The organism is Caedibacter taeniospiralis (genome assembly GCF_002803295.2).
Classification (GTDB): Bacteria; Pseudomonadota; Gammaproteobacteria; order Francisellales; family Francisellaceae; genus Caedibacter; species Caedibacter taeniospiralis.
The window spans coordinates 196-57,517 of record NZ_PGGB02000006.1 but is presented as its reverse complement, the minus strand read 5'-3'; the positions used below and the strand labels follow the sequence as shown (position 1 = coordinate 57,517).

Here is a 57,322-nt window from a genome sequence, read left to right as displayed (position 1 = left end):
CTCATCTGTGGGATATATTTAATCGGACTCATTAAGAATTTGCTTATGAACTAACTGATTATGAAGGCACATCTAGCACATATCGAAGCATTTTGTTTAGCACAAAATATCAAACTAACCAGCTTGCGTTGGCGCGTCATTGACATGCTGGCACAACAAGTACAACCTGTTAGCGCCTACGATTTACAGGATAAGCTTAACAAAGCAGAAGAAAGCAATAAGCACTACAATATTATGTCTCTTTACCGCGTGTTGGATTTTTTGCAGAAAAATGAACTGATTCACAAGATCTATTCTAATAACACTTACAGTTTGTGCTGCCACCCCGAAAAAAAGATATGCCAGCTGTTTATTTGCAACACTTGTGGCAATAAAAAGGAACGCCACGATGTGTCACTTGAAGAGCGATTACAGGTATTGACTAAAGAAGATGGTTTCACAATCACCGATCACGCCATTGAAATCAAAGGTTTATGCCGAGATTGCCTGATCACGCATAGCTAAAGCTTCCTTTGGGGCAACATAGGTCATATTAAGGGCGTCAGCAACAGGCAATGAAGTCAGCATCCCGCGATGTACACTCAAACCATGCTCCAAGTGAACATTATCATGAATTGCCTGGTGATACCCCTTATCGGCTAACTCCAAAGCAAAAGGTAAGGTCGCATTATTAAGTGCTACTGTTGATGTTCTTGCCACTGCTCCTGGCATATTGGCAACACAGTAATGCACCACCCCATCCACTACATAGGTCGGATTTTGATGCGTCGTTGGTTTTGAGGTTTCAAAACAGCCACCTTGATCGATGGCAACATCAACGACAACCGAGCCCTTTTTCATCGCCTTAATCATCTCTTTAGTCACAAGCTTTGGAGCTGCTGCTCCTGGAACCAGCACCGCACCGATCACCAAATCTGCTTCCTGAACATATTTCTCAAGATTATCTTTTGTCGCATATATGCAATTGAGTTTAGGTCCAAAGTAATCATCGAGTTCACGTAAACGATCTAAAGACTTATCCAAAACCGTTACATGTGCTTCCATGCCAATCGCCATACGAATGGCATTTAATCCAACCACACCGCCACCAATCACGACAACTTTGGCAGACTTCACACCTGGAACACCACCTAGCAATACCCCACTGCCACCTTGTGCTTTTTCCAAACAATGCGCTCCTGCCTGAACAGACAGGCGTCCTGCGACCTCGCTCATCGGGGTTAATAATGGCAAGCGACCCTTTTTGTCGGTTACCATTTCATAGGCAATGGCAGTGCAGCCAGATTCAAGGAGAAGTCTGGTCTGCTGTGGATCTGGTGCCAGATGCAGGTAGGTAAACAACAGCTGCCCTTTACGCAGCATTTTACATTCATTCGGCTGAGGTTCTTTAACCTTGATGATCATATCCGCCTTGGCAAACATTTCTTCAGCTGCTGACACAATCTTAGCCCCTGCTGTGATGTAATCCTCATTGGTAAATCCAATCGCATCTCCTGCATTATTCTCGACCAATACCGTGTGTCCATGCTGAATAAATTCGGCGACATTTCCAGGAGTTAATCCAACGCGATACTCATGGTTTTTAATCTCTTTAGGAATCCCAACAATCATTTATTACTCTCTCCACAATTAATCTTTAAACTGATACCACTCATAAACCATTTTACCTGACTACTCCAGTGTAGTCAGGTTTACAGAATGGTATATACTTCTGTTTAAAATCAACAAAAAGCCAATTTCCTCGCGGAATATAACAAGCAAAAGGCTAAAAACCAAATGTAAATTAGCAGATTTATACCCATCGTAAATCATTTTACGGGGTTTCTGGGGAAGAAGTTCATGGACGCCTGAGCTTATCTGGAGGCACTCCCATAACCCGTAAGACATGTTGAGTAATTTGGGCAAAAATAGGGGCTGCTGCCGAACCACCACCATAGGCCTCCCCTTTGGGATCATCGATCACCACGACCGTCACAATCTCAGGGTTTGACGAAGGCGCAATTCCTACAAAGGTTGCTATGTAACTATCAGAAGCATACCCTCCTGCGATCGCCTTACGCACCGTTCCAGTTTTACCCGCAACATGGTATTGAGGCACCTGAGCCTTTGATGCTGTCCCCCCCAAACCTTCAACCACCGAAGTTAGCATGTCGATTGTTTTCTCAGCAATCTCGCTATTAATGACCTGATAACCCTGAATTGTTTCATTTTCATTACGCTTCAGCAAAGTCGGTGGAATCAATTTTCCTCTGTTTGCAATGGCGCTATAAGCGGTAGCAATTTGCAAGGCAGTTGCATTCATACCATAACCAAAGGATAGGGTGGCTAAGGGAAAATCCCCCCATTTACGCGGACTTGGCACATAACCTGATCGCTCTCCTGGAAAGTTGATTTTCGTGATCTGCCCAAAGCCAAACTTTCTTAGGGTATCCGCTAACGCATTGGCGTCAATCGACAAAACAATCCTTGAAATACCCACATTGGATGACTTCATGAGAATATGGCGCAGATCCATTTCACCATAATTACGAAAGTCCCTTACCGTTCGCCCATTGAGTTTATAAAACCCTGGCGAGGTGTCTACAAGGGTATCAACATCATATTTTCCTGACTCCATGCCAGCAATGGCAGCAAATGGTTTCATCACCGACCCAGGCTCATATACGTCTGTCAGTACCCTGTTTCTGCGTTTTTGAGGAATGGCATCACTCATATTGTTGGGATTATACGAAGGATAATTCACCATCGCCAAAATTTCCCCTGTTTTAACATCAATGATCACGGCATAGCCTGCTTCAGCATGGTTATTAATAACTCCTTCTTTAATATATTTATAGGCGATATATTGAAGCTTACGATCTATGCTAAGACTGATGTCCTGCCCATGCCTAGCTTCAAGATCATCGGCATTTTTACGCGCAACCCCCCCCTTTAAATCTCTCTGGATTGAGCGCCTACCATCTTCACCTGTCAAATAATTATCATATTGCAGCTCGATGCCTTCTTGTCCTTTATCATCGATATTGGTAAAACCCACCACGTGCGCCATCACCTCGGCATCTGGATAGAAGCGTTTAAATTCACGTTCAACCTTTACTCCTTTAAGCATCATGGCTTCAACTTCCTGAGCAACAAACGGGGAAACCTGACGCTTTAAGTACACAAACCCACTGCGTCCTTCACGTGCCTTGATGCGCAAAATAATGTTCTCTTTCTGCGCGTCAGATAGTTCAAGCATACTGAGAATTTTAAGCAATTTTAGATCATCACTTTTGATAAAAAATGGATCTACCCAAATCGAATCCACAGGAGTGCTAATTGCTAAAGGCTTACAATTTCGATCACTGATCATGCCACGATAAGCTGTGGTTGTTAGCGTGCGTTCGGAGCGGTTATCACCTTCCTTTTTAAGCTTGTTATATTCAACAGTTTGCATATGACTAAGCCTATAAAGCAAAAGTCCAATGACGGTTATAATCAACATAACAATGAAGTAGTAACGCCAACTTGATTTTATCTTAGCCATTGCTTTGAATCACTCTAATCTCTTTGATCGTTGGCAAGTGCATATGATTTTCCTTTGCCACCTCATCTACATGCGATGGTGACGCTAAAGTACTGTGCTCAATCAAAATTTGTGTCCATTGATCGCGTAAGTCTTCCTGGCTGTATAAAAGCTTTTGCTCTTTATCCAGCGCCACTTTATGCTGATACTTCACCGCAACCACCATAAAAGCAGAAATAAGCAACAACACGCACAGCATAAAAGCTGACAACACCTTGAGATTCATGGTGCTTTTGACAAAGGATTCAAATAGCTTGACTCGCACTTCAGCTCGCGTCATATCACACCTTTTCAATGACTCTTAAAATAGCACTGCGTGAGCGCGTGTTCTCATTGAGCTCCTTTGCCCCTGATTTACCTTGCTTCACAATCCACCGTGCCTTTGGTTTAAAAACCTCAAGTATTGGCATACCACGAGGTACATGCTGTTGTTTCCCCTTAATCAATTCGGTCATAAACTGCTTCACTATTCTGTCTTCAAGTGAGTGAAAGCTAATTACTGCTAAACGTCCTGATACGCATAAAATTTGAAATGCGTTCATAAGCGCTTTTGACAGTTCCTCTAACTCCTCATTCACGCAAATCCTAAGCGCTTGGAAACAGCGTGTTGCGGGATGTTTTTTTTCCTTTTTGCCGATGGTTTTCTCAATCAGCTGAGCAAGTTTTAAGGTACTATCCAATACCTGCCCCTCAGAAAGTGCCCTTTTAATCGTTTGGGCGATCCTCCAGGCATGCTTTTCCTCAGCATAATCGCGAAAGATTTTTGCCAAATCTTCATCGCTATAACTACTGATGACATCGTAGGCTGACAAACCTTTGGTTTGATCCATGCGCATATCCAAAGGACCATCCTTCATAAAACTAAATCCACGAGAAGCTTCATCTAATTGTGGCGACGACACGCCAAGATCGAGTAAAATTCCATCAACTTTCCCAGTCAAACCAAGTGACTCTACGTGTTGCGCCATGGTCGAAAATGGTGCATGCACTAAGCTTAGTTGGTTGCTTTGAAGCGCTTGAGCGAAATGTACTTTTGCATAATCAATGGCAGCAAGATCTCGATCAAAAGCAATCAGATGCCCAGCTGTTAAGCCTGTTAAAATTCGACGTGAATGCCCACCTCGACCAAAAGTGCCATCAATATAAATACCACCACCCCTGATTGCAAGCGATTTGATTGATTCATCTAATAGTACAGAATAATGCATAAGCCCAATATCCATTTACATTCTAAACTGCTCGCCCAAATAAACCTTTCTGACTTGCTCGTTTCTTAAAATGTCACTTGGTTTTCCCGAAGCAATCATTTTGCCTGCATTAACAATATAGGCGCGTTCACAAATATCGAGTGTTTCACGCACATTATGATCCGTAATCAAAACACCAATGCCTCTATTTTTTAGGTGCATAATAATTTTTTTGATATCGATCACTGAAATAGGATCTACCCCTGCAAAAGGCTCATCCAACAAAATAAATCGTGGTGACATTGCCAAAGCTCTTGCGATTTCCACACGCCTGCGCTCCCCCCCCGATAGACTCATCCCAAGACTATTACGAATATGTTGAATACTAAATTCATCCAATAGGGACTCGAGCTCATCCTGGCGATGTTCTTTGGACAACTCTTTGCGCGTTTCTAAAATCGCCAGAATGTTCTTCTCGACACTTAATTTTCTAAAAACGGAAGCCTCTTGTGGCAAATAACCAATTCCTTGACGCGCACGCCAGTGAATTGGTAATTTTGTAACATCTTTTCCGTCCAAAAAAACATTACCTCGATTGGGACGAACTAAACCCACAATCATGTAAAAAGAGGTGGTTTTCCCCGCACCATTAGGACCTAATAACCCAACAATCTCTCCTGTATTGACTTCCATCGACACATCGACAACAACCCAGCGAGAGCGATAGGATTTACCTAAATGAGTTGCGATGAGCTTATGTTTGTGTTCTGTCATTTCAATTTCTTAATCTAAAACCGCTTCTATCTAGCCTAATACTGCCCGGACATCCTAATTCATAAACCCACTTATATTCAAGCAGTTTCACCGCTATTTGAGGGATAAATGCTGACCGCTTAGGCAATTTAAAGACCGTGGACATTCAAACCATTTTTCTATATGATGCGCATCAGTCTATTTTGCGATCTGATTTACTTATGATTTTTTATCCACAACCTTTCGATGTCATCGTTGTTGGTGGCGGACATGCTGGCACCGAAGCCGCTGCCGCCGCTGCTCGCATGGGTGCCAGCACTTTACTGCTTACTCACAACATGGACACATTCGGGCAGATGTCATGCAACCCAGCCATTGGCGGAATCGGTAAAGGTCACTTAGTCAAAGAAATTGATGCACTAGGTGGCATCATGGCAAAAGCAATTGATAAGGCAGGCATCCAATTTCGCACGCTTAATGCCAGAAAAGGGCCTGCAGTGCGCGCTACACGCGCTCAGGCTGATCGCACACTTTATAAAATTGCCGTGCGTCACGCTTTGGAAAACCAACCTAATCTATCAATCTTCCAGCAAGCGGTTGATGATCTCATGATTGAAAACGATCAGGTCACAGGTGTGGTCACCCAAATGGGGCTTGCCTTTAAAGCAAAAACCGTCATTTTAACCGTTGGTACATTTTTAGCGGGGAAAATTCATATTGGCTTTAATAATTACCAAGGGGGACGCGCGGGAGATCAACCAGCAAATGCCTTGGCCCAAAAACTCAGAACACTGCCCTTTGATGTTGCCCGCCTAAAGACAGGTACGCCACCGCGCATTGATAAGCGCACAGTCAACTTCTCATTAATGGGCACGCAGCCTGGGGATGAAGACATCACCTATTTTTCCTTTTTTAGTCAGGGACAGAAACATCCTAAGCAGGTTCCATGCCACATTACCTATACCAACTTAAAAACGCATGAAATCATTCTTAAGAACCTGGATCGCTCAGCGATGTATGGCGGAATGATTGAAGGCATTGGTCCACGCTATTGTCCCTCCATTGAAGATAAAGTCGTACGTTTTGCGGATAAAGAACGTCATCAGATATTTGTTGAACCCGAAGGCTTAGACAGCATTGAGTTATATCCCAATGGCATGTCAACCTCCCTCCCCTTTGATGTCCAATTGCAATTTATTCGTAGCATTGAGGGATTTGAAAATGCCCATATTACGCGTCCTGGTTACGCAATTGAATATGATTTTTTTGATCCGCGAGGCTTATTGCCAAGCCTGGAAACAAAACATGTGGAAAATCTATTTTTCGCAGGTCAAATCAATGGAACTACAGGATATGAGGAAGCAGGGGCTCAAGGACTTATCGCAGGTCTAAATGCCGCACTTAAAGTGCAGAATAAACCGAGCTGGTCGCCAAAGCGCAATGAAGCTTATATTGGGGTGTTGATCGATGATCTTATCACCAAGGGAGCTCAAGAACCCTATCGCATGTTCACCTCACGTGCTGAATATCGTTTAATTCTAAGGGAAGATAACGCCGACACCCGCCTTTGCCCCAAAGCCATTGAGCTTGGTCTTTTAAGTGATGAAGACAAAAATATTTATTTAGCAAAAGCAAACACTATTCTCGCTGAAACCATGCGGTTACAATCAACCTGGGTTACACCAAAGACAATAAGAGCTGAAAAACTGGAAGCACTTCTTGGCAAAGCTATGAGCAAAGAAAGCAGCCTTTTTGATTTGCTTAAGCGTCCTGAAGTTGATTACCAAAGTCTTGCTGATATTGCTGAACTTGGCGAGTTTATTGATCACACGCAAGCGATTGAGCAAATCGAAATATCAGCAAAATACGCTGGCTATATCGACAGACAGAATGAGGAAATCATTGCACATCAGGCATTGGAAAATGCGCAGATCCCTAAAGATTTTGACTACACAAAGGTCTCAGGTTTATCCAACGAAGTGCGCCAAAAACTTGGCACGCAAAAGCCTTCGAGCTTAGGAGAGGCATCGCGTATAGAGGGGGTGACGCCTGCGGCGATTTCGCTGTTGACTATTTACATGAAGAAGTTAGGTTTTCTAAAAAAGAAAGTGCTAACCGTTGAATAAGGAAAGTAAGCCATGAGCAAAAAATTTGCCAAATATTTAGCTAACATCATGGTATTTGCTTGCCTAAGCGCTTTTCTTATGGGCTGCGCAACAACAGCAAAATATCGCGCCATCCTGGATCAGTGGCAAGGACAATCGATCGATACCTTCATCAAGATGTGGGGCTACCCCAATAGCACCTTGAAATTAGACGATGATCAGACTGCTTATGTATATAGCGATCGGCAAATCATCAGCACCCCAATCACGCAAATGCCGACGAATATTACCACCGTACAAAGTGGTAACAACACCACCATTGTGTCAACCCCAGGAGCCATTGTGGGTGGACAGACCTATTCCCTATCGTGCACCACCTGGATTGTTTTTGACAATAAAACCAAGAAAATCGTTGATACAACGTTCCGTGGGAATAACTGCGTTTCTTATTAACCCAGGTAAATATTGAGAAAAAACCAAATTCAGGAGACTCGCCTATGACAACCATATTTTGCACAAAACTACAAAAGCAGGGCGTCGCCATGCAATACGCTCCAATTCCAGGAGAGCTTGGGCAGCGAATTTTACGCAGTATTTCACAAGAAGCATGGTCGAAGTGGCTTGATCATCAAACAATATTAATCAATGAATATCGTTTGAACTTGCTTGAAGCAGAAGCAAAAAAATTTCTACTCAAAGAGATGGAAAATTTTCTATTTGGTGAAGGTTCTGCTCCCAACCTTACGGATTGAACACCCTTTCATAAATAAAGGTGAGTAAACAGCTACCTTTCATCGATATGGTAAGGCTATTACTGTTACTTTACATCCATGCTACTGATTATGCTGAGCAATCTTTTTTTCGCATCTTCCTTTGCACGCAAACTTGCAAAGCACTTTTTCTTTTTGTCATCACTTATGTGATCCGAAAAAACAATAACCCTACCCGCCTTTTCAATCCAGCCTATGAACCAGCCATGCTGGATTTCAAGCTTTTTGGTTTTATCTGCGCTGAGTAAAGCACCATTTCCTGTTTTGCCATAAAGCTTCCAGCCATTTGGCAAGTTCTCTACAAACAAAATTCTTCTTGTCATTTCGTGCGCATATTGGCTTGTGGGTAACTTACCCTTTGAGAGCTTTTCTAAAAATGCGATTTGCTCTACGCTTGAGATTTCAAGAGAACTGGATAGCCACGCACGAGTAAGTCCATTATTTTTTCCCTTATCCCCTGAGAGATCTTCATTCCCATAGTTAAATTGTGTGACATAGGATTGAAGCTTTTTCATACCCAGTTTTTGGGTCAACACCTGCGAGTACCAAACACAACTATATTTCATCCAACTTTCTGGCGTTTGATCCTGTCTCCACTGTGGTAAGAAATCTGAATATCCTTTTTCAAATGACCACCGAGGATGCGTTTCATCGACAAGAATATTCGAATCGTAACCGATTAAACTCAAGGCAATTTTAAACGTGCTGCAAGGCGAATAGCGCTGATTACAATCCCCTTTCTGATAGATCAGATTACCTTCTTCTTTCACCATAAAACATTGCTGTGCGTGAGTGCAAGAGGCAATCAACATGCACAAAAATAAAAGAAATTTTTTCATGATTTACCTGATTTTATTATCAAACCAACTAACCTTACCGACACCTCTGTGCCATCCTTTATTTTAACGGCACCATAACAAAGGCACCCAGCTGCGGCTATACTCATCCTCGTTTCCTTGCAACCGTCAGAACACTAAGACTCTTATCCGCAACAAAATCCTTGCCGTTCATATCGCATTGATAGACGGTTTCAAAACCATTTTGCATCAGCAAATCTTTTAATTCCTGGGCAGTATAGATTTGAAGATGAAAGGTATTTGTGCGTATTTCAGGTTTCTCACTTTCCTTAAAAATGGTGTAATGATCATGTGAGGTCAGCAGGTTATTTTCTCTGTCAACCTCGGAGTGTTGAGTATGCTTCATTTTTACGCCATTCACAGTACTCTCAATCTCCATATCAAAATCCTGGATGACCTTATCGCTGACTGCCTCCAGGTTAAAAATATCAAATATATAAATGCCTCCATCCTTTAAGTTCGAGCGAATATTTTGTAAGGCTTTTGCAAAATCCCATTTGCTCAAATGTCCAATGGCGTTAAATATCGAAATGACTGCATCAAATTTCCCAACTTCCAGTTCCCGCATATCCCCCTCAAGAAACCTAATATCCACTCCTCTGGAGCGCACTTTTTCACGAGCTTGCCTTATGAGAGGTGAACTAAAATCGCTACCGATTATTTCATAACCGCGTTGATGAAGATAAAACACCTGTGACCCTGTGCCGCAAGTCATATCCAGTACGCTTTTAACATTATGTGCATTAAGCAAGCGTTCTATCAGAGCATTGTTGACTTCCGTTTCCACATTGACGTTTTGTGCATCGAAATACTCAGGCATCTGCTGGTATTCCAATGGCAATCCAAGGTTCTGTTGATTATTCATTTTGTGTATTTATTTAGAACAATTTTAAAGTTGCACAAATCATACCCTTAAAGACACTTAAACTCAAGAGCCGTCTGCACTTATGCCATACATTTCCTACTCAGTATTCTATTTTTTCCTTTAGGATACAAAACTTTCTCAAAGCGTGTTATTCAATATTTCCTGTATTACTTCCTCAGCGCCCAACAAAGGCAATAATCGCAAAAGAACCGCTTTAAAAACTTCTTCCTCTGCTTTAGCAATAAATTTGCATTTTCGCTCTTTCCAAGACAGCGTTTGCACAATAGATGCAGCAATAACGGATGGAGATTCAAGGCTGTTAATTGAAACTTCTGTTGCTCCCCCTCTTATAGAAGTGCTCACAGGGCAACAAATTAGCGTATTCGTCTTTTGATTGTATGCTTTGGACGATAACACAAATGCAGGGCGATATTTACCAATTTCTTTGCCTTTAGTAGGCTCAAAGTCAAGCCAGATGAGATCATTACGTTCAGGGATGTATAATTTAGTCATGCCACTCACTGCCTTGGGGTTTTACTAACAAGTGCATGTGACTCTTTTTATTTAAATCACTTATTAAAGCAGTTTCCGAGAATGGCAGAATCGTTTTTTTCTCAAGTTTTCGAATAAATAATCCCTCTTTTTTAATTTCCACATCAAGCTCTGTGCCTACTTTGAAATCAGTCAGCTCTTTCAAGACCCCCGATAGACGAATGCCCAGGCTATTGCCCCATTTTAAAACTTTAGCGTTGATGTGCACCATAATTCTCCCGTGTTTTAAGTTATACATAGTATAACTTGGCAAAGAAGCATGAGCAACGCGTTTAAAAAATTATTTTCCGCAGATTATATGTTCTATCAATTGGCAAATATCTTTGCATCGATTTAGCTGAGTTTTGAAGTCTGATCTTTTGAGACAGTCTAATAGTGATAACAAGTTCAATAGCTTTACTGTAGCCTGCCAATTTGAAGGCAACCTTACACCACAAGATCTCAGACCATCCAAGAAGGCTAAGTGGAACTCAAAAGGTAACTTGTGGGCGTATCTTAGCAAAGTCGCCACATCCCACAAAACAGAGCCAGCAAAAGAGAATTCCCAATCCAAAACGGCACTGATTTTCCACCTCCCATCAACTTTATGCACAAGGATATTAGCTGGATCGAAATCGCCATGAACAAGATGCTTTTCGTTTTCATCGGGAAATAAGTGACCATAGTGATCAAGAACCTGACTGATTTTGGCAATTGTATCTGATGCAAGCACAGACAATACAGTCTCGTGTTTCAAACAGTCTTTAGCAAAAATCATGAAATCATCAGATGGTGAGCCAGGAATAATGTTCAGTTTTGAATCAAAAAAGCCTGCTTTTGGAAACTCATGCGCTGTGATTTTTGCAAGAATCGTGCCTACTTCGTGCATGATTGCATTAAGATCATGCGACACATCGCTCAGTAGAAGGTCTCGAAGTGGTATGCCAGGCATAAATTCTGTAATGGCAAAATGATGCTCCTCAAGCTCGCCGATGTAATGCGTTAGCGGTACAGGCACGGTTTCTCTTATTAATGCCGCCAGTTTTTGTTCGCGGTAAGCAGCATTTTTGTCGCGCAAATAAACACGCAAAATGAGTGGGTACTTTTCATCTTCTAGCTGAATTTTAATGTTGAGATTAGCACACCCACCAGCAATCAATTCATGCGAAATAAGTTTTGTATTGGGATAAGCAAGATGTGCCATTTTCTCTACCATCCCTTTTGGCAGCTGGTATGTGGCGCTTGTTTTTCCCCAATAGATTTTAAACATTATTCAGTTCAACTGAAGTTTTATTAAGCTCCAAAAGATCCCATAAGTTACCGTATAAGTCCTTAAAAACTGCGACAGTGCCATAAGTTTCAATCGAAGGTTCTCTAACAAACTCAATGCCACCAGACTTCATTTTTTGATAGTCATCCCAAAACCGATTGGTGTGCAAAAACAGAAAAACTCGCCCACCCGTTTGATTACCAATAAAGCTCAATTGCTCTGGTTTTGAGGCTCTTGCTAAAACCAGTGCACAGCCATTTGCTCCCCTTGGTGCCACTAAAACCCATCGTTTATTTTGTTCGGGCTGATAAATGTCATCGAGTAAATCAAAATGAAGCTTCTTGGTATAAAACGCTATAGCCTCATCGTAGTCTCTAACGACAAGCGACACGTGCACAACCGCGCGCTTTTCCTCGCTTTGGCTGGACTTTTTCACTTCGGAGTTACAGCCATTGCGATTTGTGCAAGGTTTAAGGATGTTTCTCATTAACTTTCGAATGCTTTGTGTGAGGGATTGTGTCATATAAGCGTTCCTGTCAGAATTTTATCTAATGTTCGAATGGCGTTTTCAAAGGGCATAACGTTTATCTCGTTCTCCCAATAGCTTTGATCCCCGCCGTAGAGCATGATACATTTTGCCATAGGATAGTCCTCTTGAAAAAGGCGTAAGCCTTTAAAGTCGTGTGGAATGAGCTTAGATTTACGCTTTATCTCAATTGCATATAAACCCCGTTCACCGTACAAAATAAAATCGACCTCGTGCTTTGCCTGTGTTCGCCAGTAATAGAATTCATACCCCAAAAAATAATAATCATTGAGTGCTTTAGCCTGCTGAAAAAACAAACTTTCCAATGCTGCTCCTGAAAGCTCTTCTTCCGAGTCCAGAGGACCTTTGGGACGAATCGCGCGATATACGCCAGCATCAAAGTAGTAAAACTTGGTTTGGGTAACGACTTCGCGTTTTGCTCGACGCGTAAATACAGGCAAGCGATAGGCAATTAACAAATCTTCCAGGATGTCAAAAAAATTGCGCACACTTTGGTGATTACTGCCAATCTCCCTGGCAATATTACTGTAATTAATGGTCTCACCCTGGGAAAAGCTTGCTGTTTGTAGAAACTTGGTGAATACCGCTAAGTTCCTTGTGAGTGCCTCTTGCTGAACTTCTTCCTTCAAATAAGTTTGGATATAGCTTTTAAGGAAATGCTCTGGATTGTCCGCCGAATAGACCATAGGCAAGTTTCCATACTTAAGAGAAAAGGCTAAGTCAAAATCATCCTGAAGTTCGCTTGCCGTTAATGGGTGCATATGATAAGTCAAAGCGCGACCTGCCAAGAGATTTACGCCTTTTTTTCGTAATGCCCGCGCACTTGAGCCCGTGAGAACAAAGCGACATTTTTGATGCTCAATCAGTCGATGCACTTCGTTTAAGAGGCTTGGAATCTTTTGGACTTCATCGATAATAATCCAATCTTCATAGGTCTTAGGTATTTTCCGCGATAATGCCTTGGCGTCCCCCAGAAATTCCGTGTAGATGGCGTCGTCCAAAAGGTCAAAATAGAGCGCGGATGGGAAAGTGTTTTTAAGCCAATGTGTTTTCCCTGTGCCACGCGGTCCAAATAAAAACACACTGCTTGTCATCTTAGTATCTATTGCCAGTAATCGCTTGTACATTGATGTTTTCCAGATAATCCATACCAGTCGGTATTATGACTGGACATCTTAGAATTGCAAACTAAGTTTGCAATTTCTGTTGTAAATTAAAAATACTGTTTGCATTTTTGAATTTGCTATTTTTGAGCAAGACACTATCCCTACCCAATTGGCGTGAGTGCATCTACCATTTACTGGATCAGGTCGAGTTGGGTGCTTCAAAAGAACATGTGAAGAAGTGGCTTCAATACTTGTTCTACCAATACCGCCGCGCTGAAAAATCCCAGCTTGGCGATCTTAAGCCAGCAGATAACCAGCTTCAACACAGAAGAGGGATAGGGTGGTTTTAAGTCTCTCAAACTGTTATACTCCGAGCATCTTAAATGGCTTGATTGAATCCCATGAAAAAACTTCCGATTGGTATTTCGGGTTTAGAGAAAATCATCACAGGTGACTATATTTACGTCGATAAAACCAGACATGTTGCTGAGCTTGTTCATGGCGGAGGGGGATATTATTTTCTCTCGCGTCCCAGACGCTTTGGYAAATCKCTYYTRATCGAYACGATWAAACAGGCATTTCTGGGSAATAAAGACCTGTTTAAGGRYYTGTATCTGGAAAAYAACTGGGACTGGGATGTAAAATATCCTGTGCTCCATTTTACCTTTGGGGAAGGCAATGCCAGARACCCCGACATCTTAGAGGCTAACATACACAGTTTTTTGGATGAGTATTATGCGCTTTATCAAATTGAAAATGTTTATGATCAAATCAGCACGCGGTTTTCCTAYTTGATCAAACAACTGGCGAGCAMCCATAATAAGGTGGTGATTTTAGTCGATGAATATGACAAGCCGATTTTGGATAATATCGATAATACCGAGATTGCCAAGGCAATGCGTCAGCGGCTTAGAAACTTTTATAGCGTGATTAAATCTCAGGATGTGAATGTCAAATTTGCGATGCTTACAGGTGTATCAAGATTCAGTAAAATCAGTATTTTCAGCGAGTTGAATAATYTKGATGATATTAGTCTGGATCAGAAATATGCTGACATTTGCGGCTATAACCAGGTCGAGTTGGAGCAGTCATTTGGGATGTATTTAACCGAAGGACAAGTTGATTTGAAGCAACTCAAAAAATGGTATAACGGCTATAACTTTACAGGGACGGAAAGCCAGAAAGTCTATAATCCGTTTGATATTTTGCTATTTATCAATAAAGGCTATCGCTATCAGAATTACTGGTTTGAAACGGCAACACCGACTTTTTTGGTCAAGATGATCGAAAAGAACCGTTATTTTATTCCTGATYTRGAGGATATTGTTGTTGGAGAAGATATSTTAAAAACTTTTGATATCGACAATATGCCGATTGAAACCTTGCTCTTTCAAACRGGCTATTTGACGATTAAAGGAGTCACAACGATAGGTATGCAATACGCTTATATGCTGACTTATCCCAATTTAGAGGTCAAAGCGAGCTTAAATGGGGCACTGGCAACGATTGCATCCAATCAGATGGTTAAAAATCAGCATTTACGTTTGATTGCACAGAGCTTACAAGATGACGACTTTCAGCGTTTGCAAACAATCCTAAGCAGCCACTTCGCCTCTATCCCTAATGACTGGTATCGCAAYAATCARATTGAWMAKTAYGARGGATTYTAYGCSAGCATCGTTTATAGCTTTCTCACTGCCTTGGGATATGACACYATCCCTGAGGATGTGACCAATCACGGCAAGATTGATTTGACGRTGATCATGCACGATAAGGTGGTRATTATTGAATTTAAACTYGCYAARCTGGGGGATGCCAAGAATGCTATTCAGCAGATTAAAGATAAAAACTATGCGGAAAAATATCTTAGTATCAATAAGCCTGTTTATCTGATTGGCATGAGTTTTGATCCGATTGAGCGTAATGTAATAGACCTGGTATCAGAGTGTCTTGACGCGTAGGGGAGAAAAATATTTCGCCCCTACTTGAATTTACCTGTCTTTAAAGATAAACTCCGTGTAAATATAAAATTGTTTTAGATAAATACACAGAATGAACATTCAACGCCTTGTGAGTGAACCCATAAAAAAGATGGCACAGCAGTATCCTATAGTTACTTTGGTGGGACCAAGGCAAGTCGGTAAAACAACGATAGCAAGAGAATTGTTCCCAGATAAACCTTACACAAATCTAGAAGATCCTGATGTTCGCGAATTTGCAATGCTTGATGGGAGAGGCTTTATTGATCAATTTCCAGATGGCGCGATCATAGATGAAATTCAGCGAGTCCCAAAGCTCTTATCATATTTGCAGGTTATGGTGGATCAAAAGCAGCAAAATGGATTATATATCCTGACGGGAAGTCAGCAACTTGATTTGCATGAAGCAATTAGCCAGTCTTTAGCGGGACGCACGGCCCTTATCTCTCTACTTCCTTTAAGCATCGGCGAACTCAAAACACAGCAAATAGAACTGGATTTAGATGAGTACCTTCTCAATGGTTTTATGCCTGCAATCTACGCCAAAAGCCAGGATGCGCAAACATTCTATAGAAGTTATGTGGGTACTTATATTGAGCGTGATATTCGCCATATGAGCAAGGTTCATGATTTATTATTATTTCAAAAATTCTTTAGACTGTGTGCCAGTCGTGTAGGACAGATATTTAGCCAGACAAATCTTGCCAATGAAGTGGGCGTATCCGCAGCAACGATTGGGAATTGGTTATCTATTTTGGAAGCTTCGTATGTTATTTTTCGGATTGCACCCTATTACGAAAACTTTGGCAAGCGCTTAATTAAATCTCCTAAGCTTTATTTTTTTGATGTGGGACTTGTGAGCTATCTCCTTGGCATAGAGAATATTAATCAGATCTCCAGAGATCCTTTAAGAGGTAGTATTGTAGAAAATCTGGTTGTTTTAGAGCTCATAAAAGCTCGCTTTAATCGGGGCTTAGAGCCAAATTTATATTTCTTTCGTGACAATCACGGTAACGAAGTTGATCTTGTGTATAAACGTGCAAATGATTTAATTCCTATCGAGATCAAATCAGCAAAAAGTTTTGATCCGAGCTTCCTAAAAGGATTAGAATACTTCGGCTCTCTTGTGGGGGAGCGCATGAGTAAAGCTTTCCTCGTCTATGCAGGTAAACAGCATTACAAGATAGAGGGGAAGTTTTCCTTGGTCAACTATAAGGACATTGCAACGGCAATAAGCTAGGCAAGCAATGAAATTGATTGCTTGGGTTTGTATGAGGAAAGAGGGTGTTGATGTGTGGAGCTAAAATTCTATGGATAAAAAAGAAGTATCACAGTGGTCCCCTATGATTCAAACTGGTCACAGATGTGATGATCTGGTATGGTTTACGAAGAAATTGATGTGAGATGTTTGATGACTTTCCCCTACAAACTTATTGATCTAACCCACGCACTTGATGACACTATCCCTACCTGGAGTGGTGAGTGCGGGTTTAATCATGAGCTCCACATAGATTACTCTGATTGTGACGACGAGGATAAATTCCGTGTCATGAAAATCAAAATGCATTCGGGAATCGGTACTCATATGGACGCGCCAAGCCATTGTATTGCTGGGGGTAAGTGTATTCATGATTTTGATGTAAATGATTTGATCATGCCTTGTTTGGTCGTTGATGTATCGGATAAATGCCATAAACGCTATTCCTTGAGTGCCCAAGATGTGGCGGATTTTGAAAGCAAGTATGGCAAGATCACAGGTGGTTCATGTGTAATGGTCAAAACTGGTTGGAACAAATTCTGGAACACACCTTCAAAATACCATAATAACCATGTGTTTCCATCTATATCCCCCGAAGCTGCAGAACTCCTGCTTGAACGAGGCGTGAGCGCCATTGGCATTGATACACTTTCACCTGATCGCCCGGAAGATGGCTTTAAAGTTCACAAAACCTTTTTAGGCACTGGAAAGATAATCATAGAAAATGTAGCAAATTTGGATAGTATGCCGCCTACCTGCGGCTTTGTTATGGTCCTGCCCATCAAAATCAAAGCTGGTACAGAAGCGCCGGTAAGATTAGTTGGCTTGATTGAAATGGATGTTGGCTTATGAATAATTTAAATCAAGTTAAACGTTTCATCTTTACAGGCACTCCAGGCAGTGGAAAAACCTCTGTGATCATAGAGTTAGAAAAATTAGGGTATGCTGTTATTCATGAAGCTGCAACGGACGTAATTAGCATAGAGCAAATTAAAGGCATAGAAAAGCCATGGGAAGAGTCTGATTTTGTAGATCAAATTACACGTATGCAAAAAGAGAGGCAGATGAATGCCATCGGAGATCTGCAGTTTTATGATCGTTCACCTTTTTGTACCTATGCTCTTGGTAAATATTTATCTCATTGGAAAAATGTCGCATTTACACCTTCTCCTGTGTTACTTGATGAAATTAATCGTTGTCTCAAAACCAGCGTTTACCAGAGTAAGGTATTCTTTTTCGAAAATCTGGGCTTTATCAAACATACTGATGCTCGCAAAATCAGCTATGAAGACGCGTTGATTTTTGAGCAAATTCACTTGGACGTATATAAAGAATTTGGCTTTGAAATCATTATGGTGCCAAAAGAGCTGACGGTTACACAGAGATGTGAATTTATTAGAGAAACACCTTATGGCACGTAGCTCGGATGAAGCATATCAGAAGTTAAATATCAAAGGTCTGACAATACTTTCCGACGATGAAATTGCTGAGCTTTCGTATAAAGAGCCAAAGCTTGTACAGCGCCCTATTTTAGAAAGCAGTACAAAAGCTGTGATTGCGCGCCCACCTCAGGAGATGATTGCTATTTTAGAATGAATTGTCTACCATGATGCCCTTTGTTTCTGATGATGGTGAATAAAATGAAATTTACTTTACTAAAGACAAGCAGTAAGGCTCGTCGAGGTAAGTTATATTTTGAGCGTGGTGTCGTTGAAACTCCTGCTTTTATGCCAGTAGGAACATATGGTGCAGTAAAATCATTGTCCCCTGAGGATATTAAAGTAACAGGTGCTGAGATTCTGCTTGGAAACACGTTCCATTTATGGTTAAGACCTGGGACTGAAATCATTAAAATGCACGGAGATCTGCATGATTTTATGCGATGGCAAGGTCCGATCTTAACAGACTCTGGCGGCTTTCAGGTGTTTAGCCTCGGCGCGCTTAGAAAATTAACTGAAGAAGGGGTGACCTTTCGCTCGCCACTTGACGGTGCCAAAGTATTTCTTGATCCAGAAACTTCAATGCAAATTCAGCGTGATTTAGGCTCTGATATTGTCATGTGTTTTGATGAATGCACCCCATACCCTGCTACGGAATCAGAAGCAAGAAAATCGATGGAGCTTTCCATGCGCTGGGCATTAAGAAGCAAAGTTGCACATGGCAATAATCCTGCTGCTTTATTTGGCATTATTCAAGGCGGAATGTATGAGCATTTGCGTGATGCATCATTGGTAGCGTTGACAGAAATTGGATTTGATGGCTATGCAATTGGAGGACTGTCCGTAGGTGAACCAAAATCGGAAATGATCCGTATTTTAAATCATCTGGCGCATCAGATGCCAAACGATAAACCGCGCTACCTAATGGGGGTGGGGAAACCACAAGATCTTATCGAAGGCGTGCGCCGTGGAATTGATATGTTCGACTGTGTGATGCCGTCAAGAAATGCCAGAAACGGACATTTATTTGTTAAGAATGGTGTGATTAGAATTCGAAATAGTCAGTATAAAACTGATACCTCTCCCTTGGATGATAGTTGTGATTGTTATACATGTAGAAATTTTTCCCGCAGTTATTTGCATCATTTAGACAAAACAAAAGAAAGCCTGGGTGCGCGCCTTAACACCATCCATAATATCACGTACTACCAGCGTTTAATGAAGGACATTCGTAACACCTTAGATAAAGATAGATTTGAGTGCTTTGTAGAAGAGTTTTATCGTAATATTGGTCAGGAAGTTCCTAAGCTTAAACTTTAGCAAACCGTTTGCTGAAAGTGACCAAAATAGTGTTTGACATCATTATGCTTTTAGCTAGAATGGCACCTGTTCTTGCGGCTGCAAGGAAGTTCATTTTACTAAATTGCACAAGTTTTGTGCCAGAGTGGCGAAATTGGTAGACGCAGTGGATTCAAAATCCACCGGTGGCGACACTGTGCCGGTTCGAGTCCGGCCTCTGGTACCAAAAGATAGGATATATCCCTGTTTAGTTGATTGTTTCACATACGGCAGAGACAAAAAAGGATACAATACCCAATACTCAAAAGATTATCCAAGCCGATGTAATCAGGTGTTTGAAATCAGCGTTAACCCCAGCTACTTTGATCAGCATGTATCACTCTAGTTATAACAGATATTTCTCTTTAATGACTTTTATCTGATCTCGGACTTGTCCTGCCTCTTCAAACTCAAGATTTCTGGCGTGATCCTTCATGGTTTTTTCGAGTTTTTTTATCAGGTTAATGGCTTCTTTGACGCCCAAAATCTCATCGACCTGAATATCAGTAACTTTTTTCCTGGCGTTATTTTTCGCGCTTTTTTTACTCAATTCGGGAGATAGCTCAAATAAGTCGCCGACCTTCTTTTTAATGGAGGCTGGGGTGATACCGTGCTTGGTGTTAAACACTTGTTGCTTGTTGCGTCGGCGCAACGTTTCATCCATGGCTCGTTGCATTGATCCTGTGATGACCTCAGCATAAAGAATAGCTTTGCCCTTGATGTGGCGAGCAGCTCGCCCAATAGTTTGAATCAAAGAGCGCTCTGAGCGCAAAAATCCTTCTTTGTCCGCATCAAAGATGAGTACCGTGCTGACCTCAGGCATATCTAAACCTTCGCGTAATAGATTGATTCCGACAAGCACATCAAAAACGCCCAAACGCAAATCGCGAATGATTTCCACGCGTTCGACCGTATCAACATCAGCATGCAGATAACGGACATTGACGCCATGTTCAGCTAAGTAATCGGTTAAATCTTCAGCCATGCGCTTGGTGAGGGTAGTGATGAGTATACGTTCATCTTTGCTCACAGCTTTGTTGATCTCCGATAATGCATCATCAACTTGAATAGTTACGGGTCTTACTTCAACAATTGGATCTAATAATCCCGTTGGACGCACCACTTGTTCAGCCACGTTTTGTTGATGTTTCGCCTCATACTCGGCAGGGGTTGCTGAGACATAAATTGCCTGTGAGATAAGCGCCTCAAATTCATGGAATTTTAAAGGGCGATTATCCAAGGCAGATGGCAGACGAAAACCATAATTGACCAGGTTTTCTTTGCGTGAGCGATCTCCTTTGTACATTCCGCCAAACTGCGGAATGGTCACATGCGACTCATCGATCACGATAAAAGCATTTTCAGGCAAATAATCTAATAAAGTCGGTGGTGGTTCGCCAGGGGCGCGTGCAGAAAGCAGCCGTGAATAGTTCTCGATTCCTGTGCAATAACCTAGCTCATTAATCATCTCGATATCATAGAGTGTGCGTTGTTCAATGCGCTGGGCTTCTAGTAGACGATTTTCTTTTTGAAAGTAACGGATGCGCTCTCGCAGTTCATCTTTGATTTCTTCAACCATGCTTTGCTGACGTTCTTTGGAGCTGACATAATGTGTGCTTGGGAAAATGGTGGCACGATAAGTGCTTGAGGTCATTTTACCCGTGAGTGGGTCAATGAGCTTAATGCTTTCAATTTCGTCATCAAATAACTCAACTCTCACGGCATCCTTGTCTGAATCAGCAGGAAATATGTCGATAACTTCGCCGCGCACGCGATAAGTGCCTCGTGAGAAATCCATGTCGTTGCGCTGGTATTGCATGTCACTTAGCCTACGCAAAATGCTTCGTTGATCCATTTTCTCTCCAACTTTTAAATGCAGGAGCATTTGCATGTATTGTTCAGGGTCCCCCAATCCGTAAATGGCAGAAACTGTGGCAACAATGATGACATCCTCTCGTTCCAAAATGGCTTTGGTCGCAGAAAGACGCATTTGTTCAACATGTTCATTAATGGAAGAATCTTTTTCAATATAAGTGTCAGAGGCGGCAACATAGGCTTCAGGTTGATAGTAGTCATAATAGGATACGAAGTATTCAACAGCATTATTGGGGAAAAACTGCTTCATCTCGGCGTAAAGTTGCGCGGCCAGCGTTTTGTTGTGCGCCAAAATCAAGGTGGGGCGCTGAACATTTTGGATAACGTTGGCAATCGTATAGGTTTTGCCAGAGCCTGTAACACCAAGAAGTGTCTGATGCCTGAGACCGTCATGTAGTCCTTTTGTCAACGAAGCAATAGCATCAGGCTGATCCCCTGCTGGTGCGTAATTTGTCGCCAGCTGAAATGGGTTATTTTGTCTATCAAGTCGCATAGTTCAATTCAAAGTTACTCATGATGCCTCTGCGTCTATGATAACAGAGTCACAAAAACATGGCGATTTGATTACAAATATTTCAGCAATAGCCACAGACTTGAGTTGCTTATTTCCTTATGCTCAGGTTAAAACAGCTTCTATGCTTAAGGTACAAGAACAAGCATATAAGGAAATTAATCATGAGTAGCAATATAGAAAGATTCATTTATGCCATTGCTGAAATGCGCTATGAGGAAGCAAGAAAAAATCCACAAGATGAGCCGCGTTTTATGATGAGCTTGGTAACGGAGGAAATCGAACGAGGGTTGATTGAAGCTACGCTGGCTTACACGGGTTTTCATCTTAACAATACCGCTGAAGTATTGGGGATAAGCCCTGCGACATTGAGGTCAAAGATTAAAAAATATGGTATTTATGTGCTTGATTTTTCAAGCTAAATACAGTGGCTTAAGCAATTCCTTCGCGCACGAGGTCGTGCATATGAATTATCCCAGAGATTTCACTGTGTTCGTTCAAGACGGCAAGCGTGGTAATTTTTAGCTGGTTCATGATGGTTAATGCGTCAATTGCCATGGACTGAGCGGAGATGGTTTTTGGTTTTTTGCCCATGACTTCAGCGATAGGCATGCCTTTGTGATACAAGGATTGTTGAAATACTCTGCGCAAGTCACCATCCGTAAAAATACCGTTTAACGTTTTGTGATCATCGGAAACAAGGCACATTCCTAAGCCCTTGGAGCTAATTTCTAAAATAGCCTCTTCCAACGAGCTTTTTGAGCTTACAATCGGGAGTGCATGACCTGTTTTCATTAAATCAGACACCTTGAGGAGTAACCGTTTGCCAAGCGCGCCACTAGGGTGTGAGCTTGCGAAATCCTCTGCGCTAAAATTCTTGGCGTTAAGAAGGGCGATGGCAAGTGCATCCCCCAGCACGAGTGTTGTCGTTGTACTTGAAGTGGGGGCAAGATTGTGCGGACAAGCTTCTTTAGTGACACCCAGATTCAACGAAATATCGGCCGCTTGTGCCAGTGCCGATTCTGGTTTGCTGGATATTGAAATCAAAGGAATATTAAGGCGTTTGATCATAGGGATCAATGCCGTTAATTCAGGGGTTGATCCTGAGTTAGAAATAGCGATGACAATATCTTGGCGCGTAATCATGCCAAAGTCGCCATGTCCTGCTTCCGCTGGATGCACGAAAAATGCAGGCGTCCCCGTGCTTGCAAGCGTGGCAGCAATCTTAGAGGCAATATGCCCTGATTTACCCATGCCAATAATAATGACTCGCCCTTGGCATTTGAGAATCAACTCGCAGGCAGCAATAAAACTTTGATCAATATAGTTTTTAAGATTTTCCAGGCTTTCGATTTCTAAGTTAATGGTTTTTATTGCATCACTAATAAATGGGCTGATCATAGACATAGATAAAACACTCTCCTTTCAATGGGGGCATTGTATACCACTTGCAAACGGTTTTGCAGTATTTCTATACCACTCGTAAATCATTTTGCGGTGCTTAGTTGCAAAGCAGTTTGTGAAGATTTTGGTAAGGTGAATTGCAGGGAATAGTGGGGACTATTGTCAAAGTTCAACTTACCAAAATCACGCAAAATGCAAAGCAAGAAACTCTGTAAAATGGTTTATGAGTGGTATATGTAGGTATGACTCTTTAGTTTCCCCGACTAGCTTTCATTCCAGTTTCTGATTGACTGGAGTTACGCACTGTAGTTTAGAAAACACCACGTCAGCCCCACACCCAGAGCTTGTGAGGCAGGGTGTTGAAAAACGCAAAGGTGCATAACTACGCTGATCAATAAAGTGACAACTTGCTGATAAAAAGATTTGCTTTTTATGCAGTCTTGCTATACTGGCGCCGACTTTTATGGTCTTTGAATGATTTTGTTTGCATAGGTGTGTGATTTGGTCACCACAGATGTGTTGGCAAGCGCGTTTAGAGCACATGGAGTCGACGGAGTTTAATTCAAATAAAGTAAGAGAGTAGAGAGTATGTCGCAGCAAACAGGTGCCGTAAAATTTTTTAATGAAACAAAAGGCTTTGGCTTTATCAAACCTGATAATGGTGGTTCAGAGGTTTTTGTTCACGTAACTGCATTAAATGGGTTACAAACACTGGCAAACGATCAACGTGTTTCATTTGAGGTTGAAGAACGTCGCCGTGGCCCGCAGGCCATTAATGTTCGCATCGCCTGATAATAAAATGGTCCAAGATCAATCCTGGGAGTGATACCTTCGTTGCTTCAACCGTGTTCTTCTTTGAGGGTTTGCTCCGTAAAGAGGAGAAATTTTTAGTTGCAGGCATGACAAAATAAAGGTAAATTTTTTATCATTTACGGGGCGTAGCGCAGTCTGGTAGCGCGTTAGCATGGGGTGCTAAAGGTCGTGGGTTCGAGTCCCGCCGTCCCGACCATACGGTTTATCGTCACGACTAGAAGGAGAAAATGATGAAGAAGAAGCTATGTCTTATGTTGTCAGGAATATTTATTTTAACAGGCTGTGCACAGTTTAACGAACCTAAACCAGCAGTGGAGTCAGATACGCAAGCGCAAAATATTTCTGCGTTTGATGTGCAAAAGAGGGAGAATAATGGAAGCATGGATGAAAACAAGGTCAAGGTGCCTTTGGTAGAAACGCCAGACGCAGTAGTCACGGAAGCTCAGCGTGCAATACCCGCAGAAGGGATGACTGGAGACAATGACGTTTTACCTGCACAAACAGAAAATACATCAACAAACAACACCAATGAAGTGGTAACCTACAAAATTGAGATTGGTGATAGCCTTTATAGCATTGCGCGAAAAAACAGGATCAGCATCGTATGTCTTGCAAAAGCCAATAAAATTACTGATCCAAATCGCCTGGCAGCAGGACAGACGTTAGTTATTCCCAAGGTGCGTGATTGCTAGTTTATATGCCTTCGCGCAAGAATCGCGTTTCTAAAGTCAGCGGCATCAAATGTATCGCAAAAGCTTGTAGTGCCATTAGTTTGTAATTCCAGCACCGTAAGCATGCTGATTAGATTAGATTTGCTTTGTGTTGAGCTCCTTGACATTATCAAACTCAATCGACATCTGATTGCCTTGCGTTTCATTCACCAGAATGCGTGAGGCGTATTTTTCTCCCGTCATTTCAATGCTTTGAATTGCTTTGTCAAGTGGTGAACCTCGCGGCTTAAGAGCAATATGCCAGGAGTCATTGTTTTGCGTAAAATAGATGTAAAAATATTGTTTTAAAGCTTCGGCATTACCTTTAAAGATTGATAGAAATACCGTGGTAAACGAAAAGACAATGGGTTGTTCTTTTTTGGTAATGGTAATCGCTGGTTTACCCTCTATCGATTGCTCAATTTTATCTGAGGTGACGATTAGAGTTGACTGGAAAGGTTTTTCTTGTAGCCACTTTAGTCCATTTTTTTTCGATAGTTCAAATGTTCCACTGGATTTCAAGGGTTTCGATAGTAGTTTCATATGACGTATTTGAATAAATTGCCCGCACACGTGATCAATTTTAGCCTGTTTTTGTTGAACTTTATCGAAAGCGAGCTGATTTTTTGCCGACAATGGGTGGTTAAAAATGTCATCAGAGGCTTCTGCGTGAGCCAGATTCAACGTTACATAGATGCTTAAAAAGCAGATGAATAGTAATTTTTGAATGGTTTTAATCATGGCTAAAGGTCTCAATTTTATGAATTAATATCGATGGAGAAACAAACTGCAGCTCTTGAGTATTTCGGGCAATAGCAAGTTGTGTCGTATGTCCCTTGGTGAGTTTTTGCCTTGTGAGTTTGTCATAGATCACATAACTGATCTTAAGGCGATTCTGGTATTCAATAATCAAACTCTGAATCTCAATCAACTGCCCAAATCTCGCAGGTTGAATGTATTTAATGTGCAGATCTACCACAGGCCAGATGTAGCCGCTTTCTGCCATGGCAGAATAGTCGTAGCCAATTTTATCTAAAAGCTCACAGCGAGCAATTTCAAAGTATTTGACATAATGACCATGCCATGCGATCTGCAGGCTATCTACATCATAAAATGGAATCGTAATTTCACTGACATGTGAAACGGTCTTGCTATTCATCAGATTTGCGCCAGAAATCAAAAAAATTAAACCACTGGGTTGGATATTGTAAACAATACTCGGCGAGAAAGTCACTGTATTGTTGGGCATACTGGGTCAGTTCCTGTTCACGCTGTTGTCTTGAAAGGTGCAGTTGGGTAGCAAATAGACGGAAAATCACGTCATATTTTTGCTTATTTTTAAGGCATAACATCGTGTAAACAGGAGCTTTTAAAAGGTGAGCAAGTAGGAATCCGCCCTGTGGAAATTGCGCTTTTTTGCCTAAAAAGCTAGCTGAAACCAAGTGTTGCTTTCGACTGGTGGGGGTGCGATCGCAGGCAATAATGACGATCTCACCCTGATCAATTTTATGTTGTAATTGCATTGCAATGCTTAGGTCAAAATTCACTACAGGAATGAGATTAAGCTGAGAGTCTGGGTTAAGTGTAGTTAGGAGCTCGTTAAATTTCTGGGCGTGTTGATTGAAAATAAGTGCGTTGATTTTACAGGTTTGAGAAGACGAAGCAATGGCGCGCATAATTTCGATATTGCCAAGGTGAGCGCTAAAGATAACAAAGCCTTGTTTGCTATTGATTAAGTGCAGGAGTTCATGGCGATTTGGGAAATTAAGATGCTCTCGTGTTATCTGGTGATTCCACACGGCGACTTTATCGACCAGGTTATGACCGAAAGCAACAAACTGCTGAAATGCCATAGCCTTGATATGAATATTCTGGTGCCTGGCATAAGTTGCAAGATTCAAAAAATATTGCTGTGATGCCAGGCGTGCTGTTTTGTTAAAACAATAAAAGTACACCATGACAGGGTAAGCCAAACAGTAAGTAATGCGTCTACCAATTAATTTAACAGCTGCCAGCATAATCTTAAGTGCCAAGAGATTTCCCTTCTCGGGTAATTTGGACCAATGAGTCTTGGAAGTGTCTTTGTAATGATTATTCGCCTGTGGCATGGACTTTAGATGAGCGTGTTAAATGGGGTCAAGGCATATAATAAAACATCGACCGAAAAAGTCGAGTGTAAATATTTTCCACTTGAGACTCTTTCATCGCTGACATAACGCCTCCCACTCAGCGTCATTTAGTGCTTTAAGTGGTAATGCTTGCCAGAAATTTTCACGTAAAAGTTTAGACATAATGGCTAATGCGTTCTCTCAACAGCGATATGTGCAAGTGAAATCAGGGCATCCTTATATACTGAATCGGATAAAACAATGAGTGCCTCAATGGCAAGTTTCGCGGATTGCTGTGCTTTTTGGGTGGCATATTCAATCGCACCACTTTGGTTGATAATTTGAATGATTTTATCCATTTCAGGGTGATGTCCCTGTTCTATTGCCTCACGGATTAGCGCTTTCTCTTTGTCAAGTGAACCTTGTAAAGCATAGATGACTGGTAGTGTAACCTTACCCTCAGCCAAGTCATCCCCGATGTTTTTACCTAGAGTGTTGCTATCCGCGGTATAATCCAGCACATCATCAGCAATCTGAAAGGCATTGCCAAGGTGAATGCCATATTGCCGTAAAGCATGTTGAGTTGAAGTTGGCGCATCAGCAATGATGCTTGCAACATCACATGCTGCCTCGAATAGTTTGGCGGTTTTGCAATAGATAACCTCCATATATTGCGTTTCGGTGATGTCGGGGTTATTACAATTAAGTAACTGCAAAACTTCACCCTCAGCAATTTTATTCGTGGCATTTGCCAGGATCTGCATGATTTTCATTTGATCAAGCTCGACCATCATTTGAAACGCACGTGAATAAAGAAAATCACCCGTTAATACAGAGGCGGCATTACCAAAGACATTATTGGCTGTGTCTTTGCCGCGGCGTAATGCTGATTCATCCACAACATCATCATGCAAAAGTGTTGCCGTGTGAATAAACTCAATAATAGCCGCAGCTTTAGTGTGCGCTTGCCCTTTATAAGCCAAAGCACGCGCAACCAGCATTAACAAAAGTGGGCGCAGGCGTTTGCCACCACTATGAATAATATAGTGGCTAATCTGGTTAATCAGTACGACATCAGAGCTTAATTGGTTAATGATGACCTGATGATTCTGCTCAATGTCATGATTTAATAATTGCTGGATTTGTTTAAGGCTTAGCATTATTTTTGTGTACAACTTACATGAAGGGTTGAGAATAATCTGAGCATAGCTTCACGTCAAGGACATTACTGGAATCTACGATGTAAAAAACTCCCAAGTATCACAGTGAAAATAAGTGACACCAGAAATATGCCAGCCATCGTTATCCAATGAACGCCTAACCAAATGCTTAATATTTTTTGGATAAATGCAGTTAAAATGGCGCCAGGAGCAATTAAGCGCAAGCTTAAGTTGTAAATGGCAGAAAGTTTTATGTTTGTGGCTTTATGAAACTGGTAGCTTAATTTTTGTGCATCACAGATCCAGCCAAATGCAAGTATCTCAATGTAGGCAATCACGAAAATTAAATTGAAAATGAGTTCGCTTTGGATGATTTGCTGTGCGGTCTTTGCCAAAACATGTTGATATAGTATTACTGCTGCCAAAAGAAGAATAAAAAGTGGCAGATAAACATACCATTTATGCGTAGATGCTGAAGCGCCCAAGCCTTTGAACGTTTGGCACAATAATATGGCTGCCGTCAATAAACAGAAGAAAAACACGCCAAAAGACAATAGATTTAATGTGTAAGCATACTGAAAACCTAAGGCTTCTGAAGTAGATCCACCACCGCTAACATACAAGCTTTGCACAAGCATAATAACGATCACGGCAAGAATGCTGCCAATCGCAAACATCGAGCTAAAGCGGCGAATCGGGCATTGAGCATTTAAATGCGTCCCTAAAACGGAGTTAATTCCAAGCCCAATTAAACCTGAGAAAAGGGCTAAACTTAGGGCGCTTCCCCAGACATCTATCAATGAGAGTAAATGGAAATTTGGCGTAAAAAAATGACTGGTTGCACTCCCTATGTTAAGGGTATTCACAATAAACAGCCCAACCAAAGAGGCAAGCCCCAAAGTGGAAAAAGCACAAGCCAAGTTCAGAAAACGCTGACGGGTTTGGGCAAGCCAAATGACCAAAACGATCAGCGAGCTTAAGATTAGGCTAATGACAAGGGTGAAATGATCAATAAGGAAAAGGGTTTCTTCAGGAGATTGGCTTATGTACCAGAGACTTGTATAGACAAGGCTTGTGCTTATTGTTGACATTCGTGTACTCACAAGGATAAGCAGTAAAGCAGCCAGTGTCAGCGATAACAGACCAATAAAGCGCAAACGCCGAGAGCGTGAAACATAGTGTAAGCTGCCTGTAAGTGTTTTTTTGCTTAAGAACCCTGAGATGGTCTCTGAAAGGAAAAGTGGCATACTGACAAATATAAGCATAAGTGCGTAGGCAAATACAAAAACGATATTGTTAAACTCTTTTGGGTAACTGCTGATTTGCCAGTAAACAAAAGCGCCGATGCTTGCGGCAACGATGATCAGCGAATAGAAAGCTAAGCGCACGGTAGAAATCGGTTTCATATAAATTCCTGTCACTAAAAAGCTAAAAAAACAGGCTTATAATAGCAACACCATTTTGCTTGTCATCTAAAACCGTGCACTATTTGGCGCTATACTGACGCTGGTAGAAATGACAGGAGATTTATCGTGATCACCAGTATGCTTTACAGTAAAAGATATTCGCTAATCAACGCGCTAAAAGCAGTCTTGGCAAGTGCGATTGCCTATGCCGTTGGACATCTTCTTGGCAAATGGTTGGATATTGAGCAGATGTATGATTGGATTGTCATTACTGTTTTGGTCGTGATGTCAAGCCAACCCAATCTAGGGGGTACGCTTGAGAAAGCCAAGATGCGTTTTTTAGGGACTTTACTAGGGGCAGGGTCTTCAATTATTGTTATCTTAATTTTCCCAACACTTTGGGTGATGCAACTTGTTTTGGGATTTTGTCTGATTGCCGTGGCTGTCTTTACAGCAACAAGCTCAAACAAATATACGTATGCGGGGGTTTTAGGCGCTGTGACCGTGGCGATTATTTTATTTAGCAGCAATGTGAGCCTTGAAACCGCATGTTATCGTACATTGGAAGTTTTAGTTGGAATAATCATAGCGATTATTGTCAATCGCTACTTCTTTCCTATTCACGCGCACAAGCGCATTTATCAATCCTTTGCTGATACGATAAATTGTATCCATAAACTTAATCAGAGGTTATTTGCAGGTGGGGATTACGGCGATATATTAGTCGAAATCTTTGGTCATTTCTCAAGACAAATCGTGCTGCACAAAGAAATCATGCACGAGAGTACGCACATTGATATCGATGCGCTTAAAGCTACCACGCGCCATTTGCGTCAATTTTATCGCTATACCTGTGTGATTTATGATTATGTCGAAGCTTATCCGCAAAAACGGCAAAAATTCGCGGAAAACCCTGCGTTTGTTTCGATGTACAATAAAATCAATGAAGTTTCCATGAAACTAAGCTTAAACCTGAAAAGTCAGACCTTTGACCATGCTGAATACGTCACGGATTATGGTCAGTTAAATGACTTTTTGAAAGAATTTAGTCAATCGATGAATATTCAAAGTGATCTTAGACACGCCAGTTTGCTGATGTTTTCATTTAAGAAATTAATAGATACGTTACAACTAATCGAAGCGGCGCAAAGGTGAATGTTTATGCCCGATGGATGTAACATTAAGAACTCACCAAATGATGGTCTAAAACCGTTTGTGACTTTAGGCGCTTAATCGTCATTCCGCGCCCACAAATTTGAAATGCGCCCTAGCAGTTCGCAGAAACTATTGTTACACTGGGTTCGTGGAATTTTCACTCATGGCTAAACACAATAGGGAGTTTAATGATGACATACAAAAAAGCACTGGTTGCCATCAATATTTACGAGAACACTGAGCATGTAATTGCCTCTGCAGTGGCAGTTGCTCAGAAATTAAAGTTAAAACTTGATGTGATCACGGTTATTGATAATGCGGCGGAGTTTGTCCCCGCGGCAATGGATTTTCAAAAAAGTTTGCAGGAAAACGCCAGACAAAAGCTGCGAGAAATAAAGCCGAAATTTGATGGCATCAGTACTGAATTTCACATTGCCCAAGGCAATCCAAATTATGAAATCACTCACTATGCAGAAGAACATGACTGCGACTTAATTATCATTGGCTCTCATGCACGCCATGGGTTAAACCTTTTGCTAGGATCGACGGCTAACAGCGTATTACATAAGTCTAAATGTGATGTTTTAACGGTTCGTATCCGTGGAAATGTCCCTAACCAGGTCACCCACTACAATAAGATTCTCCTTGCTACTGATCTGGAAGATGATAGTGCAGAAGTTGCCCAGTTAGCGCAGGAAGTTGCACATGCTTTCTCAGCTTCTGTCTCTACGATTTGCGTTGAGGGTGACCCCACCGTCGTGACTGGAATCTACGGGATTGTCCCTGAGGTGCAAACACAGCTGACTGAAGATATGCAACAAACGCTTGAAACCTGGTCTAATAAACATCAATTCAAGGGGCAGCGTTATCTGCAATCTGGCAGTGCCGCGGATGAAATTACTGAAACTGCAAACTCTCATGGCTATGGCTTAATCATCATGGGAAGCCACCAGCGTGGTGCCTTTGGTCGATTTTTCCTGGGATCCACCGCAAACGCAGTATTACATCACGCAAAACAGGATGTTTTGGTTAAAAGGTTAAAATTATAGTCAATCTCCTGTTCTCTCTCCCCATAGGAATTTTGGGAAGCTCTTCCACTTTGAACACTCAAATTAATGTCTTCGCTCTTGATATTGGTCTTTGAGTAATATTATCTTAAATTGCTATGATGACAAAGAAACCTGGCATTGTTTCGTTCATGCAAACTGAACACTACAAGCAAAACTTAAGCTATACTCGCAAGGTGTTTATTTTTAATTAATGGAGTAACCAATATGCCTGGAATCTTATTCACCTTTTTGCTGCTCTTAATCAGCGTACTAACGGCCTGGTTTAATCGCAAGGCGGGAATTACCCTTTTTTTCCTGTTTTTAATTGTGATGGGGTTGGTGTTTTTACATCACGCTACTGATCACCTTGGTTTACACTTCTAAGGAGAATTGAGCATGCAAGCTTCACAAATCAACAACCTGGTCAAATGATTTAATGCGATTGAAATCCTCGCCATCACACTCGTTATTTTGATGGCATTTTTATTTCAATTTATATTGGATGAGCTCCCTTGCCCTCTGTGTTTGCTACAGCGCCTGGGCTTATTAGGGATCGCCTTTGGCTTCTTATTAAACATCCGTTATCATGTGCGCCCTGCGCATTATAGTTTATCACTGCTTTCGGCTGTTTTAACGTCTTTCGTTGCCATGCGCCAAATGGCGTTACACATCAATGATCCTCTTGGATACGGCTCTGCTATTTTTGGACTACACATGTACACCTGGGTATTCATACTGTGTGTTGTCGCGATTATCTACATTGCACTTGTCCTTGGCATAACCCAGCAGTATGAAACCCAACAAAATAAAGCTGAAATTGCTGAGGCAAAAGCGGAGAAAATTCGCATGTTTAGCCACATGGTATTTCTGATCCTTGTGATCATGATCGCTGCCAATATCATTTCAACCTTTGCTGAATGCGGTTTTAGCGAGTGCCCTGATAATCCTGTGAGTTATATTGAATTGGCGCATCACCCCTAACCCAACTCTCTGTTAAGTCACCTTTTTGCCTTTTCCAGCAAGGACAGGCTTTCGCTAACATCCTCAAAAAAACCGTTATCTATCGCTGGCAAAACTGCCAGATAATACCAGTTACCCTTTGCAAACGACTGACACTTAACCGCATCCTTATGAGTCATGACTACAGGCATATTTGCATGCGTAACAAAGTCAAAGTCCTTGTGATTATACGCATAATGGTCGGCAAATGGATGTGCCTTTAATTCGTTAAAACCCAATCTGCGTAAGCTTTCAAAAAAACGATCGGGATTACCAATGCCTGCAATCGCATAGCAAGCCTTGCCGTATTTCATGATAAAAGCAGCAATTGAATGTGGTTCTCCAGTGGCGATATTAACCAAAGCATCTGCTTTTAACTCCATCCCAAATGCAGTGATTCCCTCGCAATCGCGTTTATTAGCACCACCATTAATGATTACAAAATCCACTTTTTTCAAGCGTCTGACAGGCTCACGCAAGCGACCTGCTGGCAAACACAAACCATTACCAAACATACGCTGTCCGTCAACGACGGCTATTTCAATATCACGCGCCATAGCATAATGCTGTAACCCATCATCACTGATAATGACATTAACCTTTGGCAATCGACTTTCGATCCACTTAACTGAATCAACTCGTTTTGGTGAAACAACGATTGGAATGCCTTGAAGTAACTTGCTTAGCATATATGGCTCATCACCACACTCTTTAGGAGAGCACTGCTCATTAATGGCAAATGGGTAATGCTTAGCCTTGCCACCAAATCCTCGCGTGATTATCGCAGGATAATAGCCTTTTTTTTGCAAATACTGACACAGAACCTGTACAACAGGAGTTTTGCCCGTGCCGCCAACAGCGATGTTACCAACCACAATAATGGGAAGCATGCTTTTATAAGCGTGCCGTTGCAATACAAGTTTACGTTCGTGTGCGCTAAACGAAAACACCCATGACAATGGCATAAGCAAAATGGCACGCCAGGTTTTATGTGTTTGATACCAATCTTTCTGCATCGAAATGACTTAAGTTCTAGTGAAGTGATTGATGATATAGCTGGTAATACAAGCCGTTTTCATTTTCTAAAAGCGATTGATGATTGCCGATCTCAACAATTTCGCCACCGTCCATGACCACAATTTGATCCGCATGTTCAACTGTTGATAATCTGTGCGCTACCACAAAAGTCGTGCGGTTTTTCATGAGTCTCTCAAGTGCTTGCTGCACAATACGTTCTGACTCATTATCAAGCGCACTCGTTGCTTCATCTAAAATTAACACAGGCGCATTTTTCAACAGTGCTCTGGCGATGGCAACACGCTGACGCTGCCCACCTGAAAGGCTTAAGCCGTTTTGCCCGACCTCGGTATATAAGCCTTTTGGAAGCTTTTCGATAAACTCCCACGCATTTGCCGCTTTCGCTGCTTGAATGACTTCCTCCTCGGAAACCTCACCCTCGCGACCATAAGCAATATTATGAAAAAGCGTATCATCAAATAAATTAACATGTTGCGATACTAACGAAATATGACTACGCAAGTTTGCCAAAGTTAATGACTGCGTATTTTCGCCATCCAGCAGGATCCGCCCCCTGGTTGGTTGATAGAAACGTGCCAATAAATTCACTATCGTCGTTTTACCCCCTCCTGAGCGCCCAACCAACGCAACGGTTTGCCCAGCTTCAGCCGTGAGATTAATCTCTTTTAGCACCATCTGTTTACTTTCGGGGTACTGAAAATGAACGCCTTTAAATTCAACGTGACCCTTCACTTTTTCCAGTGTTTTTATCCCAGTATCCTCTTCGGATTGTGCATCCAGAATTTCAAAAATATCTTCAGTTGCCGCAATTGCCTTTTGGATGGTTGAGTTCACATTCGTTAAATTTTTAATCGGCTTTAAAATCGCCATCATCGACGCAAAAAACGCCACAAAGCCACCAGCATCAAGCCATCCACCTTCCTTTAAACCATAGGTTGCGACGATAAATAAAATTACTGCAATTACAATTGCACCAATAAACTGGATGATCGGTGATGATAAACCATCAAGCATAAGAGTCTTAATTTGCTGGCGATAAGTGTAAGTCAGGTTTTGATCAAATTTCTGTAGTTGATATTTCTGTCCACCAAAAATGCGAATCTCCTTATAATTAATCAATGCTTCTTCGGCAAAGTGCGTCACTGAGCCCATGGCAGCTTGGGTGTTGCGACTGTAGTGGCGAAATTTCTTACTGATCCATGTAATAAAAATGGCTAAAAATGGCGCCACCACAATCACGGTAATCGATAACTGCCAGCTGGTTACAACCATCACAATGATAAGACCAATCACAAAGGTGCCATCTTGCACCACAGTAATAATTGCGTTACCCGTTGCACTGGTTACCTGGTCAACGTTGTACAAAAGCTTGGACAAAAGCTTACCCGAAGACGTTTTATCATAATAGTGTGCGGGAAGATCCAAAAACTTGCCAAACATTCTTTTACGAAAGCGATACACCACCTGCGCACCGAGCTTCCCCATAAAAAATGATGACAGAAAAGATCCCACGCCACGCAAGGTAAAAAGCACAAGAAACAATAACGCAATGCCTTTTAAGAATTCCCCCCCTGTCGGGGTGAATCCTTTATTTAATAAGGGCTTAATCAAATACATGGCATAGGCATCACAAGCGGAATATATAATGCTGCCAATCACCGAAATGAGTAATAATGGCCACAGCGCGCGCACTTCCCAGAGCAGTCTTTTGTACAAACTATAGGTTTTCTTGTGCGCATTAGCAGAAATTTGCATGTTGTTTTTATCTTGGAAATCACAAATTAAACAGAGTTTACCGAAATTTGTTGGTAACATAAAGAATAAGCTCAGGTAACGTGGTACAAACATGGAAATCTATCTTGTCGGCGGCGCTGTACGCGACAAACTGCTTGGTTTAAACATCGAGGATAAAGACTGGCTTGTGATCAATGGCAGTGAACAGGAAATGCTTGAAAAGGGCTTTATTCAAGTCGGTAAAAAATTCCCCGTATTCTTACATCCTAAAACCTATGAAGAGTACGCACTTGCAAGAACTGAAGACAAAATTGATAAAGGATATAAAGGGTTTCAATTCAACACTGACGATGTCAGTCTTGTCGCTGATTTAAAACGCCGTGATTTAACGATTAATGCCATGGCAATAGACGAAAATGGCATACTCCACGATCCTTTTAACGGACAAAAAGACATCATTGCTAGAAAACTTCGCCATGTGAGTGATGCTTTTTCTGAAGATCCCTTGCGTGTATTAAGGGTGGCTCGTTTTGCTGCTAAATACCATTACCTGGGGTTTACTATTGCCACAGAGACTTTGAAACTCATGCAGAAAATCGTTGAAAATAAAGAGCTTGAAAGCCTTTCAAGTGAACGCATTTTCCAAGAGCTTGTTAAATCTCTGGCAACACCAAATCCTGAGGTTTTTATTTTCACTTTGCAGCAAGTTAATGCCTGTCAACATATCCTTAAAGCGTTAAACTCACTCAATAAAGACGATCTTCGGGCACTTGTCTACGCAAAACAGGGTGGCTGTCAAGACGTTAATGTTTTATCAGCACTTATCCTTAACCATCTTTTAACAGAGCAAGCCCTATCAAACACCCTGGATGAACTTAAGGTTCCTCGCGCCATGCAAACACTATGTTTAAATGTTTATCGCTACCGCCATTTCTTTGCTAGCATCAGGACCCAACCAGAAAAAGACACCCTAAGTGCGTTAAAAGCAATCAATGCTCTACGCGACAATGGGGCGTTTGAGCAATTTATTACCGCCCTGCAATATATCTATCATGAAAATACTGCATCTTTATCATCGCTTAAGTGCGCTAAAAACATTCAATACAGGCTTATAACCTACGACTATGCCTTGTTGATTAATGATGTTCGTAATAAAAAAACCATTGCAAACAAGATTGAACAGCAACAGCTTATGATCATAAAAAATACTATCGCAGAAAACCTAAGCTAGATGACTTGCTAAGCAAGTTTAAAAACGTATACACTATCGCTTGTAATTTGCTAATGGTTTGTGTTTTGCTTCACTGACTTTGATGGTGATTTCAGCCCTAATGGTGTGTTCAATACGCCCCTGCGTTTGTTCAAATAAAAATGGGCTGAAATCCGTCAGATTTGTTGGCTTAGACAAGATTTTCATCCCACTGTCATTCCCGCTTGACCACTCTAGAGGGTCAAGCGCGCGAAGGCGGGAATCCAGTTTCCAAATGACCCCTGCGGCTTCGTGCAGGGTGATGGTGGACGGAAAGATGGTCAGAGCTGATATGTTTTACTCAAAATGCAACGCAAGAGGGAATCTGGTGTAAATCCAGAGCTGGTCCGCAGCGGTAATTGGAAACGAACGATACACTTGAGCTTAATGATATTTAGCCAAGAAACGCACTGATTGACAAACAATTGGGAAGCAGTATCCAGTAGGTGTTAAATGTGTCCATAAGCCCGAATATCTGCCATTAGTTGACTGTGTGAAAAGCTTTCGTGGAACAAAGCGAGCACATGAGTCAATGTATGTTCATTGACTAACAGCGTTTTGTTTGCTGGATCTATGCACTTTTGCTGGCTTTAAAGACTACCCCGTCTGCTTCACGCGCAGAGCTTGTGGCGTTCAAAGCTAAAGAAGCAAAACTGTTTGCTTCTTTCGGGCGCTTTTCACCCCCCTTCGCTAACGAAGGGGAATTTTCGGAAAGCCAGCAAAAGTGCATAGATCCAGTAAATGAAGCTGTGCCTTAAATTTTCCACGCTGCTTTTGTTTTACTCACCACCTACCAAAGGGAAAACGAAAGAATGCACGTTAATGTCATGAAAAGATCAGGCAAGCTAGAGCCTGTCAACCTGGATAAAATTCACCGCGTGATCACCTGGGCTGCTGAAGGTTTAGAAAATGTTTCGGTTTCACAAGTTGAACTTCAATCTCACATTCAGCTATATGAGGGCATGAAAACATCCGACATTCAAGCCATTATTATTAAAACCGCGGCTGATTTAATTTCTGAGGAAACACCAGATTATCAATATATGGCAGCACGTTTGGCGATTTTTCATTTGCGAAAACTGGCTTATGGTCAATTTGAGTCCCCTCATTTATATGATCAGGTTAAAAAGCTTGTTGAGCTTAACAAGTATGATGCCAAGTTACTTGAAGATTATACGCATGAAGAGTTTGATTTAATGAATAAGCATATCGATCATTGGCGCGATATGAACTTCACTTACGCCGCGGTGAATCAAATGCAAGGCAAATATCTGGTGCAAAATCGTGTCACGGGTCAAATTTATGAAACACCACAGATGCTTTATATGCTGGTGAGTGCCTGCCTTTTTAGCAAGCATGAGAGATCAACTCGCCTGCAATATGTACTTGATTTTTATGATGCTATTAGTCAGTTCAAAATTTCACTGCCCACCCCGATTATGGCAGGGGTCAGGACTCCTACCAGACAATTTAGCTCATGTGTGTTAATTGATACCGATGATAGCCTGGACTCGATTAATGCCTCGGCATCTGCCATTGTCAAATACGTCTCACAACGCGCAGGCATTGGGATTAATGCAGGCAAAATCCGCGCGTTGGGAAGTGAAATCAGAGGTGGAGAAGCTCTACACACGGGTTGCATCCCATTTTATAAATATTTCCAAACCGCTGTTAAGTCCTGCTCTCAAGGAGGTGTGCGTGGAGGAGCGGCGACACTTTTTTATCCACTTTGGCATTTGGAAGTGGAGTCCCTTTTGGTGCTTAAGAATAATCGTGGCGTTGAGGACAATCGTATCCGCCATTTGGATTATGGCGTCCAAATCAATAAACTGATGTATCAGCGCTTGATTGAACAAAAAGAGATCACATTGTTTAGTCCTTCTGATGTTCCTGGACTTTACGATGCGTTTTTTGCTGATCAAGCGGAATTTGAAAGACTTTATATTGCTGGTGAAGCCAATCCGCGGATTCGCAAGAAGAAGATTAAAGCGACTGAGCTTTTTTCTTTACTTATGCAAGAGCGTGCGCAAACGGGGCGAATCTATATTCAAAACGTTGACCATTGTAACACCCACTCCGCGTTTAACCCAAAACTTGCCCCCATTAAGCAGTCTAATCTGTGCATGGAAATAACACTTCCCACCAAGCCACTTCAGCATATTTTTGATGAAGAAGGCGAGATTGCCTTGTGTACGCTTTCGGCTTTTAATCTTGGGGCGATTGATTCTTTGGATGAGCTTAAGCATCTTACGTTTTTAATTGTGAGCGCACTTGATCACTTGTTGGATTATCAGAACTATCCACTAAAAGCGGCTGAAATCCCTGCTAAAGCCAGACGTAGTCTCGGCGTTGGTGTCATTAACTTCGCTTACTATTTGGCAAAAAACAAGGTCAGATACAGTGATGGCAGCGCCAATAAACTCACACACCAGACCTTTGAAGCAATTCAGTATTATTTATTAAACGCGTCCAATCGCCTTGCCAAAGAGAAATCAGCTTGTGCATATTTTCATGAGACTAATTACGCACAAGGTCTGTTACCGATTGATCACTATAAGAAGAATATCGATGAATTTGCCCATTTCCCTTTGCAACATGACTGGGAAACTCTACGCAAGGATATTCAACAATATGGTCTTAGAAACTCAACTTTAAGTGCCATTATGCCCTCTGAAACCTCCTCGCAAATTGCTAATGCAACCAATGGGATTGAGCCACCCCGCGGACTGGTGTCTATCAAACAAAGTAAAGATGGGGTATTAAAGCAAGTCGTTCCTGAAATTACGCGCTTAGGCAATCAGTATGAGCTTTTATGGCAAATGCCCGATAATCGTGGTTACTTAGAAATTTGTGCGATTATCCAAAAATTCATCGATCAATCCATCTCAGCGAACACCAACTATGATCCTGTGCGTTTTAGCGAGCAAAAGGTTCCGATGCAAACCTTGATGGCTGATCTTCTTATCGCTTATAAATATGGCTTAAAAACCCTTTATTATCACAATACACGCGACCATTCTGAACAAAAAGCATCTCACGCCATGGAAGCTGATGAATGCGAATCTGGCGCATGTAAAATTTAAGGTATTATCATGACAAACTATTATACTTATTCAACTTTTCAAACGAAGTCCAATCATCAACTCTATGAACCCATGTTCTTTGGCGCCTCAGTTAATGTGTCGCGCTTTGATCAGCAAAAACATCCCATTTTTGAGCGCTTAATTGAAAAGCAGTTGTCTTTCTTTTGGCGTCCAGAGGAAGTAGATTTAAGTCGAGATCGTATTGATTTTCAAAAATTCAGCGAAATTGAACGTCATATTTTTTTATCCAACCTGCAATACCAGACTTTGCTGGACTCGGTCCAGGGTCGAAGTCCCAATATTGCTTTTCTACCCTTGGTGTCTTTGCCTGAACTTGAAACCTGGATTGAAACCTGGAGTTTTTTTGAGACGATTCATAGCCGTTCGTATACGCATATGGTGAGATCGTTGATGGATGATCCAACTCCCGTTTTTGATGCTATTGTTGATAATACCGAAATTCGTAAACGTGCACAGAATATTACTTACTATTATGATCAGCTGATTGTGCAAACGCAGCTTCTACAAACGCAAGGGGTAGGGAACTACGTCATTCACGGAAAATCGATTGAGATAAGTGAACAAACCGTTAAAAAAGGACTGTATCTTGCACTCCATGCCGTAAATGCACTTGAGGCTATTCGCTTTTATGTCAGTTTTGCCTGCACCTTTGCTTTTTCTGAGCAAAAAAAACTGGAAGGCTGTGGCAAAATCATGAAGCTTATTGCCCGTGATGAATCCATCCACCTAACCAGCACCCAGCATATGATTAATATTATCTTGTCGGGTAAAGATGGTGATACAGAATTAAGTGAAATCGCCTGCCATTCACAAGTTGAAGCAGAAGCCATTTTTAAAGAGACCATATTGCAGGAAAAAGCCTGGGCGAAATACCTCTTTGCTCATGGTTCAATCCTGGGACTTAATGAACAGATCCTTTGCCAATACATCGACTATTTAGCCAAAGAGCGCATGCAGGCTGTAGGTCTTGAGACCCATGATATTAATGCACCCAAAAATAATCCCATTCCCTGGATTAATCACTATCTTAACTCAGACAATGTCCAGGTCGCGCCACAAGAAACCGAAATCAGCTCCTATCTTGTCGGTCAAATTGACAGTAACGTTTCAGACAATGCTTTTAGTGGTTTTGAGCTGTAGGGGAGCTCAAATTTAAAAATCCTGGCTTTGACAGAATTTCAGCCCATTTTTCGTTTAAACAATCGTAGGGGCGTATTGAATACGCCCTTGTGGGAAGAAATATGGTCAACCCCAAGATTCTGTTTTGTTATGAAAGTAGTAGGGTGGATAAGCGAAAGCGCATCCACGCGGAAAAACAAACAGGTTGAGTATTGGTGGACGCGCTTTCGTTTATCCACCCTACACCAAGTGCGTTAATAAGTTGGAGATCACTAACAATGCTTGCCATTTACCTTAATGACCAAATCATTCAGGTTGAGGATACAGATTTAACAATATTAGAAGCCTTGGAAAATGAAGGCATTGCCGCAAACTTTCAGTGTCGCAATGGGGTTTGTGGTACTTGCCGTTGCCAGCTTATCTCTGGCAAGGTCAAATATGTCAAAGAACCACTGGCTTCTATTCAATCCGACGAAGTGCTTATTTGCATTGCAGTAGAAGCATAGCTCGGTGTTACGCGCCACTATTTCACGCCTAAAGCAAACCAGTAGGTTTTAAAGGACTCCTCCACAATGGCGCACAACAAGTCAATAAAATCATCATAATCATTTGTCATATGTGCTTTATCCAGCGCATGATAATATTCCAGTCTTTTCTCAACAGGCAGCACAACCGCAGGATAACCGTTTTGCATCAAAACCAGATTCATCAAAAGCCTGCTCGTTCTTCCATTACCATCTACAAAGGGATGAATTTTAACAAACTCACCATGCAATCTTGCTGCTCTTTCTATAGGATGCAAACTACACCATGATTCATGGCTTGCAATTAACTCTTGCATTAATTGTGGCAAATGAATGTACTCAGGGGGAATGTGTTTAGCGCCCATAATTTTGACATTGATTGTGCGATATTTTCCTGCATTACTATCATCGATGTTTTTTAATATCAATTGATGTATCGATTTAATCACCCATTCGGTAATGGGTTCAACTTGAGACACCAAGCCTTCAACATATAAAATGGCATCTTTATGATTTATTGCTTCAAAATGCTCTCTCAAGGTTTTGCCACCAACCGTAATACCTTCAAGAGCAATTCTCGTCTCTTTTAGCGTTAGCGTATTGCCCTCAATAGCATTAGAGTGATACGTCCAGTCTAAAATCAAATTTTCATGCAAATTATGGAGCAATTCATAAGATAAAGGTCGATAGCTATCAAGCTTTTCTTTCATTTGATCATATTTTGCAAAATACATATCGTTAAACCTCTTAGAAAATCAAGCCCGCTAGATTATACAGCATCCTGGATGTGTGTAGTGAATAAGTACTGCAAAATCATTCTTAACTGATATAATGCCCAGCAGTTTCAATCACCCCCCAAAAAATATTAGGGGTAATAAGCAGGCATACCACACACATGCAACTGTTACGACTTGCAGATTTAAACCATATTAAACATCACAACACCCCAAGCATCGTCACCATTGGAAATTTTGATGGCATGCACCTGGGACATCGCCAGATTATCCATCATATGCAGCGATTAGCACAGACGCAAAGAGCGCGAACCTGTGTCGTGTGCTTTGAGCCGCAACCCAAAGAGTTTTTTTTAAAAGATCAAGCACCCCTGCGTATCACACCCTTTCGCGATAAAATCCAGGCGCTTAAGATACTCGATGTCGACCAGGTTTTATGCCTTCAGTTCAATCAAAAACTAGCGAGCTTAAGCCCAGAAGCCTTTGTTAAACAAATCCTTGTTGATGGGCTTAATGCAATCCATGTTATTATTGGTGATGATTTTCGCTTTGGTTATAAGCGTGAGGGTGATTTTACGCTTTTGCAGGCACTGGGTAAGCAACATGGGTTCAGTGTTGAGAGTTTGCCTTCTTACACGCTTTTGGGAACGCGCATTAGTAGCAGCTATATTCGTGAATTAATTGGCAGAGGAAAATTTAACGAAGTCAAAGCGTTTCTTGGTCGAGCGTATACCTTAAGTGGGCGCGTTCATCACGGTGATCAAAATGGTCGTAAAATTGGCTTTCCAACCATCAACATCCCGATGCCAACACAGGTTGCTGCGTCAGGGGTTTATGTTGTCAACGTCCATATTAAAGACAAAGTTTATCGTGGCGTTGCCAATATTGGCGTGCGTCCCACCGTATGCGGCAAAATAAGGCTCTTAGAAATACATATTTTCAGTTTTGCGCATGACTTATATGGGCAATATGTTACGATTGAGTTCTTGCATTTTGTACGCAGTGAACAGAAGTTTTCAAGCTTGGATGCACTAAAAGAGCAGATTGTGAAAGACAAACAGGTCGCACTTGACTGGCTGGAACAACACAGGTTAGCAATCAATGAAAAGGTTTAGATATGGCAGACTATAAAAGCACTTTAAACTTGCCTAAAACATCCTTCGCAATGAAGGCAAATTTAGCGCAAAGGGAACCACTACGCTTAAAACAGTGGGAAGATGAAGGGGTTTATCAAAAAATTCGTCAGCATTTCTCAGGACGTGAAAAATTCATTCTGCATGATGGACCTCCTTATGCCAATGGAGATATTCACGTAGGGCATGCGGTCAACAAGATTTTAAAAGACATGGTCGTGCGCTCAAAAACGCTTTCAGGGTTTGATGCCCCCTATGTGCCAGGTTGGGATTGTCATGGTCTGCCAATCGAACATCAAGTGGAAAAAAAGGTGGGTAAAGCGGGGGTCAAAATTGATGCCAATGCCTTTCGTAAAGAATGTCGTCACTATGCTAAGAAGCAGGTTGAACGCCAAGCAGTTGACTTCAAACGCCTAGGCGTGCTGGGCGATTGGGATAAGCCTTACTTAACCATGAACTTCGATTATGAAGCTAATATTGTTAGAACGCTTGGCAGCATTATTAAAAATGGACACTTAACCAAGGGTTTCAAACCAGTGCACTGGTGCCCTGAGTGTGGCTCAGCATTGGCTGAGGCTGAAGTAGAATACAAAGATAAAGTTTCCCCTGCGATTGATGTCAAGTTCCCCATTGTCGAACCTGAAAAATGGGCAGAAGCTTTTGGTCTGGATCATTTATCTGATAACACTGCTGCAGTTATCTGGACAACGACACCATGGACACTACCTGCCAACCAGGCGATTGCCGTGCATAACGAAATAAGCTATGCCGTTGTCAATTTTCACAAGGATCAATATATTATTGTTGCCACCGAGCTAGTGGAAGCCCTGATGAAGCGCGCGAACATTGATGAATATCATATTCTTGCCAGCGTTTCTGGTGATGAGCTGACACAATTGCAAGTGCATCACCCATTTTACAATCGCATCGTGCCAGTGTTGCATGGTGATCATGTGACGGTTGACTCGGGTACGGGATTGGTACACACCGCACCTGCGCACGGGGTTGAGGATTTTGCTCTAGGTAAATTGCATGCTTTACCCATTGATAACCCAGTTAACAATCAGGGTTGCTACCACGATAATACCGAACTATTTGCAGGTGAATTTGTCTTTAAGGCAAATGACCACGTCGTTGAAGTGCTTAAAGAAAAGAATGCCCTGCTTAATCTACATAAACTAGAACATAGTTATCCACACTGCTGGCGCCATAAAACCCCTCTTATTTTTCGTGCAACACCGCAGTGGTTTATCAGCATGGAAAACAATCATTTGCGTACGCGTGCCGAGGAAACCATCAAAGAGGTTAAATGGGTGCCAAGCTGGGGGCAAAATCGCATTGAAGCGATGATGCAGGGTCGCCCTGATTGGTGTATCTCGCGTCAGCGTACCTGGGGGGTGCCAATTCCATTGTTTATCCATAAGGAAACAGAGGAATTACATCCTAAGACCGAGGCTATTATCGAGAAAGTGGCCCTTGCAATTGAAAAGGGTGGAGTTGAAGCCTGGTTTGATGCTGATGATAGTCAGTTTATTAGTGAAACACCTGAGTATCAGCGCGTTACCGATACCTTAGATGTATGGTTTGACTCAGGCACATCCAATGCCTGTGTACTCGAGCATAACAAAGATCTACGCTTTCCCGCTGATTTATATTTAGAAGGCTCAGATCAGCATCGTGGCTGGTTTCAAACTTCACTGCTTACGAGTCTTGCGCGTTGCGATCAAGCCCCTTTTAAGCAGGTATTAACCCATGGGTTTACGGTTGATGCGCATGGCAAAAAAATGTCTAAATCCTTAGGGAATGTCGTCTCTCCACAAGATGTCGTTAATACTTTGGGTGCGGATATTCTAAGATTGTGGGTAGCCGCGACTGACTATCGCACCGAAATGACGGTTTCTGATGAGATTCTAAAACGTAATGCCGATACGTACAGGAGATTACGTAATACCGCGCGTTTTCTGTTAGCAAACCTTGACGGCTTTGATCCAGAAACAGATTCGCTGGCATTTGATCAATTAGTGGCACTGGATCAATGGGCAATTGCTAACGCATATGAAGTCCAACAAAAAGTTATCGCTGCCTATGATGAGTATAATTTCCACGTTGTTGCGCAACAGATTCATCATTTTTGCTCCATTGATATGGGTAGTTTTTATCTGGATGTTATTAAAGATCGTCAATATACTGCCAAGGCTAATGGTCTTGCACGAAAATCTGCGCAAACGGCAATGTATCATATTATCCATGCGCTGGTGCGCTGGATGTCCCCGATTCTTTGCTTTACCGCGGATGAAATTTATGCAGCCATTCCTGGCAACAAACCTCAATTTGTAACTTGTGAGTGGTATCAAGGGTTATCTCAATTGAGAGACTCCAATCCCCTTAATCTTGCTTACTGGCAAATGATTCAAGATGTGCGCACTGAGTGCAACAAACTCCTTGAGCTTAGGCGCGCTGAAGGTGTTTTAGGAGCATCGTTAGAGGCAAATGTCAGCGTATTTGCCGATGAGAAACTTTATGCGCAACTAGCCAAACTCAAAGATGAACTGCGCTTTGCTTTGATCGTTTCAAACGTCAATCTTTGTCCGCTGTCACAAAAAACCACGGCTGCTATAGACACTGAAATCAAAGGCTTAAGCATTGTGGTTGAAAAATCCGAAGCCGCCAAATGTGAACGCTGCTGGCACCGCCGTGAAGATATTGGCTCAAATAGTGAATACCCTGATATTTGTGAGCGCTGCGTTGAAAATATCACCACTGAACAAGGAGAACATCGTGAGTTTGCATAATAATCAATTGCGGTGGGTGCTCTTGAGTATCGTTGTCATAATCATTGATCTTGGCAGCAAATATTTTGCCTCTGCCTCATTAAACTATGCCAAACCTGTTGAAATATTGCCGTTTTTTAATTTAACCCTTTTGCATAATTATGGTGCGGCATTTAGCTTTTTAAGCAATGCTGATACGACATGGCAGGTCGTGTTACTCTCAGGTATTGCCATCGTTGTCGCCGTGGTCATTTTAATCTGGCTTACTAAACTACCGAAAAACAAGAACCTGACTGCCTGTGCTTTGGCACTTATTTTAGGTGGCGCGCTGGGTAATGTATATGACCGCATGCTTCATGGCTACGTCATCGACTTCCTGGATTTTCATCTCAATAATTATCACTGGCCAGCGTTTAATATCGCTGACTCTGCCATTTGCATTGGTGCTATAATTTTGATTGTGATAAGCATGGGGGCGAAAAATATTTCACCTAAAAAATGATTCTTCAGAGCCTAAATACACAATAGAGAGCGGGAAATTTGCCTAAACCTTAAAAAATTGATGAAATAAATATCTGTAAACAAATGAGCACGATCAACACCAGCATCGGTGAGAAATCAATCCCGCTTTGCGTTGGCGGAATAATTTTTTGCGCTTTACGCAGCAAAGGGTCAGTTAGTTGGTTTAATGCAATCAAGGTGGGATTGTATGAGCCTTGGCTAAACCAGCTTGCGATGGATCGAATAAAGATCAAAATAATATACATCCAGATAATATTGAGAATAAGTTTAATTAAAGAAATAAACCAAATCACTCCCCAAGGAACATACATGCTTTTTACACCCAGGATTTGCACTAATATAATCTGTAGCAGCACGACGGCATATGCCAACACTAAAGCCGCAAAATCCAAACCAAAAAATCCAGGAATGACGCGTCGCAATGGCTTTAACAAGGGGTTTGTAATGCGCATAATCAGCTGACAAAACGGATTATAAAAGTCTGCCTTCACCCATTGTAAAAAAAAGCGCAGTAGCAGCGCATAAGCAAATAGACTGAAAATAATTTCAATCAAAAAAAGTCCGACGTTGTTAAATGCGTTAATCATACTTTATCCTTTTGTCCATCATGAGTAAGTACACTGCCAAACTGCTGGGCAAGCTCGTGCGAGCGCAACAGATTTTGTTCGATCGCCTGTTGAATACTTTCTTTAAAGCCCGTTTCGGCAAATGCTTTTAATGCTGCCGCAGTAACCCCGCCTTTTGAAGTCACCTTTTGCCTCAAGCTTGAAAGAGTGTGTACACTTTCTAATGCCATTTTACTTGCGCCAAAAGCTGTTTGTGTCACCAGCAAGATCGCCTGTTTTTCGGTCAATCCAAGGTTGATTGCTGCATCAATCATATGTTCCATCATCAAAAAGAAATACGCAGGACCTGAACCTGAAATAGCAGTTGCCACATCGATTAAAGACTCCTCCTGAACCCAAGTCACTACGCCTACTTTACGCATAATTTGCTCTGCCATTTCTTTTTGCTGGCGCGATACATGCTCATTGGCAAAGAGCGCACTAGCGCCGCAACCAATAAGACTTGGGGTGTTTGGCATCGCTCTGACAAGGGCATAATCACTCACTAGCCAATTTTTAATTTGCGCGAGCGTAATGCCTGCCACGATCGAGACAAATAAGGGCTTGCTTTGCCTGTTTAGTTCACTCTTGATCGACAAAATAAGCTCTTTTAGCGACTGAGGCTTAACGCAAAGTATGAGAATATCTGCAGCTTTAACCGCACTTGTCAGATCTACAGTTGTTTTCACGTGAAAAAGTTGATTTAAACTCTCTAACTTTTCCTGATGTCTATCAACCACAGTGATTGATTTTGGCGAAACACCATCACTCACTAAACCTGCAATAATGCTCATTGCCATATTGCCGCCACCCAAAAAACAAATTTGCGCGTTAACCATTCTTAAGTCCCTTATTTTTCTTGAATTGAAGATTTAAATATTTCACATAAATCTGATCGTAAATATAATTAAAAACAAGCGCATAGCACAAGTAAAAGAATATAAAACCCAGGTTCACCGTAAACGCCGCCAAAAAGGGCAAATGTAACAACATGATCACAAATGGCACGCTTACCAAACAAAGGCTTAACTCAAACAACAAAGCATGTACGGTCCTAAGCCAAAGGTTACGCTTGAAACGTATACCTCCTAACTTGTTTTCAACTATATCAAACAGCCAGTTATAGATAAAATTCCACAGCATAGCCGCAATGGCGAGAATAACCGCGAGAATACCTAAGGATACAGAATTTTTATTGAGTACAAAGTATGACAGGGGGATAACGATCACAAGTGCCACAAATTCAAATAAAAGCATATGCAGAATCCGTCCTTTTAACCCCATTTTCTGCTGCATCATCGTCGTAAGCTATCGTTTAACTGTCCACTCATGCGGGCTATTGTTCCAAATCATCATTTTAAACACAAGGATTTGCACCTGATTCATTGATTTTTTCGCGGCACACAAACCCCGTAACGACTAATCACAAGGGAGCCTATTACAGCAATGATCCCACCGATAACCGCCCCCACATTGGGGATTTCTGCTAAAAAAACAGCTGCCAATATCAGGGTGAAAATAGGCACCATATACAAAGCGCTTGAGGCGGCTGTTGCTTTGATGTATTTAAACGCATAGCCCCATAATAAATAAGCAATTGCACCAGGAAAAATACCCATATAGATAATCACTAATAAATGCGACCAGTCCGCTATGGTGATTTTGCTTAGAGCTTCAGGTAAATAAAGCATCAGCGCGAGTGTCCCAAACCATATACAGTAGCTTACTACCTCAATTGGATGGTAACGTGATAACAGTTTTTTCTGCATACATGAATATGTAGCGTTTGCAAATGTCGCTCCATACACCAAAAGAATTCCAGTGTGCTGTGCGTCGTGCTCACTTGATAACAAAATCACAAGAATGCCTGACAGACTAACAATAAAGCCCAGCACCCCATAACGATTAATCCGCTCCTTAAAAAAGACTATTGCCAAAATAGCGACGATAATGGGCAGCTGAGCTACAATGAAGTTCGCCAAGCCAGCGCTCACCGTCTTCTCGCCCTCATTAAGCAGCACGTTATAGCTGAAAAACCCAAAGAAACCCAATATGGCAAATAGGATTAGATCCTTTATTTGAGGCATTTTTTTATTTTTTACCAGCACAAATGGCACAATGACTGCGACAGATGCCACAAAATAACGTGATAATGCCAACCCTCCTGCAGTAAACACCTCCATCACATAGCGTATGCCAACAAAAGCAGACGCCCACAAAATCACGGTGATCAGTAATGCTATTAGTGCTTTTTTCTCATTTTTCATCGCTGAAATAGAACTTAGATAAAACTGCTAATCATCCTACCTAAAGCCTAAATGACTTACTAGAAAATTGCGCATATTTCTATTTATCGCTATACCCATCGTAAATCATTTTACAGGTTTTATGGGGAAGAAGTTCGTGGGGATTTTGAAAGATTGAACTGCGGTAATAGCAGCCCTTGGCGGAGTCTGCTGGCGCTCATTTTGCTGTGATTTTTTTATATTTAATGCGATGAGGATCGACAGAATCATCGCCTAGACGTTTTTTCTTATCTTCAATGTAAGCTTCGTAGTTACCCTCAAACCATACAACATTACTTTCCCCCTCAAAGGCAAGAATATGTGTTGCAACGCGATCCAGGAACCAGCGATCATGTGAGATGATCATAATGGAACCAGGGAAAGTCAAGATGGCTTCTTCAAGTGCGCGTAATGTCTCAACATCGAGATCATTGGTAGGTTCATCAAGTAAAATCACATTGCCACCCTTACGTAAGAGCTTGGCTAAATGCACGCGATTGCGTTCCCCTCCTGATAACTGATGAATAAATTTCTGCTGATCGGTTCCCTTGAAGTTAAAGCGTCCAACATATTGACGCGATGGAATGGTATATTTGCCGACTGTAATGACGTCAAGACCATCAGAGATTTCTTCCCACACGGTTTTATTGCCATCTAAGGCATCACGTGACTGATTGACGTAAGCAAGTTCAACGGTTTCACCAAACTCGATATCGCCAGCGTCAGGCGTTTCAATACCAGAAATCATCTTAAAAAAGGTGGACTTACCTGCGCCATTTGGACCAATAATCCCGACAATAGAACCCACGGGTACTTCAAAATCTAAGCCGTTAATGAGCAATCTATCGCCAAATCCCTTGCTGATTTTTTGAATATTGATGACTTTATTGCCCAAGCGCGGTCCTGGCGGGATGTATAAATCTTGGGTGGCATTGCGCTCCTGGAATTCTTGTGAACTTAACTCATCAAAGCGTGCCAGACGTGCTTTTGACTTGGCTTGACGACCCTTGGCGTTTTGACGCACCCATTCAAGCTCTTGTTGTAGCGCTTTTCGGTGAGCAGTTTGTTTTTTCTCTTCTTGAGCAAGACGTGCTTCTTTTTGCTCTAGCCAGCTTGAGTAATTCCCCTTAAACGGAATACCTTCACCGCGATCAAGTTCAAGTATCCACTCGGCTACGTTATCTAAGAAATAACGATCATGGGTGATCGCAACGACAGTTCCCTTGTATTCCTGTAAGAAGCGCTCAAGCCAGGCAACACTTTCAGCATCCAAGTGGTTGGTGGGCTCATCCAAAAGTAGAATATCGGGAGAAGATAAGAGCAATTTGCATAAAGCAACACGACGCACCTCGCCTCCTGAAAGCTTTGACACGTCAGCATCCCATGGGGGTAAGCGCAAAGCGTCAGCCGCAATCTCAAGTTTGCGATCAATCTCCCAGGCACCAGCGGTATCAATTTTATTCTGTAACTCACCCTGCTCAGCTAGGAGTTTATTCATCTCATCATCAGACATGGGCTCGCAGAATTTCATGCTGATCTCGTCAAAACGGACCACCAATGCCTTTAGATCAGCCACGGCTTCTTCAACATTGCCCTTGACATCTTTGCTTGGGTCAAGCTGTGGCTCCTGTGGCAAATAAGCGATTTTAATTCCTTTGCGTGGTGCTGCTTCACCAATAATCTCGGTATCAAGTCCCGCCATAATGCGCAAAAGTGTCGACTTACCAGAGCCATTTAAACCTAACACGCCAATTTTTGCACCATCAAAAAATGACAGTGAAATATCTTTTAGAATATAGCGATTAGGCGGCACTACTTTGCCGACTCGGTGCATCGAATAAATATATTGTTCAGACATTGTAAGAGGTCCTTAGTGTTTTTTTAAGTTACTGGAGTTACGCACTTTCTGTAACGCAGGCGATTGTAGCAAAAAATGAATGGGCTTGGCTAGAAATCTGTAAAATAACTTAGGTTGAGATCAGGAGGACGAAATTTTGTCTAAGCCTTAATTTTTAATAAAATTTCCTTGAACTTAATCCTGCTCGCTGTGATAAAATGCGACCTTCACTTTCGATTTGGCTATTTAAGGATAAGGCGTTTTACATGTCAGAAATGCAAAGAAATTATGATCCTAAGTTACTTGAACAGCAATGTTATGAGCAGTGGGAGAAAAAAGGCTTATTTAGATGCGGGCAAACCACTGTCACTCCTTACACGATTATGTTGCCGCCACCCAATATCACGGGTACTTTGCATATGGGACATGGTTTTCAACATACTCTAATGGATCTATTAACGAGATACCATCGCATGATGGGTCGTGATGCCCTATGGCAACCAGGGACAGATCACGCAGGCATTGCGACACAAATGGTCGTTGAGAGAAATTTACATGCCGAAGGTATTACACGCCACGATTTGGGACGTGAAAAATTTGTTGAGAAAATCTGGCAGTGGAAGGAATATTCTGGTGGCTCAATTGGCAAACAAATGCGCCGCTTGGGTGTGTCTTGTGATTGGTCACGCGAGCGCTTCACCATGGACGATGGTCTATCGCAAGCAGTGAAAACCTGTTTTATTAAACTTTATGAAGATGGGTTAATCTATCGCGGTGAACGTCTGGTCAACTGGGATCCTGTGCTACTGACTGCCGTGTCGGATTTAGAGGTTGTGCAAGAAGAAGAGAAAGGTTTTTTATGGCATTTTGCCTATCCACTTGTCGATGGCAATGGGCAGATTGAGATTGCGACAACGAGACCCGAAACGATGCTGGGAGACGTTGCTGTTGCCGTTAATCCTGACGATGAGCGTTATAAAGACCTGATTGGTAAAATGGTAAAACTGCCATTAACGGAACGCGAAATTCCGATTATTGCCGATGATTATGTGGATATGTTATTTGGTACAGGGTGCGTGAAAATCACGCCCGCGCATGACTTTAATGACTATGAAATTGGTAAACGCCATAATCTAGCCATGATTAATATTTTAACGGATGAAGCGAAAATGAATCACAATGCCCCTCAAAACTACCAGGGGTTAGATCGTTTTGAGGCGCGTAAGCAAGTCGTTCTTGATATGGAGCAACAAGGTTTATTGATTAAGGTGGAGCCGCATACGTTAAAAGTGCCCAGGGGAGATAGAACAGGGGTTATTCTTGAGCCCTACTTAACCAAACAATGGTTTGTTAAGGCAAGTGAACTGGGAAAGGCTGCGCTTGAAGTCGTGGAAAATGGTGCGGTCCGTTTTGTTCCCGATAACTGGAAAAATACGTATTATTCATGGATGCGTGATTTACAGGACTGGTGCATTTCCCGTCAGTTGTGGTGGGGGCATCGCATTCCCGCCTGGTATGATGATAATGGAAATATCTATGTCGGGGAATCAGAAGTCGATGTGCGCGCGAAATATGGGCTATCTTTGGGACTAAAACTGCATCAGGATGAAGATGTTTTTGACACCTGGTTTTCTGCGGCACTTTGGCCATTTTCAACCTTAGGCTGGCCGCATAAAACGGCAGAACTTAAAAAATATTATCCCACGAGTGTGCTTGTTACCGGGTTTGATATTATCTTTTTCTGGGTTGCCCGCATGATGATGTTTGGGCTTTATTTTATGAAAGAAATCCCCTTTAAAGACATTTATATTACGGGACTTATTCGTGATGCAGAAGGACAAAAAATGTCTAAGTCCAAGGGAAATGTACTTGATCCTGTGGATTTGATCGATGGTATCACACTTCAGGATTTGGTGGCTAAAAGAACACAAAGTTTAATGCAGCCGCAAATGAAGACCAGAGTGGAAAAACAAACGCGCAAACATTTCCCTGAAGGCATTGAAGCTTATGGGACGGATGCACTACGTTTTACCTTTACTGCATTGGCTTCCACTTCTCGCGATATTTGTTTTGATGTATCGCGCATGGAAGGTTATCGCAATTTTTGTAATAAACTATGGAATGCCTCACGCTTTGTGATGATGAATCTAGATGGCTACCATCGAGAAAGTAATCAATATGAAATGGGGGCAGCGGAGCAGTGGATCTGGCATGAACTAAATAATATAGTGGCTGAAGTGCATAAACATATTGCCAATTATCGTTTTGATTTGTTGGCGCAAAGCATTTATGAATTTGTCTGGAATCAATATTGTGACTGGTATCTTGAGTTTGCCAAGGCAACACTTGGTGATGCTGACATTACCCTGGCACGCAGGCATGCTGTGCAATATACCCTGGTCAGTGTGCTGGATAGAATACTGCGCATAGCGCATCCGATTATTCCGTTTATTACCGAGGAAATATTTACTCAGGTCAAAGGGTTCACTCTAGATGAGTCAACCTCGATTATGGTGAGTTCATTTCCGTTATTTGATGAAAATCTTGTCAATGAAAAGGCAGCAAGCGAAGTTGAGTGGCTCAAAAAAGTCATTGTTACCATCCGTACAATACGATCTGAGATGAATATCAAGCCAGGTTTAAGTATTCCGCTTTATATTAAAAATGCAACTACCGATGAGTTGATAAAACTCGAAGCGACAAAATCACTTATAGAGTCTATGGCAAAAGTTTCTGACATTATGGTGAGCGATGAGGTACCGATGTCAGCGACAAGTCTGGTTGACAGCATGGAGTTGCATATTCCTTTAGCTGGACTCATCGATGTATCAGCCGAACAGGCGCGCCTTAAAAAAGAGCAGGAAAAGCTAGAGAAAGAAATTTCACGTTTGATGAGTAAGTTGACGAATGAAAAATTTGTCGCTAATGCGCCAGAAGATGTGGTGCTTAAAGAAAAGGAAAAGCTTCAGGAGTACCAGATGGTACAAAGCAAACTAATGGCGCAGTTTGAGAAATTGGAAGCATTGCTTGCATAAATTTCAAGGGTCCTACTCAGATCATCGATCCTGAGAGATCGGTCATTACTGTTGATCAGAACTATATCAAAAGTGATGACAATGGCTTTTATCTGTTCATCAGCAAAGGTAATAAAGTGGATAAGCGTCATATCGTGATTGATGCCATCAGTAAGGAGGGGCTTGCTATTATTCGTTCTGGCGTAGAGCCAGGGGAATTATTGATTATCTGGTTGCATAATTTACCCTTTACAATTAAACTCGACTTTAGCTGTTTTTGATTAATCCTGGCTGAAATCTGTTGAGGTAATCTTTGGTTAAGGTCAGGAATTACAGCTATTTTAGCCATATTGTCATCTGAATTTTTATCAACTCTTCTGCGTTTCTTATCGATGGTGTTGGGTAATCTGGTTGATCAATCCATGAAAGAAATATTAAGTAGTGATAAAGCCAAAATGTTTATGAATCATGCCGCGGATAATTTTGGACATTGTAAAATACGGGCATACTTCAATGGAGACAAAGCAGAAAGTGCAACGTTTAAAAAAATGGATCCACTTTATGCTTGATGGTAGATCACTTCATTCAGTTTAAGTTGTAAGCCATGCTTGTCCAATAAAGGTAGAATCATTTGCTGCAATGCGTCTCGATGTGGCTGAAGTTTAGCTTGTTTATATAACCCCTGTATTTCTGGTGTACTGTCGGCAAGCTGTGGATTCACGCGTTTAAGAATATAGGATTTTAAATTCATGTGTTCTACGTAGACGGCTTTGACGCCTGTATCAGCCAACGCGCTTATAAATTCACCCAGACTTTTTGCGTCATATCGAAAGTGAGGCAAGAGTGGTCCGATGAAGGCGTAAGTCTGAATGCCTTGCTCATTCAGTTTGGCTAAGGTATCAAATCGCCGTTTTGCACTAGGCGCGTGTATTTCTAAAAAGCGACTGATTTTATCTTCTGTCGATGTGACCGTGAGACCCACTTCAACATTAGGCAGATTTTTCAAAATATCCACATCACGAAGTACCAATGGTGATTTGGTCAATATACTAATCAAACCAGAAAATTGCTGTTCATTGCAGTGAGCTAAGATACCACGCGTCAATTCATATTGTTTTTCAGCTCCTTGATAACAATCTGTCACGGAACTTAACATAAGCCTTGGTGGGTGGTTATCAATCGATTTAAGTTGTTTGTATTCTGACCTAAATAATTCCACTGCATTAATTTTGACGTAAAGATAATTCCCCCAATTTTCCAGAGGTTCATTGACAAAGCGCCCCATAAAACTGGCATAACAATAGGTGCAGGCAAATTGACAGCCTACGTAAGGATTGATGACGTAATCAGCGCCTGGCAATTTGGATTTTGTGACAATCGATTTAGCCCGAATTTCTTTAATGTCCATAGGCGTAATTTGGTGCATTTGTTTTCTTTTGATTGGCGGCTACTACTGTATAGTAAGTCCTAAATGTATCTGCCACGGTGTTTGCATTTACTAACTGTTGACCAATGAAAGTAGGCGTGGCTTGATTAATTATCTGTTTTGCATACTCTTTATTCATAGTTTCCAGTATTCCATGTAAACATGGTCAATATTGATAACTTAACTTTCCCAAATTTTATAAGCATTTGCTACTGATGAGCTGCAAACCGCAGACTATCCCTGCATCTTAGGGCTGCAAAAATCAACTCAGTGGCGGCTTATCAATGGATACCTTACAACCTTTACTCATGCACTTGCAAGCATTTTTTAAAATAGAAGTTGCACAAAAGGGGGTTCTCCCGCAATAAATGTGGTGTTGAAAAAGAGTGTTTAAGCCAGTAAAATGAAGGAATTGAATATTTTTATGTGCTTACTAAAATGCATCAATTTTTGAATGATTTACTCAACCTTCCTGACACTCAAGTTACTGGTTATAAAATAGTTGGTAATAAAATTTATATTGATGTTGAAAGTACAACTGATGAGGTAAAGTGTCGGATATGCAACGGACCTACTACCTCAAATGGGTGTGCAGAGATGCGTGAGATTCGTCATTTGCCAATGAATGGATATGAGTGTTATTTGCGCATAAAAGCCAAACGAGGTATATGCGAAAGTTGTGATGAACACCCAACTACAAACCAGCGTCTAAGCTGGTATGACTATAAAAGCAGATACACCAAGGCTTATTTAGATTATCTGATGCTATTGTTGGTCAATACTACATTGGAGGATGTAGCTATCAAAGAAAATATAAGTGCCGACACCATTGGTCGCATCCTTGAAGCCAATGTATCCAAAAAAGCTGACTGGAGCAACTACACAAGACTTGGATTAATTGGCATTGATGAAGTTGCAATTAGAAAAGGATACAGTGATTACCTAACTATTATTACCTCTCGCTTCAATGATAAAGTGCGCATTATTGCTGTGCTCAAAAGTCGAGAAAAAGCGACAGTTAAAGCATTCTTGAAGCAAATTCCATCGAGATTGAAACCTACAATTGAAGGTACTTGTTGTGATATGAACGAAAGTTATATTAATGCTTCTCTGGAGGCTTTAAGGAGAGTTCCAGTAATAGTTGATCGATTTCATGTTGCTAAAAAGTATAGACAATGCCTTGTTGATATACGCAAATCAGAGCTTGCTAGGTTGCGTAAAAAATTAAGTGATGAGCGTTATAAAGAGCTAAAACTTGCCATATTAATCCTACGTAGAAATATAGAATTAGTATCCAAAGAAGATCGCCAAGAACTAGAAAAGTTGTTTAGATATTCATCTAAATTAAGGGTTGGTTATCGCTTATGTCGTCAACCACACTACATGACACCTAAATATCGCCTTTCCTCAGCCTGAGAAATATTTCGCCTAAATATCAGCCGCAATGAAGCGATGATTTTCTTTGGC

The 57,322-nt window shown here is 41.6% G+C and carries 60 protein-coding genes, 2 tRNA genes and 1 riboswitch (1 of these 63 cut by a window edge); of the genes, 32 read left to right on the top strand and 30 right to left on the bottom strand.

The features are described from left to right. Both CU053_RS03535 and CU053_RS03530 read left to right on the top strand, forming a co-directional pair. Positions 1–54, top strand: partial view of a metal ABC transporter permease gene (locus tag CU053_RS03535; RefSeq protein WP_100550803.1) — the 3' end only. It extends 723 nt beyond the left edge of the window; only the last 54 of its 777 coding nucleotides appear in the window; its start codon lies beyond the left edge, outside the window; it ends in the stop codon at positions 52–54. A 6-nt stretch (positions 55–60) separates the two neighbouring features. Beyond that, complete coding sequence (locus CU053_RS03530) at positions 61–504, top strand: transcriptional repressor (protein ID WP_100550789.1); 444 nt, start codon at positions 61–63, stop codon at positions 502–504. On the opposite strand, the gene ald is transcribed toward CU053_RS03530, so the two are convergent. The 5 genes from ald to lptB form a co-directional block, all read right to left on the bottom strand. After that, positions 472–1,611, bottom strand: a complete 1,140-nt coding sequence (gene ald, locus CU053_RS03525; protein ID WP_100550790.1) for an alanine dehydrogenase — start codon at positions 1,609–1,611, stop codon at positions 472–474. The two genes, CU053_RS03530 and ald, sit on opposite strands and share 33 nt — an antisense overlap. Before the next feature lie 226 nt (positions 1,612–1,837). Next, positions 1,838–3,526, bottom strand: a complete 1,689-nt coding sequence (locus CU053_RS03520; protein ID WP_199244198.1) for a peptidoglycan D,D-transpeptidase FtsI family protein — start codon at positions 3,524–3,526, stop codon at positions 1,838–1,840. Further along, positions 3,519–3,845, bottom strand: coding sequence for a cell division protein FtsL (ftsL, locus tag CU053_RS03515; RefSeq protein ID WP_100550791.1), 327 nt, complete (start codon positions 3,843–3,845; stop codon positions 3,519–3,521). The genes CU053_RS03520 and ftsL overlap by 8 nt, the downstream gene beginning before the upstream one ends. 1 nt (position 3,846) lies before the next feature. Then, the gene (rsmH, locus tag CU053_RS03510; protein WP_100550805.1) at positions 3,847–4,773 is read right to left on the bottom strand and encodes a 16S rRNA (cytosine(1402)-N(4))-methyltransferase RsmH; all 927 of its coding nucleotides are present in this window, start codon (positions 4,771–4,773) and stop codon (positions 3,847–3,849) included. 15 nt (positions 4,774–4,788) lie between these two features. Continuing rightward, entirely contained in the window at positions 4,789–5,526 is a 738-nt protein-coding gene (lptB, locus tag CU053_RS03505) for an LPS export ABC transporter ATP-binding protein (RefSeq protein WP_100550792.1), read from the bottom strand. Between the two features lie 203 nt (positions 5,527–5,729). On the opposite strand from lptB, the gene mnmG reads away from it, so the two are divergent. The 3 genes from mnmG to CU053_RS03490 are packed head-to-tail and all read left to right on the top strand — an operon-like array spanning position 5,730 to position 8,362. Beyond that, positions 5,730–7,631: a tRNA uridine-5-carboxymethylaminomethyl(34) synthesis enzyme MnmG gene (gene mnmG, locus CU053_RS03500; RefSeq protein ID WP_407643790.1), complete on the top strand. Its 1,902-nt coding sequence runs from the start codon at positions 5,730–5,732 to the stop codon at positions 7,629–7,631. Between the two features lie 12 nt (positions 7,632–7,643). Continuing rightward, on the top strand, positions 7,644–8,063 hold the full coding sequence (locus tag CU053_RS03495) for a hypothetical protein (protein WP_100550793.1): 420 nt from the start codon (positions 7,644–7,646) through the stop codon (positions 8,061–8,063). A 44-nt stretch (positions 8,064–8,107) separates the two neighbouring features. Beyond that, positions 8,108–8,362: an oxidative damage protection protein gene (locus tag CU053_RS03490; protein ID WP_100550794.1), complete on the top strand. Its 255-nt coding sequence runs from the start codon at positions 8,108–8,110 to the stop codon at positions 8,360–8,362. A gap of 65 nt (positions 8,363–8,427) precedes the next feature. Here the strand turns inward: CU053_RS03490 and blaOXA are convergent, their stop codons facing one another. The 7 genes from blaOXA to CU053_RS03455 all read right to left on the bottom strand — a co-directional run bounded on the left by blaOXA (position 8,428) and on the right by CU053_RS03455 (position 13,577). After that, positions 8,428–9,219, bottom strand: a complete 792-nt coding sequence (gene blaOXA / locus CU053_RS03485) for a class D beta-lactamase (RefSeq protein ID WP_100550795.1) — start codon at positions 9,217–9,219, stop codon at positions 8,428–8,430. A gap of 103 nt (positions 9,220–9,322) precedes the next feature. Next, on the bottom strand, positions 9,323–10,102 hold the full coding sequence (locus tag CU053_RS03480) for a class I SAM-dependent methyltransferase (RefSeq protein WP_100550796.1): 780 nt from the start codon (positions 10,100–10,102) through the stop codon (positions 9,323–9,325). A 138-nt stretch (positions 10,103–10,240) separates the two neighbouring features. Next, positions 10,241–10,615, bottom strand: coding sequence for a type II toxin-antitoxin system PemK/MazF family toxin (locus CU053_RS03475; protein ID WP_100550797.1), 375 nt, complete (start codon positions 10,613–10,615; stop codon positions 10,241–10,243). Continuing rightward, positions 10,608–10,892 (bottom strand): AbrB/MazE/SpoVT family DNA-binding domain-containing protein, encoded by a 285-nt coding sequence (locus CU053_RS03470; RefSeq protein ID WP_100550798.1) that lies wholly within the window; start codon positions 10,890–10,892, stop codon positions 10,608–10,610. The genes CU053_RS03475 and CU053_RS03470 overlap by 8 nt, the downstream gene beginning before the upstream one ends. A 42-nt stretch (positions 10,893–10,934) precedes the next feature. Then, the gene (locus CU053_RS03465; RefSeq protein WP_100550799.1) at positions 10,935–11,903 is read right to left on the bottom strand and encodes a phosphotransferase family protein; all 969 of its coding nucleotides are present in this window, start codon (positions 11,901–11,903) and stop codon (positions 10,935–10,937) included. Then, positions 11,896–12,339, bottom strand: coding sequence for a VOC family protein (locus CU053_RS03460; protein ID WP_233263328.1), 444 nt, complete (start codon positions 12,337–12,339; stop codon positions 11,896–11,898). Before CU053_RS03460 ends, CU053_RS03465 begins: the two co-directional genes overlap by 8 nt. 83 nt (positions 12,340–12,422) lie before the next feature. Beyond that, positions 12,423–13,577: an ATP-binding protein gene (locus tag CU053_RS03455; RefSeq protein WP_100550800.1), complete on the bottom strand. Its 1,155-nt coding sequence runs from the start codon at positions 13,575–13,577 to the stop codon at positions 12,423–12,425. 380 nt (positions 13,578–13,957) lie between these two features. Here CU053_RS03455 and CU053_RS03450 point away from each other — a divergent pair, with 380 nt between their 5' ends. The 7 genes from CU053_RS03450 to CU053_RS03420 all read left to right on the top strand — a co-directional run bounded on the left by CU053_RS03450 (position 13,958) and on the right by CU053_RS03420 (position 19,757). Then, positions 13,958–15,517: an ATP-binding protein gene (locus CU053_RS03450; RefSeq protein WP_158106971.1), complete on the top strand. Its 1,560-nt coding sequence runs from the start codon at positions 13,958–13,960 to the stop codon at positions 15,515–15,517. Between the two features lie 91 nt (positions 15,518–15,608). Beyond that, positions 15,609–16,775: an ATP-binding protein gene (locus CU053_RS03445; protein ID WP_100550751.1), complete on the top strand. Its 1,167-nt coding sequence runs from the start codon at positions 15,609–15,611 to the stop codon at positions 16,773–16,775. 138 nt (positions 16,776–16,913) lie between these two features. Continuing rightward, positions 16,914–17,645 (top strand): cyclase family protein, encoded by a 732-nt coding sequence (locus tag CU053_RS03440; protein ID WP_199244197.1) that lies wholly within the window; start codon positions 16,914–16,916, stop codon positions 17,643–17,645. Beyond that, positions 17,642–18,214, top strand: coding sequence for an AAA family ATPase (locus tag CU053_RS03435; RefSeq protein ID WP_100550750.1), 573 nt, complete (start codon positions 17,642–17,644; stop codon positions 18,212–18,214). Before CU053_RS03440 ends, CU053_RS03435 begins: the two co-directional genes overlap by 4 nt. Further along, the gene (locus CU053_RS03430; protein WP_100550749.1) at positions 18,204–18,389 is read left to right on the top strand and encodes an ArsC/Spx/MgsR family protein; all 186 of its coding nucleotides are present in this window, start codon (positions 18,204–18,206) and stop codon (positions 18,387–18,389) included. Before CU053_RS03435 ends, CU053_RS03430 begins: the two co-directional genes overlap by 11 nt. Before the next feature lie 44 nt (positions 18,390–18,433). After that, positions 18,434–19,552, top strand: a complete 1,119-nt coding sequence (tgt, locus tag CU053_RS03425; protein ID WP_199244196.1) for a tRNA guanosine(34) transglycosylase Tgt — start codon at positions 18,434–18,436, stop codon at positions 19,550–19,552. Between the two features lie 118 nt (positions 19,553–19,670). Then, a tRNA-Leu gene (locus CU053_RS03420) sits at positions 19,671–19,757 on the top strand. Between the two features lie 159 nt (positions 19,758–19,916). On the opposite strand, the gene uvrB is transcribed toward CU053_RS03420, so the two are convergent. Next, the gene (gene uvrB, locus CU053_RS03415) at positions 19,917–21,938 is read right to left on the bottom strand and encodes an excinuclease ABC subunit UvrB (RefSeq protein WP_100550748.1); all 2,022 of its coding nucleotides are present in this window, start codon (positions 21,936–21,938) and stop codon (positions 19,917–19,919) included. Positions 21,939–21,975: 37 nt separating this feature from the next. Here uvrB and CU053_RS03410 point away from each other — a divergent pair, with 37 nt between their 5' ends. Together CU053_RS03410 and CU053_RS03405 are read left to right on the top strand one after the other, a co-directional pair. Continuing rightward, entirely contained in the window at positions 21,976–22,128 is a 153-nt protein-coding gene (locus tag CU053_RS03410; protein WP_158106970.1) for a hypothetical protein, read from the top strand. Next, entirely contained in the window at positions 22,121–22,378 is a 258-nt protein-coding gene (locus CU053_RS03405) for a helix-turn-helix domain-containing protein (protein ID WP_158106969.1), read from the top strand. The genes CU053_RS03410 and CU053_RS03405 overlap by 8 nt, the downstream gene beginning before the upstream one ends. Positions 22,379–22,388: 10 nt before the next feature. Here the strand turns inward: CU053_RS03405 and CU053_RS03400 are convergent, their stop codons facing one another. Then, on the bottom strand, positions 22,389–23,354 hold the full coding sequence (locus tag CU053_RS03400) for a KpsF/GutQ family sugar-phosphate isomerase (RefSeq protein WP_325063827.1): 966 nt from the start codon (positions 23,352–23,354) through the stop codon (positions 22,389–22,391). Between the two features lie 594 nt (positions 23,355–23,948). Between CU053_RS03400 and CU053_RS03395 the strand changes: the two genes are divergently transcribed. The 3 genes from CU053_RS03395 (at position 23,949) to CU053_RS03385 (ending at position 24,865) form a co-directional block, all read left to right on the top strand. Next, a complete protein-coding gene (locus CU053_RS03395; protein WP_100550745.1) occupies positions 23,949–24,152 on the top strand; it encodes a cold-shock protein in 204 nt (67 codons plus the stop codon). Between the two features lie 140 nt (positions 24,153–24,292). Further along, positions 24,293–24,369 (top strand) — tRNA-Pro (locus CU053_RS03390). A gap of 34 nt (positions 24,370–24,403) precedes the next feature. Further along, entirely contained in the window at positions 24,404–24,865 is a 462-nt protein-coding gene (locus CU053_RS03385; RefSeq protein ID WP_158106968.1) for a LysM peptidoglycan-binding domain-containing protein, read from the top strand. Between the two features lie 114 nt (positions 24,866–24,979). Here the strand turns inward: CU053_RS03385 and CU053_RS03380 are convergent, their stop codons facing one another. The 5 genes from CU053_RS03380 to CU053_RS03360 all read right to left on the bottom strand — a co-directional run bounded on the left by CU053_RS03380 (position 24,980) and on the right by CU053_RS03360 (position 29,557). After that, on the bottom strand, positions 24,980–25,624 hold the full coding sequence (locus CU053_RS03380) for an outer membrane lipoprotein carrier protein LolA (RefSeq protein WP_100550743.1): 645 nt from the start codon (positions 25,622–25,624) through the stop codon (positions 24,980–24,982). Next, the gene (locus CU053_RS03375; protein WP_100550742.1) at positions 25,617–26,042 is read right to left on the bottom strand and encodes an acyl-CoA thioesterase; all 426 of its coding nucleotides are present in this window, start codon (positions 26,040–26,042) and stop codon (positions 25,617–25,619) included. Before CU053_RS03375 ends, CU053_RS03380 begins: the two co-directional genes overlap by 8 nt. Next, complete coding sequence (locus tag CU053_RS03370; RefSeq protein WP_233263327.1) at positions 26,035–26,916, bottom strand: LpxL/LpxP family acyltransferase; 882 nt, start codon at positions 26,914–26,916, stop codon at positions 26,035–26,037. The genes CU053_RS03375 and CU053_RS03370 overlap by 8 nt, the downstream gene beginning before the upstream one ends. Before the next feature lie 263 nt (positions 26,917–27,179). Beyond that, entirely contained in the window at positions 27,180–28,151 is a 972-nt protein-coding gene (ispB, locus tag CU053_RS03365) for an octaprenyl diphosphate synthase (RefSeq protein WP_100550740.1), read from the bottom strand. A gap of 65 nt (positions 28,152–28,216) precedes the next feature. Further along, positions 28,217–29,557, bottom strand: a complete 1,341-nt coding sequence (locus CU053_RS03360; RefSeq protein ID WP_100550739.1) for an SLC5/6 family protein — start codon at positions 29,555–29,557, stop codon at positions 28,217–28,219. A 126-nt stretch (positions 29,558–29,683) separates the two neighbouring features. Between CU053_RS03360 and CU053_RS03355 the strand changes: the two genes are divergently transcribed. The 4 genes from CU053_RS03355 to CU053_RS03345 all read left to right on the top strand — a co-directional run bounded on the left by CU053_RS03355 (position 29,684) and on the right by CU053_RS03345 (position 32,742). Next, positions 29,684–30,712 carry an FUSC family protein gene (locus tag CU053_RS03355; RefSeq protein ID WP_100550738.1) on the top strand — a complete coding sequence of 343 codons (1,029 nt, stop codon included), beginning with the start codon at positions 29,684–29,686 and terminating at the stop codon, positions 30,710–30,712. A 188-nt stretch (positions 30,713–30,900) separates the two neighbouring features. Further along, on the top strand, positions 30,901–31,761 hold the full coding sequence (locus tag CU053_RS03350; protein WP_100550737.1) for a universal stress protein: 861 nt from the start codon (positions 30,901–30,903) through the stop codon (positions 31,759–31,761). Positions 31,762–31,986: 225 nt separating this feature from the next. Next, on the top strand, positions 31,987–32,145 hold the full coding sequence (locus CU053_RS06505) for a DUF5993 family protein (protein WP_233263326.1): 159 nt from the start codon (positions 31,987–31,989) through the stop codon (positions 32,143–32,145). Between the two features lie 57 nt (positions 32,146–32,202). Then, positions 32,203–32,742: a disulfide bond formation protein B gene (locus CU053_RS03345; RefSeq protein WP_233263329.1), complete on the top strand. Its 540-nt coding sequence runs from the start codon at positions 32,203–32,205 to the stop codon at positions 32,740–32,742. 17 nt (positions 32,743–32,759) lie between these two features. On the opposite strand, the gene lpxK is transcribed toward CU053_RS03345, so the two are convergent. Both lpxK and msbA read right to left on the bottom strand, forming a co-directional pair. Further along, the gene (lpxK, locus tag CU053_RS03340) at positions 32,760–33,776 is read right to left on the bottom strand and encodes a tetraacyldisaccharide 4'-kinase (RefSeq protein ID WP_100550736.1); all 1,017 of its coding nucleotides are present in this window, start codon (positions 33,774–33,776) and stop codon (positions 32,760–32,762) included. 16 nt (positions 33,777–33,792) lie between these two features. Continuing rightward, entirely contained in the window at positions 33,793–35,613 is a 1,821-nt protein-coding gene (msbA, locus tag CU053_RS03335) for a lipid A export permease/ATP-binding protein MsbA (RefSeq protein ID WP_100550735.1), read from the bottom strand. Between the two features lie 31 nt (positions 35,614–35,644). Here msbA and CU053_RS06555 point away from each other — a divergent pair, with 31 nt between their 5' ends. Beyond that, positions 35,645–36,763, top strand: coding sequence for a multifunctional CCA tRNA nucleotidyl transferase/2'3'-cyclic phosphodiesterase/2'nucleotidase/phosphatase (locus CU053_RS06555; RefSeq protein WP_100550734.1), 1,119 nt, complete (start codon positions 35,645–35,647; stop codon positions 36,761–36,763). A gap of 33 nt (positions 36,764–36,796) precedes the next feature. Here CU053_RS06555 and CU053_RS03325 read toward each other — a convergent pair whose 3' ends face one another. Continuing rightward, complete coding sequence (locus tag CU053_RS03325) at positions 36,797–36,940, bottom strand: hypothetical protein (RefSeq protein WP_158106966.1); 144 nt, start codon at positions 36,938–36,940, stop codon at positions 36,797–36,799. 113 nt (positions 36,941–37,053) lie between these two features. Then, positions 37,054–37,278: riboswitch (cobalamin riboswitch) on the top strand. A 315-nt stretch (positions 37,279–37,593) separates the two neighbouring features. Here CU053_RS03325 and nrdA point away from each other — a divergent pair. The 3 genes from nrdA (at position 37,594) to yfaE (ending at position 41,510) form a co-directional block, all read left to right on the top strand. After that, the gene (gene nrdA, locus CU053_RS03320) at positions 37,594–39,864 is read left to right on the top strand and encodes a class 1a ribonucleoside-diphosphate reductase subunit alpha (RefSeq protein WP_100550733.1); all 2,271 of its coding nucleotides are present in this window, start codon (positions 37,594–37,596) and stop codon (positions 39,862–39,864) included. Between the two features lie 9 nt (positions 39,865–39,873). Further along, positions 39,874–41,025: a class Ia ribonucleoside-diphosphate reductase subunit beta gene (nrdB, locus tag CU053_RS03315; protein WP_100550732.1), complete on the top strand. Its 1,152-nt coding sequence runs from the start codon at positions 39,874–39,876 to the stop codon at positions 41,023–41,025. A 257-nt stretch (positions 41,026–41,282) separates the two neighbouring features. Further along, positions 41,283–41,510 carry a class I ribonucleotide reductase maintenance protein YfaE gene (gene yfaE / locus CU053_RS03310; RefSeq protein ID WP_100550731.1) on the top strand — a complete coding sequence of 76 codons (228 nt, stop codon included), beginning with the start codon at positions 41,283–41,285 and terminating at the stop codon, positions 41,508–41,510. Between the two features lie 17 nt (positions 41,511–41,527). On the opposite strand, the gene CU053_RS03305 is transcribed toward yfaE, so the two are convergent. After that, entirely contained in the window at positions 41,528–42,262 is a 735-nt protein-coding gene (locus CU053_RS03305; protein ID WP_100550730.1) for a Fic family protein, read from the bottom strand. 161 nt (positions 42,263–42,423) lie between these two features. Here CU053_RS03305 and CU053_RS03300 point away from each other — a divergent pair, with 161 nt between their 5' ends. From CU053_RS03300 to lspA, 3 genes are read left to right on the top strand one after another with little or no spacing between them, the layout of a single operon-like run. Then, a complete protein-coding gene (locus tag CU053_RS03300) occupies positions 42,424–43,377 on the top strand; it encodes a bifunctional riboflavin kinase/FAD synthetase (protein ID WP_100550729.1) in 954 nt (317 codons plus the stop codon). Positions 43,378–43,379: 2 nt separating this feature from the next. After that, positions 43,380–46,187, top strand: a complete 2,808-nt coding sequence (ileS, locus tag CU053_RS03295; protein ID WP_100550728.1) for an isoleucine--tRNA ligase — start codon at positions 43,380–43,382, stop codon at positions 46,185–46,187. Beyond that, entirely contained in the window at positions 46,174–46,668 is a 495-nt protein-coding gene (gene lspA / locus CU053_RS03290) for a signal peptidase II (protein WP_100550727.1), read from the top strand. The genes ileS and lspA overlap by 14 nt, the downstream gene beginning before the upstream one ends. A gap of 49 nt (positions 46,669–46,717) precedes the next feature. Here the strand turns inward: lspA and CU053_RS03285 are convergent, their stop codons facing one another. From CU053_RS03285 to ettA, 5 genes are all read right to left on the bottom strand, one after another. Continuing rightward, complete coding sequence (locus CU053_RS03285; RefSeq protein ID WP_100550726.1) at positions 46,718–47,275, bottom strand: YggT family protein; 558 nt, start codon at positions 47,273–47,275, stop codon at positions 46,718–46,720. After that, the gene (gene proC / locus CU053_RS03280) at positions 47,272–48,132 is read right to left on the bottom strand and encodes a pyrroline-5-carboxylate reductase (RefSeq protein WP_100550725.1); all 861 of its coding nucleotides are present in this window, start codon (positions 48,130–48,132) and stop codon (positions 47,272–47,274) included. Before proC ends, CU053_RS03285 begins: the two co-directional genes overlap by 4 nt. Next, positions 48,125–48,592: a PACE efflux transporter gene (locus CU053_RS03275; RefSeq protein WP_100550724.1), complete on the bottom strand. Its 468-nt coding sequence runs from the start codon at positions 48,590–48,592 to the stop codon at positions 48,125–48,127. The genes proC and CU053_RS03275 overlap by 8 nt, the downstream gene beginning before the upstream one ends. An 83-nt stretch (positions 48,593–48,675) precedes the next feature. Continuing rightward, the gene (locus CU053_RS03270) at positions 48,676–49,560 is read right to left on the bottom strand and encodes a DMT family transporter (RefSeq protein WP_100550723.1); all 885 of its coding nucleotides are present in this window, start codon (positions 49,558–49,560) and stop codon (positions 48,676–48,678) included. 196 nt (positions 49,561–49,756) lie between these two features. After that, entirely contained in the window at positions 49,757–51,436 is a 1,680-nt protein-coding gene (gene ettA / locus CU053_RS03265) for an energy-dependent translational throttle protein EttA (RefSeq protein ID WP_100550722.1), read from the bottom strand. 245 nt (positions 51,437–51,681) lie between these two features. Here ettA and CU053_RS03260 point away from each other — a divergent pair, with 245 nt between their 5' ends. The 3 genes from CU053_RS03260 to CU053_RS03250 all read left to right on the top strand — a co-directional run bounded on the left by CU053_RS03260 (position 51,682) and on the right by CU053_RS03250 (position 54,998). Then, positions 51,682–54,450, top strand: a complete 2,769-nt coding sequence (locus tag CU053_RS03260) for a valine--tRNA ligase (RefSeq protein ID WP_100550721.1) — start codon at positions 51,682–51,684, stop codon at positions 54,448–54,450. 116 nt (positions 54,451–54,566) lie between these two features. Then, positions 54,567–54,710, top strand: a complete 144-nt coding sequence (locus CU053_RS03255; protein WP_158106965.1) for a hypothetical protein — start codon at positions 54,567–54,569, stop codon at positions 54,708–54,710. Positions 54,711–54,779: 69 nt separating this feature from the next. Then, positions 54,780–54,998: a hypothetical protein gene (locus CU053_RS03250; RefSeq protein WP_158106964.1), complete on the top strand. Its 219-nt coding sequence runs from the start codon at positions 54,780–54,782 to the stop codon at positions 54,996–54,998. On the opposite strand, the gene CU053_RS03245 is transcribed toward CU053_RS03250, so the two are convergent. Then, entirely contained in the window at positions 54,989–55,855 is an 867-nt protein-coding gene (locus tag CU053_RS03245) for an SPL family radical SAM protein (RefSeq protein WP_199244195.1), read from the bottom strand. The two genes, CU053_RS03250 and CU053_RS03245, sit on opposite strands and share 10 nt — an antisense overlap. Next, complete coding sequence (locus tag CU053_RS03240; RefSeq protein ID WP_158106963.1) at positions 55,827–55,994, bottom strand: hypothetical protein; 168 nt, start codon at positions 55,992–55,994, stop codon at positions 55,827–55,829. Before CU053_RS03240 ends, CU053_RS03245 begins: the two co-directional genes overlap by 29 nt. Before the next feature lie 311 nt (positions 55,995–56,305). Between CU053_RS03240 and CU053_RS03235 the strand changes: the two genes are divergently transcribed. Further along, positions 56,306–57,271, top strand: a complete 966-nt coding sequence (locus CU053_RS03235; protein ID WP_158106962.1) for a transposase — start codon at positions 56,306–56,308, stop codon at positions 57,269–57,271. Positions 57,272–57,322: the final 51 nt, after the last annotated feature.

What these genes read in the sequence shown, in the direction of transcription:
- CU053_RS03270 (WP_100550723.1), bottom strand. Translation starts at nt 49,560, where the DNA reads ATGAAAAATGAGAAAAAAGCACTAATAGCATTACTGATCACCGTGATT.
- CU053_RS03495 (WP_100550793.1), top strand. Translation starts at nt 7,644, where the DNA reads ATGAGCAAAAAATTTGCCAAATATTTAGCTAACATCATGGTATTTGCT.
- CU053_RS03285 (WP_100550726.1), bottom strand. Translation starts at nt 47,275, where the DNA reads ATGATTAACGCATTTAACAACGTCGGACTTTTTTTGATTGAAATTATT.
- msbA (WP_100550735.1), bottom strand. Translation starts at nt 35,613, where the DNA reads ATGTTACCAACAAATTTCGGTAAACTCTGTTTAATTTGTGATTTCCAA.
- CU053_RS03380 (WP_100550743.1), bottom strand. Translation starts at nt 25,624, where the DNA reads ATGATTAAAACCATTCAAAAATTACTATTCATCTGCTTTTTAAGCATC.
- CU053_RS03455 (WP_100550800.1), bottom strand. Translation starts at nt 13,577, where the DNA reads ATGTACAAGCGATTACTGGCAATAGATACTAAGATGACAAGCAGTGTG.
- ftsL (WP_100550791.1), bottom strand. Translation starts at nt 3,845, where the DNA reads ATGACGCGAGCTGAAGTGCGAGTCAAGCTATTTGAATCCTTTGTCAAA.
- yfaE (WP_100550731.1), top strand. Translation starts at nt 41,283, where the DNA reads ATGCTTGCCATTTACCTTAATGACCAAATCATTCAGGTTGAGGATACA.
- CU053_RS03300 (WP_100550729.1), top strand. Translation starts at nt 42,424, where the DNA reads ATGCAACTGTTACGACTTGCAGATTTAAACCATATTAAACATCACAAC.
- CU053_RS03410 (WP_158106970.1), top strand. Translation starts at nt 21,976, where the DNA reads ATGATAACAGAGTCACAAAAACATGGCGATTTGATTACAAATATTTCA.
- CU053_RS03395 (WP_100550745.1), top strand. Translation starts at nt 23,949, where the DNA reads ATGTCGCAGCAAACAGGTGCCGTAAAATTTTTTAATGAAACAAAAGGC.
- CU053_RS03530 (WP_100550789.1), top strand. Translation starts at nt 61, where the DNA reads ATGAAGGCACATCTAGCACATATCGAAGCATTTTGTTTAGCACAAAAT.
- CU053_RS06555 (WP_100550734.1), top strand. Translation starts at nt 35,645, where the DNA reads ATGGAAATCTATCTTGTCGGCGGCGCTGTACGCGACAAACTGCTTGGT.
- CU053_RS03385 (WP_158106968.1), top strand. Translation starts at nt 24,404, where the DNA reads ATGAAGAAGAAGCTATGTCTTATGTTGTCAGGAATATTTATTTTAACA.
- CU053_RS03475 (WP_100550797.1), bottom strand. Translation starts at nt 10,615, where the DNA reads ATGACTAAATTATACATCCCTGAACGTAATGATCTCATCTGGCTTGAC.
- CU053_RS03490 (WP_100550794.1), top strand. Translation starts at nt 8,108, where the DNA reads ATGACAACCATATTTTGCACAAAACTACAAAAGCAGGGCGTCGCCATG.
- CU053_RS03305 (WP_100550730.1), bottom strand. Translation starts at nt 42,262, where the DNA reads ATGTATTTTGCAAAATATGATCAAATGAAAGAAAAGCTTGATAGCTAT.
- CU053_RS03440 (WP_199244197.1), top strand. Translation starts at nt 16,914, where the DNA reads ATGGTTTACGAAGAAATTGATGTGAGATGTTTGATGACTTTCCCCTAC.
- CU053_RS03350 (WP_100550737.1), top strand. Translation starts at nt 30,901, where the DNA reads ATGATGACATACAAAAAAGCACTGGTTGCCATCAATATTTACGAGAAC.
- CU053_RS03445 (WP_100550751.1), top strand. Translation starts at nt 15,609, where the DNA reads ATGAACATTCAACGCCTTGTGAGTGAACCCATAAAAAAGATGGCACAG.
- CU053_RS03260 (WP_100550721.1), top strand. Translation starts at nt 51,682, where the DNA reads ATGTCAGAAATGCAAAGAAATTATGATCCTAAGTTACTTGAACAGCAA.
- nrdB (WP_100550732.1), top strand. Translation starts at nt 39,874, where the DNA reads ATGACAAACTATTATACTTATTCAACTTTTCAAACGAAGTCCAATCAT.
- CU053_RS03520 (WP_199244198.1), bottom strand. Translation starts at nt 3,526, where the DNA reads ATGGCTAAGATAAAATCAAGTTGGCGTTACTACTTCATTGTTATGTTG.
- rsmH (WP_100550805.1), bottom strand. Translation starts at nt 4,773, where the DNA reads ATGCATTATTCTGTACTATTAGATGAATCAATCAAATCGCTTGCAATC.
- nrdA (WP_100550733.1), top strand. Translation starts at nt 37,594, where the DNA reads ATGCACGTTAATGTCATGAAAAGATCAGGCAAGCTAGAGCCTGTCAAC.
- CU053_RS03430 (WP_100550749.1), top strand. Translation starts at nt 18,204, where the DNA reads ATGGCACGTAGCTCGGATGAAGCATATCAGAAGTTAAATATCAAAGGT.
- ileS (WP_100550728.1), top strand. Translation starts at nt 43,380, where the DNA reads ATGGCAGACTATAAAAGCACTTTAAACTTGCCTAAAACATCCTTCGCA.
- CU053_RS06505 (WP_233263326.1), top strand. Translation starts at nt 31,987, where the DNA reads ATGCCTGGAATCTTATTCACCTTTTTGCTGCTCTTAATCAGCGTACTA.
- ald (WP_100550790.1), bottom strand. Translation starts at nt 1,611, where the DNA reads ATGATTGTTGGGATTCCTAAAGAGATTAAAAACCATGAGTATCGCGTT.
- CU053_RS03275 (WP_100550724.1), bottom strand. Translation starts at nt 48,592, where the DNA reads ATGATGCAGCAGAAAATGGGGTTAAAAGGACGGATTCTGCATATGCTT.
- CU053_RS03465 (WP_100550799.1), bottom strand. Translation starts at nt 11,903, where the DNA reads ATGTTTAAAATCTATTGGGGAAAAACAAGCGCCACATACCAGCTGCCA.
- tgt (WP_199244196.1), top strand. Translation starts at nt 18,434, where the DNA reads ATGAAATTTACTTTACTAAAGACAAGCAGTAAGGCTCGTCGAGGTAAG.
- CU053_RS03245 (WP_199244195.1), bottom strand. Translation starts at nt 55,855, where the DNA reads ATGCACCAAATTACGCCTATGGACATTAAAGAAATTCGGGCTAAATCG.
- CU053_RS03470 (WP_100550798.1), bottom strand. Translation starts at nt 10,892, where the DNA reads ATGTATAACTTAAAACACGGGAGAATTATGGTGCACATCAACGCTAAA.
- CU053_RS03480 (WP_100550796.1), bottom strand. Translation starts at nt 10,102, where the DNA reads ATGAATAATCAACAGAACCTTGGATTGCCATTGGAATACCAGCAGATG.
- proC (WP_100550725.1), bottom strand. Translation starts at nt 48,132, where the DNA reads ATGGTTAACGCGCAAATTTGTTTTTTGGGTGGCGGCAATATGGCAATG.
- CU053_RS03405 (WP_158106969.1), top strand. Translation starts at nt 22,121, where the DNA reads ATGAGTAGCAATATAGAAAGATTCATTTATGCCATTGCTGAAATGCGC.
- ispB (WP_100550740.1), bottom strand. Translation starts at nt 28,151, where the DNA reads ATGCTAAGCCTTAAACAAATCCAGCAATTATTAAATCATGACATTGAG.
- lptB (WP_100550792.1), bottom strand. Translation starts at nt 5,526, where the DNA reads ATGACAGAACACAAACATAAGCTCATCGCAACTCATTTAGGTAAATCC.
- CU053_RS03240 (WP_158106963.1), bottom strand. Translation starts at nt 55,994, where the DNA reads ATGAATAAAGAGTATGCAAAACAGATAATTAATCAAGCCACGCCTACT.
- CU053_RS03435 (WP_100550750.1), top strand. Translation starts at nt 17,642, where the DNA reads ATGAATAATTTAAATCAAGTTAAACGTTTCATCTTTACAGGCACTCCA.
- lpxK (WP_100550736.1), bottom strand. Translation starts at nt 33,776, where the DNA reads ATGCAGAAAGATTGGTATCAAACACATAAAACCTGGCGTGCCATTTTG.
- blaOXA (WP_100550795.1), bottom strand. Translation starts at nt 9,219, where the DNA reads ATGAAAAAATTTCTTTTATTTTTGTGCATGTTGATTGCCTCTTGCACT.
- CU053_RS03360 (WP_100550739.1), bottom strand. Translation starts at nt 29,557, where the DNA reads ATGAAACCGATTTCTACCGTGCGCTTAGCTTTCTATTCGCTGATCATC.
- uvrB (WP_100550748.1), bottom strand. Translation starts at nt 21,938, where the DNA reads ATGCGACTTGATAGACAAAATAACCCATTTCAGCTGGCGACAAATTAC.
- ettA (WP_100550722.1), bottom strand. Translation starts at nt 51,436, where the DNA reads ATGTCTGAACAATATATTTATTCGATGCACCGAGTCGGCAAAGTAGTG.
- CU053_RS03375 (WP_100550742.1), bottom strand. Translation starts at nt 26,042, where the DNA reads ATGAATAGCAAGACCGTTTCACATGTCAGTGAAATTACGATTCCATTT.